Source organism: Dehalococcoidia bacterium (assembly GCA_030018455.1).
GTDB lineage: Bacteria > Chloroflexota > Dehalococcoidia > DSTF01 > JALHUB01 > JASEFU01.
In genome coordinates, this window is sequence record JASEFU010000005.1 from 1 (window position 1) to 57,671 (window position 57,671).

Sequence of the window (57,671 nt, forward strand, 5' to 3'; positions counted from 1 at the left end):
TGAATCGCATAGTGACACCATTCTAGGTGTCACCAATGTTTCTGAACGAGCACAGACAGCGCATCCGATGATACCACATCGGCGAAGGCCGGGAAGGTGCGTTTGATTGGCGTTACCCGCTCAAATATAATTGTCGAAGTCGGGATCGGTACGTGATTCAGGTTTTCCCAAGCGGAGGTGAAGCGTGGCTTCTGGAGAGGTGTGCTTTAACGGCAAGATACTGAACGTGGACCTCACGCAGGAGCGCGTCGAGCCGGAAGCCCTTGCGCCTCCGGCCTACCGTACATACCTCGGGGGCTACGGGCTCGGTGCGCGCCTCCTCTTCGATCGCATCCCAAAAGGCGCCGATCCTCTCGGCCCCGACAACGTGCTCGGACTGATGCCCGGTCTCCTCACCGGCACCCCCTTCTTCGGCAACCGCTACCAGGTCGTCGGCAAGTCGCCGAAGACCGGCGGCTGGGGCGACGCCAACTCCGGCGGCGATTTCGGCCCCTGGCTCAAGAACGCCGGCTGGGACGGCGTCCTCTTCAGCGGCATCTCCCAGCGGCCGGTCTATCTCTTCATTCACGACGATAAAGCTGAGTTGCGCGACGCCGCCGATCTCTGGGGCCTCGACGCCATAACCGCCGAGGCGAAACTGAAAGAACGGCACGGGAAGAAGACCAGCGTCTCCTGTATCGGGCAGGCGGGCGAGAAGCTCTCCCTCATGGCCGGCGTCTGCAACGAGTACGGCCGCGTTGCCGCCCGCAGCGGCCTGGGGGCAGTGATGGGCGCCAAGAAGGTGAAAGCGGTCGCCGTTCTCTCGTCGCGCGCGGGCATACTCTCGCGCGACAGAGAAGCGCAGGCGAAGGTCAAGGCCGCGCTCGACGCCTTCATTCAGCCGCTCGTCGGGTTCTTTCACAGCATGGGGACGCCCGGCATCACCAACAGCTCGGCGATGTCCGGCGATGCGCCCGTGAAGAACTGGGGCGGCGCTGGCTCCGTCGACTTCCCCCAGGGCGCCGAGCTTAGCGGCGCCAACTTCGTCGCCAAGATGGACCGGACGTACGCCTGCTGGCGCTGCCCCGTGGCCTGCGGCGCCGAGAGCAAGGCCTCCGACAACCCGAAGTTCCCTTACCCGCGTCACACGCACCGCCCGGAGTACGAGACGGCCACCAGCTTCGGCGCCCTGTGCCTCAACGGCGACATGGACTCGCTGATCTACGCCAACCACCTCTGCAACGCTTACGGCCTCGATACGATAGCCGCGGGGGCCGTCATCGCCTTCGCGATCGAGTGCTACGAAAACGGCCTGATAACGAAAGAGGACACCGACGGCATCGAGCTCCGCTGGGGCAACGCGGACGGGATAATCGCCATGCTTGACAAGATAGGCAAGCGGGAAGGGTTCGGCGACGTGCTCGCGGACGGCATCCGCGTGGCGGCGCAGCGAATCGGCCCGGCGTCGGCTCCGTTCGCGATGGAGATCGGCGGCGAGGAGCTGCCGATGCACGACCCGAAGCTCACGCCCGACTACTTCACCACCTACAAGCTCGACCCCACTCCTGCGCGCCACACGCAGTGGGAAGGCGGCCTGCGCGGGCCCTGGCAGGTGGGCGAGCGCGTGAGCGAGCGCGAGCAAGCCGCGGGCCGCGGCGTGCTGCACAAGGCGGCCGCCGAGTACATGCACGTCGTCAACAGCACCGGGCTCTGCATGTTCGTCACGTTCTGCGGGCCGAACGAGCAGATTCCGGACTGGATAAACGCCGCTACGGGCTGGGACATGACGCTCGGAGAGCTGAGGCAGACCGGCGAGCGCATCGGCAACCTGCGGATGGCCTTCGAAGTGCGAGAGGGGAACAACCCTGCGCAGCGGGCGGTCCCCGGCCGCGTATTCGGCAGCCCACCCCTCGAAGCGGGGCCGCACGCCGGCATCACGCTCGATACCGAGACGTTGCAGCGCGAGTTCCTGGAGGCCTGCGACTGGGACCAGGAGACGTGCCGTCCCAGCCGCGCCAAGCTGGAAGAACTGGGGCTGTCCGACGTCGCGGACGTGCTCTACGGCTAGACGGCGGCGTGTCTGCGACGGTGGTGGGGCAGCGTCCTGATAGGCCGCGCGATCGTCAGGAAAAGCAGAAGACGGCCGGGGGAGCCGAGCCGCCTTCCGCCAATCCAACACCGCCTTCAGAACCCCGCATCAGGTAGGAGGCGGTTTCCTTGGTAGGAGGTCGCCTATATCATCTCGCGCAGGTGTTTAGCGCCTATAGCAACCTTGTAAAATATCGGTAAAAAGCGGGGATTCTGAACGATGAGGCGGCCCCGCGTCTGCCGAGGAGTAGGGCCGGCGCACCAGCGCCAGCGGGCGCGGGCAGTGTCGTGCCGTCATTGACTTGCCCAATTGCGGGGACTATAATTTCGCCGCCCTCACTCCTGTGAGAATATGTAATTTGGTCCGGAAACCATCCCTGCCATTTGTAGAAAAGAGGTGGTTAGTTGCGTGAGTACGAATTAGTTGTCGTTATCGACCCCGAACTCGAGGAAGAGCAGCTTGCCGCGGCGCTCGACAAGATAGGTCAGTCTGTCAGCGTTCGCGGGGGAGAGGTGGTCGAGGTCGATCGCTGGGGCAGGAGGAAGCTGGCATACCCCATCAAAGGCCGGACGGAAGGCGACTACGTCATAAACCACATACGGTTGGACCCCGCTCGGGCTGCCGAATTGGAGTCCAGCCTCCGGCTATCTGAGGAGGTGCTGCGCCATCTGCTCATCAGATCAGACGAATAGAGGGCGCGGGCAAAAGAAGCCTGCGGTCTTCTCGTGGTAGAAAGCGTTGGCGAAAGGAGCTTTTGAAATGGCGGGGCTCAACAAGGTAATGATAATAGGTAACGTCGGAACAGAGCCCGAAATGCGCTACACAGCCAACGGCAACCCTGTTACCACTTTTCGGATCGCTACCAGCCGCACTTTCACATCGCCGGAGGGAGAACGACGTGAGGAGACCGAATGGTTCAACGTAGTCACGTGGGCCCGTCTGGCCGAGACATGCAGCCAGTTCCTGCAAAAGGGACGGCGCGCGTACGTGGAAGGGCGTCTGCGCACTCGCTCCTGGGAGGGGCAGGACGGGCAACGGCGATTCCGCACCGAGATCATCGCCAACACGGTCCTCTTTCTCGACCGCGCCCAGGGAATGCCCTTGCCCGAAGAGGAGACGACGCACGAAATATCCGAGCCTGACGACCTGCCTTTCGACTAGGGGTTCAGCGAATCTGGCTACGCAGGTATACTATCAACGGTACGGAAGTGACCGCATTGCGGAGAGAGGTGTGAATAAAGCGACGTGAACGAAAGTCGGGAAGAGACAACCGAGGAACCGGCCGGCGAGCAGGAAAGCCCGGAGGCTCCGGCCGCAGAAGCAGCCCCAGAGCAAGGAGAAGCGCCCGCGCGGGTAGAGAGAAGGCGTTCTCGCTACGTTTCCCGCCGGAAGGTCTGCTTCTTCTGCGCGGAAAAAGTCGAGGACATCACGTACAAGAACGTCGATCTGCTCCGCCGCTATCTTTCTGATAGAGGTAAGATAGAGCCGCGGCGGAAGACAGGCACCTGCGCCAAGCATCAGCGCCGCCTGACGTCGGCCCTAAAGCATGCCCGCCACCTGGCGCTCTTACCCTACACCGCGGAACACATCCGTATCTCAGGCTTCCCTACCGCACGAGGCTGATTCTTCGCTGTGGGCGGGAGCATGACGTTCTCCCTCACTTCATCGCATACGGAAGGGGACGGGTGAAATGGGCATCTTCGGCCGCGGGCCTACCATAGGCGGCAGGCCCTCGCGCCAGGACAGGCGCCGCCTGCGGGCGCGGCGTCCCACCCCGGCGCGTCGCCAGGAGACGGAGCGAAGAGTCCAGCTCTTCCTCGGCGCAATGATGGCTATCGTCGTCGTCGCCGTGCTCGGCCTCGGCGCCTACGGCTACTACGACGCGAACATCAGGCCCAAGCATGAGCGCGTCCTTGCAGCGGGTGAGCGCGAGTTCTCCCTGGCGTACCTGGAGCGGCATCTTCGTTACGTCATCCGTACGGCGTCCCCCACCGACCCCGTGCGTTACGATGCAAACACCGCTCTCCAGAACACCGTCGATCAGGTGCTGGACGCCGAGATGGAGCGTATCGGCGCTCCTGCCCTCGGCATCTCGATCTCCGAAGAAGAAATAGACGCCGAGGTGCGGGAGCAACTGCGCATACCCGCGGAAGACAAGGATGCCTTCGCCGCCGCCTATCGAAAAGAGGTGCAGGATAGCGGCCTGAAGCCCGATGAGTACCGGGAAGCCATCGCGGCAAAGCTCCGCAATGAGAAGCTGAGACAGTACTTCCGCGATCAGGTGCCGGCAACCGCCGACCAGGTGAGGGCCAGGGTGATCCAAGTCGGCACGGAGGAGGAGGCGCAGAAGGTCCTGGAAAGGCTGGGAGCGGGAGAGGACTTTGCCGCCCTCGCCGCGGAGCTCTCGCTCGACGCTTCGACGAAGGACAAGGGCGGCGAGATGGACTGGGTGGCGCGAGGCGGCGTGGCGGCCGAAGTCGAGAATGTGCTCTTTGCTCTCGAAGCCGGCCAAACAAGCAAGCCTCTCGAAGTGAACGGGAAATACGAGATATACCAGGTGCTGGAGAAAGCGGCGGCGAGAGAGGTCACCCCCGATCAACGCGCCCTGATGGAAGACCGCCTCTACGCCGAGTGGCGCACGGAAATCAGCCAAGAGCACCCCGTCACCACTTACCTGACGACGGAGCAGATCCAGCATCTGTTGCAGATCGCCAGCGAAGAAGGAGCGCGGCTAAGTGGCGTACAACCGTGAGCGGCCGGTCAAAATCGGGTTAATGGGCCTCGGCGTCATCGGCAGCGGCGTTGCGCGTGTGCTGACTGAGAAAGCGGACATGCTTTCGCAGCGCATCGGCGCCCCCCTGTCGCTCGCGCGCGTACTCGAGAAGGACTCCTCGAAAGCGCGCGCCCTCTCACTCGGGCCTATCACGACCGCCGATGCCGAGGCGTTCCTGGCGGACCCCGACCTCGATATCGTGATCGAACTGCTGGGCGGCGAAGAGCCTGCCCATCAATACATCGTGCGGTCGCTGGAGGCCGGACGCTACGTCGTCACCGCCAACAAGGAGGTGATGGCCAAGCACGGCGTCGACCTCCTCTCGCTGGCGAGAACAAAGCGGGCCGACATCTTCTACGAAGGCAGCGTCGGCGGCGGCATCCCCATAATCGCCCCCTTGAAGCGCGACCTCCTTGCCAACGATATTACGGCGATCTCCGCAATCATAAACGGCACCACCAACTACATTCTGACGCAGATGAGCCGGGAAGGACGCGACTTCGCCGACGCCCTCGCCCGCGCGCAGTCGCTTGGCTACGCCGAAGCCGACCCGACGAACGACATCGAAGGGATCGACGCGTCGTACAAGCTGGCCATCCTCGCCGGCCTTGCCTTCCACGTCCGCGTCACGCCCGATCAGATCTACCGCGAAGGCATATCGCGCCTCACTTCCAAAGACTTCCGCTACGCGGGGGAGATGGGCTACGCGATCAAGCTGCTGGCCGTCGCGAAGCGGGAAGACGAGAGGCTGCAGCTTCGCGTGCATCCTGTCCTGCTGCCTGAGGGCGAACCCCTCGCAAAGGTCGACGGCGTGCTGAACGCGGTGCAGGTGGAGGGCGACCTCATCGGCCGCGCCATGTTCCAGGGCCCCGGCGCAGGCTCGCTGCCAACATCGGGCGCCGTCGTCGCCGATGTCGTCAACGCCGCTCATGCCCTCGTAAACGGTCGCCACGAGCCGATACGCCGGCTGCGGCGCAGAAGACTGTCCGTCCGCCCAATGGACGAGCTTCGCACCCGCTACTACATTCGCATGACGGTGACCGACCGGCCGGGAGTGCTCGCGCAGATCGCGAGCGTGCTGGGGCGCAACAACATATCCATCGCGACCGTCATCCAGAAGGAGGCGGACGAGGCCGCTCAGACGGCGGAAATCGTAATAACCACGCACGAGGCGCGCGAGCGTTCCGTTCAGGTCGCCTTGCAGAAGACGGCGGCCCTAGAGGTGGTAACCGAGGTTGGCGGCTTTATAAGGGTGGAAGGCTGAGGCTGCTGGGGATGCCCGAGAAGCAAGAGACGCCGGTCGCGCCCGATACCGTCAAATGGCTCCAGGACGAGGCGCACAACGTCAGGGCGCAGCTCACGAGGCTTGAGCAGCAGGTTGAGCAGTTGCAGGCGCTGTTCTCCGAGCTGTCAGACAGGGCGCGCCACTTCGACGAGACCCTTTCCGCACTTGCCGCCCAGACCGCGACTATTGCCTCCGTGCAGGAAGGAATGCTCGAAGCGAGGGCAACCGCCGCCAGAATTCGCGAGGAGCAAGAGAAGGCGCGCGCTCAGGTGGAAGAGGTGGTGCGCCAGCACCAGGCCGACATCGAGAAGACGCGCCAGGAACGGGCAGAGGTCGCGCGGTCGGTGGAGCTGATCGAGCGGCAGGTGGCGTCCTCGCTCGAGCGCCAGGCCGGCGTCGAAGACGCGGTGCAGCGTCAGCAGCAGGCAGCGGCCCAGTCCGAGCTGCGGATCAACACCCTCGAGCAGGAGATCGAAGAGCTGAAGACGAGGGCGGGCCGCGCTACGGAGGCGGCCAATCGCCTGGAGCAGCGGTTGGCCGAGCTGGAAAGCGGGCTGGAGGGCGCCGTACGGGCCAACGAGAGCCAGAGTGAGCGCGTTCGCCTCGCGGCGGAAGTCGCGCGGCGGGTGGAAGCCGAACTAGACAAGCAGAAAAGACAGGCGGAGAGCCTCACCGCTCTCGTGGAGGGGCTGGAGCTGCAGCGGCTGCAGCGTCAGCGGCTGGAAGCCCGCACGTCGCAGCTCGACGAGGCGATAGACGGCCTGAGAGCGCAGGTGGAAGAGCAGCAGCGGCTCGTTTCCGCCATCGAAGGCAAGCATCACGGCTATGAGGGTCGCCTCGATGCCCTCAGCGAGCGGCTCGACCAGTACCGCCAGCAACTTGCCGATTATCTCCTAAGACTCACCCAGAGCCAGGAGCAGTTGAAACGCCGCCAGATTGACGACTTGGAGCGGGAGATAAAGGAGTTGGAACAGTATGCCCTCAATCTTTTCGGAGAGTGACGAATTCCCGCGTATTCGAAGCCGCGGCAGCCAGGCCGCCGGCCCCGGCGTTCTTCGCCGCTACCGGCGGTACCTTCCCCTGACCGATGCCACGCCCCTGGTGTACATGGGCGAGGGAGCCACCCCCATGGTCCGCTCGCAGCGGATCGAAAAGGAGGCCGGATGCGGCGCCCTCTACTTCAAGCTGGAGTCCTGCAATCCCACCGGCTCGTTCAAAGATAGAGGGATGGTAGTCGCGACCGCGAAGGCCGTGGAAGAGGGAAACACGGCCGTTATGTGCGCTTCTACCGGCAATACGAGCGCCTCGGCCTCCGCATACGCGGCCCACTGCGGCCTCAAGGCCTTCGTCCTCGTTCCCTACGGACGGATTGCGCAGGGGAAGCTTGCGCAGGCGGTTGCCCACGGCGCCACCATCATCGCCGTCGACGATAACTTCGACGCCGCCCTGCGGCTGGCCCGCGCCGTCACCGAGAAGCACCCGATTGCACTCGTCAATTCTCTCAACCCCTATCGCATAGAAGGCCAGAAGACGGCCGCCTTCGAGATCGTCGACGCGCTGGGCGACGCGCCCGATTACCTGTTTATCCCTGTGGGCAACGCCGGAAACATCACGGCCTACTGGAAAGGCTTCACCGAATACTACCGGCTCCGTGAATCACAGAGGCGCCCGCGCATGATGGGGTTCCAAGCCGCCGGCGCCGCACCCATCGTCCTCGGCCACCCCGTCGATGACCCCCAGACGGTCGCGACCGCCATCCGCATCGGCAACCCAGCAAGCTGGCAGGGCGCCGTTGCCGCGCGCGACGAATCGATGGGGGTCATAGAGTCGGTGACGGACGAAGAGATAATGGACGCGTACTACAAGCTGGCGCGGGAAGAAGGCATCTTCGGCGAGCCGGCGTCCGCCGCCTGTGTCGCCGGCCTGCTGAAATTGACCCGCGAAGGCCTGTCGTTGAGAGACAGGACGGTGGTCTGTGTCATCACGGGCAGCGGGCTAAAAGACCCGGAGACGGCCGTCAGCATCCAGCCCGAGTTGCACAAGGTCCCCGCCGATCTGAAGGCTGTCGAGGAAGTCATCGCCTCAGCGATCTGACCTCTGCGTCCTGGAGCGTTTGCGGCGCATGCAAAAACCGCCTGCCGGGGCGGCATGCGGTCTTCGTCGCGACGGCTGGGAACGTTAGCGGCGCGGGCAACACTCTCCCTTGCAGCAGATTCCCTCGACCCTAAAGAGAGGTCCCTGACTTCCCTGGCCCAGAGTCCGGGGGCGTTCGCCGTTGCTTGTCCTTGACGAGCTCAAACGTTGTCTTACGCCCTGAGTCCGTTCTGACGCTGCAACTCGTTGAACTTGTCGATCTCGGCGTTTTGCAGAGGTCCGTAGTCTTCCGAACGCTCGCCCCACTCATAGGGCAGGCACCTCTCGCAGAACACCATCTTGGGCACTCCCGCGCCCAGCAGCACGACCCAACGGCCGGGCTGCTCCCTGCACCGCTCGCAGGTTCGCCACTCCGTCATGATCTGGCCCCCCTCCAAATAACTGAGCGAGATCACGCCCCATTAATGCGTGGGCTTTGCCGGCGTATTCGGCTCCACCGGCGTTGCCCAGGACGGCGCGCAACTTCGGAATAGCATTTCCGGTGTCGCCCGTCGCTATGGCGCGATTTTATGCCTCCTGACAAGAAATTGCAAGCCCTTTTTCCAACGTTCTTCTGACCAATCTGTGACATTTCGCACAACCCTGAATCTATCCCCGTTCAGGGGGCACGATTGCAGAGCAAACGCGGCTGCCCGCCCTCGCCCGAGGCGCCCGACGGCGGGGCCCCGAGGCGTTCGCGCCGCGCCGCGCAGTGTCTCGACCCTCCAGATCAGCTTCGACTGCTTCGTCTTCGTCTGAAGGCGCAGGCCGCGAAAGTCTTCCGACCCGCTAAGCGGAGGCGCGGGCGCGTCTTGTCGGGCTGGCAGGGCAGCCTCCGGCAAAGCGGTTTTTCTTGTCCGGCGGCGTTGCTAGCTGGTACAATCAATAGAGAACGTGCCCGCCGGGCGCGCTTTACTTGAAAAGGACAGTTGCATGGAATCCCAGACTGCGAACGCGGGTGTCGCTGCGAGATCGGGTATCGACGGGGAGCGGGTAGCCGCCGCCATAAGGGAGCTCCTGGCGGCTATCGGCGACGATCCTGAGCGGCCCGGCGTCAGGGCCACCCCGGACCGCATTGCCCGCATGTACCGGGAAGTCTTTGCCGGTCTCCACTGCGACCCGCGAGAGCTCCTCAAGGACGGTCTTGACGAAGCGCACGACGAGATGGTGATCGTGCGCGACATCCCCTTCTACTCCATGTGCGAGCACCACTTGCTGCCCTTTTACGGCGTTGCCCACATCGGGTATATCCCTGCCGGCCACGTTGTCGGTATCAGCAAGCTGGCCCGCGTGGTCGACGCCTTCGCGAAGCGTCCGCAGGTGCAGGAGCGCCTGACGACACAGGTGGCGGAGTGCATTCAGGAGTGTCTTGAGCCGGAAGGCGTTGCGGTGCTTATTGAGGCGGAGCACCTTTGCATGACCATGCGCGGCGTCAAGAAGCCGGGCGGCCGCGTCGTGACCTCCGCCGTCCGCGGCTCCTTCCGCAGGCGGGCTGTTACGCGCTCGGAGTTCCTCGCGCTCGTTCGCGGCAGGTGATTCCCATGGGCTATGAGGTCATCCGCCAGGGCCTCGACGAGTTGCGGGCGGAATGGCGGGTGCTTCTCGGCGGCGGACGGGCGGGCCGCCTGTTCCAGCATCCGGCCTGGCAGGAGCTGTGGCTGGAAGAGTTCGGCGAAGGCGGCGAGGCCTACTTCCTCACCGTGCGCGACGACGCTGCCCTCCTCGGCGTGGCGCCTCTTTTCAAGTCCAACGATATCTTCTCCTTTATAGGCGATCCCGATATCTGCGACTACATGGACTTCGTGCTCGCGCCGGGCCACGAGGAAAAGGTCCTCTCCGTTCTCCTGTACGCGCTGTACGAAGAGGACTGGTCGCAGATCGATTTTCGGGGACTGAAGGCGGGCTCGCCCACGCTCCAGCATCTCCCGTCGCTCGCGGCCAGGCTTCGCTTTCGGGTGGAGGTGGAGAAAGAGGCGGTCTGCCCGCAACTGGACCTGCCGGCGACATGGGAGGGCTACCTGGCGCTGCTGGACAAGAAGCACCGTCATGAGCTGCGACGCAAGCTGCGGCGGCTCGAGCGCGTTGCGCCCGGCGCCCGCCTCGTCGCGTTCCGCCGCCCGGCCGAGGTCGCCGCCGGGATGGACGATTTCCTCCGGCTCATGAGAATGAAGTCGGACAAGGCGCGGTTCATGACCCCTCAGATGGAACGTTTCTTCCGCCGGGCGGCGGAGGCGCTTGCCGGCGAGGGACTCGTCGCGCTGTACGCGCTGGAGGTGGAAGCCCGCCGCGTTGCCGCTGCCCTGTGCTTCGAGGACGCGCAGGAGCTTCTCGTCTACAATAGCGGTTATGACCCCGCGTTCGCTTCTCTGGCGGCCGGACTCATCTCCAAGGCCCTCATTGTCCGGAGCGCCATCGAGAAGGGACGCGCGCACTTCGACTTCCTTCGCGGCGCTGAGCCCTACAAGTACGACCTGGGCGGCAAGGACGTAGAGGTCTATCGTTGCCTTATCGAGAGGCCTTGAGGTTATCATTAGGGAAGATGAACGCCTTAAGAGTAGCGGTTATAAGCGCCCACACTTCGCCGCTCGCGACCCCCGGCTGCCGCGAGACCGGCGGCATGAACGTGTACGTGCGCGAGCTGAGCCGCGAAATGGGGCGCCGCGGGTACGTCATCGACATCTTTACCCGCCGGGCCGACAGGTCCAGCCCCGATGTCCTTCACCCGTACCCTAACGTCCGCGTGGTTCACATTCGCAGCGGCCCGCCTGAAGACGGCGGCAAGCGGAACCTCTGTCGTCATCTCGGCGAGTTCGAGAGGGATGTGCTTGCTTTCCAGGTCTCGCAGGGGCTCCAGTACGACCTGATTCACGCCCACTACTGGCTCTCAGGCTGGGTCGGCCTCTCGTTGAGAGAGCGCTGGGGCGTCCCCCTCCTCGCGATGGCGCACACGCTGGGGGAGGTGAAGAGGCGGCTGGGCATGGCGGAGCCTGAGCCGCCCTGTCGGATAGAGGTGGAGCGTTTGATTGCGGCGCGGGCGGACGGCCTGATATGCGCCAGCGACGACGAGCGCCGCGCCCTCGAGGACTGCTACGGCGCCGACCCCGGGCGCATCCGCGTCATTCCCTGCGGCGTCGACCTGCTGCGGTTCCGGCAGATGGACACCGAGACGGCGCGCCGCTCTCTCAGCCTCAACGGCGAGAAGCTGGTCCTTTTCGTCGGACGCATCGAGGCGGCGAAAGGGATCGAGCTGTTGCTTTCCGCCGCCGCCGAACTCGCGCCGGAGCCGCCCTTCCAGGTGCTGATCGTAGGCGGAGACGGCACGGGCAACGGCGAGATCGAACGTCTCCGGCACATGGCGCTCAGCCTCGGTCTCGGACGCCGCGTCAGCTTCCTCGGCCCCGTTGAGCACGACCGGCTGCCCCTGTTCTACAACGCCGCCGACGTCTGCGTCGTCCCGTCGTTCCACGAGAGCTTCGGCCTTGTCGCCCTTGAGGCGATGGCATGCGGCACGCCCGTCGTTGCCTCCGACGTCGGTGGGCTGAGGGAGACGGTAAAAGACGGCAAGACCGGCTATCTCATCGCCGGCCGCTCACCGCAGTCCTTTGCGCGGCGCATCACGTCGCTGCTCGCGGACGGCCCGCTGAGGCGCAGTTTGGGACGCACTGCCCGTCAGGAGGCCGCCAGATTCGGCTGGGGGAACATCGCCGACGCCATCGAGACGGCGTACGCAGACGTCAGGCGCGGACCGGCGCAGGCGGCGACGGGAAGCAAGGCCATCGCCGTATGATCATCGACTTCCACACGCACGTCTTCCCGCCGAAGATCTGCGCGCAGCGGGAGGACTATTTGCGGCGCGACCCCACGTTTCGCGCCCTCTACAGCGACCCCCGCGCGCGCATGGGCGCCGCTCCCGACCTGCTGAGGAGCATGGACGCCGCGGGCATCGACGCGTCCGTCGTGCTGAGCTTTGCCTGGCGAGATGCCGAAGCCCTGAATCGCACGAATGACTACATCCTCGAACAGGCGGCGAAGAGTGGCGGGCGCCTGATCCCTTTCTGCATGATCGATCCGTCATCGCCCGATGCCGCCGCCGAAGTGGAGCGCTGCGCGAAGGCGGGGGCCCGTGGGCTGGGCGAGTTGCGTCCCGACGATCAGGGGTACGACCTCTCGCCGGGCGGACCGGCGGACCTTCTCGTCGCGGCGGCGGCGGAGCACGGCCTGATCATCCTCTTCCACGTGAGCGAGCCGGTGGGCCACGAGTACCCCGGCAAGAAGGGGCTTTCGCTGGAGTCCTTCTACCGCTTTGTGGAAAGGGCTGCCCATGCCAATGTGGTGGGCGCGCACTGGGCGGGCGGACTGCCCTTCTACGCCCTGATGCCGCGAACGAGGACGAACTTCGCCAACGTCTACTTCGACTCCGCGGGCACCGGCCTTCTGTACGAGGCCTCCGTGTACCGTCACGCCGTCGATATCGCCGGCGCGGAGCGAGTGCTCTTCGGCAGCGACTTTCCGTTCTTCTCCCAGACGCGCAGCCGCCGCGAGGTCGATGCCGGGCGCCTGAGCGAGGAGGAGAAGCGTCTCGTGCTGGGGGAGAACGCCCGCCGTCTCCTGGGGCTGAGCGATGGCTGACGAGCGCGAGCGCCATCTGCGGCTATTCGTGGCCTGCGAGCTGCCGCAGACTGCGCGCGACGCCCTGGCGCAGGTGCAGGACGAGCTGCGGGCGAAGGGCGGCGCGCCGCTGCGATGGGTGCGGCCGGAGGGCATCCACCTCACGCTTAAGTTCCTCGGCAGCGTGCCCGAAGCGCAGCGACGCGCCATCGAGAACGCGCTTGCCGCCGCCATCGACGCCCCTTTTCACCTTTCGCTCCGTCTCGGCGCCGTGGGTAGCTTCGGCGGCAGACAGCGGCTGCGGGTGGTGTGGGTCGGCCTGGAGGGAGACGTGGAGGAGCTGGCGCGGCTCGCCGACGCGGTGGAGCGGGCGCTGGAGCCGCTGGGCTTCCCGCGCGAGAAGCGTCCGTACTCGCCTCACCTGACGCTCGCCCGCGTGCCCGACCACGCGACCGTCGACCAGCGGCTGCGGCTGGCGTCACTGCTCGAATCGTACCGGCCGCCGCCGCCCGTGGACTTCGACGTGCGCAGCGTCAGCCTGATGCAGAGCCTCCTCGAGCCGGGAGGCGCGCGCTACCAGCGCCTCGCCTCGTTCCCTCCCGCCGCCGCCTGACGCGGAGGTGCCCCTGCAAGTCAGCCCTGGTTGCACATCGCACCTGCGGGTATGCGGCGCGTGATGCCGCGTCCTTCAGGGCGCGGTTAAGAGCATGCACATTTCCCCCCAGGGTAACCACAACTTAACCCCTGCGTAATACTGTCGTAACGGCGCTTCTCTAGACTTCTCCTTGTGAACACCATCGGGATCGGGAAGGAAGTGGAAGGAACTCCCCCATGTCCGCCGACGCAGTAAGCTCCGGGGATACCGCCTGGGTCCTCATATCCTCCGCGCTCGTCATGCTCATGACCCCCGGGCTTGCTTTCTTCTACGGCGGCCTTGTCCGCAACAAGAACGTCCTCGGCACCATAATGCACAGCTTCATCGTCATCGCCCTCGTGAGCGTCATCTGGGTCGTCGCCGGCTACAGCCTCGCCTTCAGCCCTGGCCACGGCTTCATCGGCGGGCTCGACTGGCTGGGGCTGAAGGGCGTCGGCCAGGAACCCAACCCCGACTACTCGTCGACGGTGCCGCACATGGCGTTCATGATCTTCCAGGGCATGTTCGCGATCATCACCCCCGCGCTCATCACCGGCGCCTTCGCCGAGCGCGCCAAGTTCAGCTCCTTCCTTATCTTCATGGGTCTGTGGTCGCTCCTCGTCTACGCGCCGGTTGCCCACTGGGTGTGGGCGCCCGACGGCTGGCTGCGCGAAAAGGGCGCGCTCGACTTCGCGGGCGGGACGGTAGTGCACGTGAACGCGGGCGCGGCGGCGCTGGCGGCGGCGCTCCTCTACGGGCGCCGCATCGGCTTCGGGCGCGAGGCGATGGAGCCGCATGACATCTCGATGGTGGTGCTGGGGGCGGCGCTGCTCTGGTTCGGTTGGTTTGGTTTCAACGCCGGCAGCGCCATTGCTTCCGGGGGTCTGGCGACCAACGCCTTCGTCGTAACCCACGTCTCGACGGCAGCCGCCGCCCTCACCTGGACGGTGCTGAGCTGGCTATTCCTCAAGAAGCCGAGCGTCGTTGGCGCTGCGGCAGGCGCGGTAGCGGGCCTGGTGGCGATAACCCCCGCTGCGGGCTACGTCGATGCCATGCCCGCTCTCGTTATCGGCGCCGGCGCGGGCCTGCTCTGCTTCTTCGCCGTGCGGCTGCGGGGCCGCATGATGCTCGACGATTCGCTGGACGTCGTCGGCGTCCACGGCGCGGGCGGCGTCTGGGGCGCGCTGGCGACGGGCATGTTCGCCAGTCTGGCGGTGAACGCCGCCGGCAGCGACGGGCTCATCGCGGGGAACCTGTCGCTTGTGGGGACGCAGGCGCTGGCCATCGCCGTTACCGCCGCCTTCTCCTTCGTCGCGACGGCCGTCATTCTCAAAGTGCTCGATGTGACCATGGGGCTGCGCGTGAGCGAGGAGGAGGAGCTGATGGGCCTCGACGCGACGCAGCACGGCGAGCGGGCGTATGCCTTCGAGGGGTTTGGCGCCGTGCCCGTCCAGGAAGCGGCGGTGCAGCCGAGAAGCGGGCCGCGGCGCCTGAGCCTGGAGGAAGCCGACATGACTTAGCCGGCGGACAGCCGGACAGGAGCAGCTCTTGAAGAAAGTGGAAGCGATTATCAGGCCGGAAAAGCTGCACGAGGCCAAGGAGGCGCTGGCCCAGGCCGGCTTCGTGGGGCTGAACGTGACGTCGGTGAGCGGCCGCGGCGTCCAGAAGGGGGTCACCCGCTCCGGTCGCGGCGCGCAGGTGCAGACCGTCGATATGCTGCCCAAGGTCAAGCTGGAGGTGGTCGTCAACGATGCCGCCGTCGAGAGGGCGGTCCAGGCGATCGTAAGAGCGGCGTGGACGGGCGAGATCGGCGACGGCAAGATATTCGTCCTGCCCGTGGAGGACGCCGTGCGGGTGAGGACGGGGGAGCGCGGCGCCATCGCCGTCGAGCCCAGCCTCTCCGTCGCCTCTTCCGGGCATCGGTGAACAAGGGCGAGGGACTAATAGATTTTCGAGGAGGCAAGAACATGTCACCCCAGGACGTAGCCAAGTTCATCAAGGACAAGAATGTGCAGATCGTTGACCTCAAGTTCAACGACCTGCCGGGGCTCTGGCAGCACTTCTCCATGCCCGTCTCGGAGCTGACGGAGATGGACGATCTGACAAAGAGCATCTGGGTGGAAGGCGTAGGGTTCGATGGCTCGAGCATCCGCGGGTTCCAGAAGATCCAGGAAAGCGACATGATCCTGATCCCCGACCCGTCGACGGCGCGCATCGACCCCGTATGCGCCGCGCCTACCCTCAGCGTCATCTGCGACATCTACGACCCGTTGACCAGAAAGCCGTACACGCGCGACCCCCGCTACATCGCCAAGAAGGCGGAGTCGTACATGCGGGCGACAGGCATCGCCGACGCCAGCTACTGGGGGCCCGAGGCCGAGTTCTTCATTTTCGATGACGTCCGCTTCGATCAGACGGAGAACTCCTCGTTCTACTTCGTCGACTCCGTCGAGGGCGAGTGGAACACGGGCCGTGACGAGAAGCCGAACCTGGGCTATAAGCCGCGCTACAAGGAAGGGTACTTCCCCGTGCCGCCCCACGACGCCTTCCAGGACCTGCGCAGCGAGATGATCCTCACGATGATGCAGGCGGGAATGCCCGTCGAGGTCCACCATCACGAGGTGGCCACCGGCGGCCAGGCAGAGATCGACCTCAAGTTCGACACGCTGGTCGATATGGCCGACAAGATGATGTGGTACAAGTACATCGTGAAGAACGTCGCCCGCCGCCATGGGAAGGTGGTGACCTTCATGCCCAAGCCCCTCTACGGCGACAACGGCTCCGGCATGCACTGCCACCAGAGCCTGTGGAAGGACGGGGAGAACATCTTCTACGACCCCGAGGGCTACGCCCTGATAAGCCGCGAGGCGAAGTACTACATCGGCGGGCTGCTCAAGCACTCGCCGGCGCTGATGGCCCTCTGCGCCCCGACGACGAACTCCTACAAGCGGCTCGTCCCCGGCTACGAGGCGCCCGTGAACCTCATCTACTCAGCGCGCAACCGCAGCGCCGCCATCCGCATTCCCGTCTACACCGATAACCCGCGCACGAAGCGCATCGAGTACCGCCCGCCCGACGCCACCTGTAACCCCTACCTCGCCTTCGCGGCGATGCTGATGGCAGGGCTCGACGGCATCGAGAACGAGATCGACCCCGGGCCGCCGTTCGACAATAACACCTACGCCCTCACGCCCGACGAGGCGATGTCGCTGAAGACGGTGCCCGGCTCGCTCGAGGAGGCGATTGACGCGCTGGAGGAAGACCACGAGTTCCTCCTGAAGGGCGACGTGTTCACGAAGGACGTCATCGATGTGTGGATTGAGTACAAGCGGGAGCACGAGATCGACCAGTTGCGTTTGCGCCCGCACCCGTACGAGTTCTACATGTACTTCGACGTCTAGCAGCCGCGCGACCGGTAGGGGGAGGCGAGACCTCCCCCTGCCGTTTCGTCAGTCTTGGCAAAGGAGAGACCGCGCTCCCCTTGACTGCTGCGATCACGCAAAGTAAGCTTTGAGAAGGGCCGGGCGGTTGCCCGGCTCGCTGATGTAGCAGCCGTTGGAGGGGGCGCCATGAGCGTGGAAGAGGACAAAGAATACGTCCTTCGCACCTGCAAAGACCAGGATATCAAGTTCATCTGGCTCTGGTTCACCGACATCCTGGGCTCGTTGAAGAGCTTCGCTATCACCGTCGAAGAGCTGGAGGCCGCCCTGGCCGAGGGCATGGGTTTCGACGGCTCGTCCGTCGAGGGCTTCGCCCGCATCGACGAGAGCGATATGGTGGCGATGCCCGACCCGGCGACGTTCCAGCTCATACCCTGGCGCCCGGCCGAACGGGGCGTCGGCCGCATGTTCTGCGACATCTTCCAGCCTGACGGCACACCATTCACCGGCGATCCCCGCTACGTGCTCAAGCGCAATCTGAAACGCGCCATCGACCTCGGTTTCACGTTCTACGTCGGGCCCGAGATGGAGTACTTCTACTTCAAGACGCCGGGCGGAACTGAGGGTCTCGACGCCGGCGGCTACTTCGACCTGACGCCGCTTGACGCCGCCACCGACCTGCGCCGCGAGACCGTCCTTGCCCTTGAGGACGTGGGTATCGGCGTGGAGACGAGCCATCACGAGGGCGCGCCCAGCCAGCACGAGATCGACCTCCGCTACACGGACGCCCTCACGATGGCCGACAGCGTCATGACCTGCCGCCTCGTCGTGAAGGAGGTCGCCCTCAGGAACGGCTACTACGCTACCTTTATGCCCAAGCCCCGCGCCGGGCAGAACGGCAGCGGCATGCACTGCCACATGTCGCTCTTTAAGGGGCAGCGCAACGCCTTTTTCGACCCGAAGGACGAGTACCACCTCTCGGCGCTGGCGAAGTCGTTCCTCGCCGGGCTGCTGCGGCACGCCCGCGAGACGGCGCTCGTCTACAACCAGTGGGTCAACTCCTACAAGCGGCTCATCCCCGGCTACGAGGCGCCGGTCTATGTCACCTGGGCGCGGCGCAATCGCTCCGACCTCATCCGGGTACCGGAGTACAAGCCGGGGAAGGAGACGGCCACCCGTATCGAGTGCCGCTCTCCCGATCCGGCGTGCAACCCCTACCTGGCGTTCGCCGCCATGCTCGCCTCGGGCCTCGAGGGGATCGAGAAGGAGTACCCGCTGCCCGATCCGGTGGAGGAGAACGTATTCGCGATGGGCGAGGAGCGCCGGCAGGAGTTGGGGATCGAGACGCTGCCGGGCAGCCTCAACCAGGCCATCGAGGCGGCTGAAGGCAGCGACCTGCTGCGCCGCTGCCTCGGCGATCACGTGTTCGAGACGTTGATCGCCAACAAGAAGATCGAGTGGAACCTCTACCGGGCGCAGGTCACGAACTACGAGTTGGAGCGCTACCTGCCCATTCTGTAAGGGCGACGAAGTTCATCGTGAAGCCGCCCGGCCGCCGGTACAGCTCCGTCCACTGGAAGCCCGCGCCCTCGCATAGTCTGCGCACCGTCGCCTGCGTCTGGTAGTCGGGGTCGGGCAGACTTTCGGTTATCGATAGCACGCCTCCCGGCTTCATCGCCCGCCGCAGCTCGCCGATAGCGCGCTGCTTGTCGGTGGTCTCTCCCAGCACCGTCACCAGGAACGCGCCGTCGAGCATCCTCTCTTTGAGAGGAAGGTTGCAGGCGTCTCCCACGAGGATGCGCGAGTTGTCAATGCCCTGACGCTGGAACCGTTGGCTGAGGAAGCGCGCCGTCTCCGGCAGGATGTCGATGCAGATAAGGCGTCCGCGTTCGCCAACCCTCGAAGCCGCCTCGGCCGTGAAGTAGCCGGAACCGGGGCCGAGCTCCAACACCGTTCCCCCCTTGCGGATACGGAACTTGTCCACCGTCGGCCCCACGGGATGGACGGCGCGGCGGACCGGGTTTTCGAGCAGGAAGCGAAGACGCAGGGAACAGGGGCGGCGCAGCCGGTAGCGAAGGAGAAGCCAGAAGGATACCGGGCCGACAACAGCCGAGACGAGAAGCGGAAGACGCCCGGGCAGGCGCATCTGTCAGGGGCCGCCGCTCACCACGGAGACCGCTTGCGCGGTCTGGAACACCGCGTCGGCTATGTTGTCCGTGACGTCGAACAGGGGCTGCGGGAAGAGCCCCACGAAGAAGATGCCGGCCAGGAGCGCGAAGGTCACGCCGTTCATCAGCACGGGGATGCGCAGCCGTCCCGGCTCCTCCGGCTCGACGACGTACATTTGCCGTATGACCAGCAGATAGTAGTAGAGTGAGATGAAGCTGTTGACGACCGCCAGCGCCGCCAGCCACAAGAACCCTTCGTCGGCGACGGCCTGGAAGAGGATGAACTTGGTGGCGAAGCCGGCGAACAGCGGCATCCCCGCCAGCGAGAAGAGGGCGATGGTCAGCGCGAGGGCGAGGAAGGGCGCCCGTTCCGCGAGGCCGCGGTAGTCCGGTATCTCGTCTTTCCCGGTCGCGTTGAAATAGGCGATTATCACCACGAATGCCGCCAGGTTGGTGACGATGTAGCCGGTCATGTGCAGCACGAGGGCGCTCGTCGTCTGTTCGGAGAGGGCGGCGATACCCATTAGCATGAAGCCCACCTGCACTATCGACGAGTAGGCGAGCAGCCGCTTGATGTTGTGCTGCTGGATCGCCACCAGGTTGCCCACGGTCATGCTAGCCGCCGCCAGCGCCGCAATCATCCACTGCCAGTCGTCGAGCACGGGCTGGAACGCGCCCGCGAACAGGCGGATCAGCAGCGCGAAGCCCGCGGCCTTCGATGTCGCCGAGAGGTAGGCGGTGATGGGAAGGGGCGCCCCTTCATAGGCGTCGGGCGTCCACATGTGGAAGGGGACGGCCGCCACCTTGAAGCCGAGCGCCGCCACGATGAGCACCAGCCCCATGAGCATCGCCAGGTCGAAGTCGGCGATGCCGCTGCTGAGGGCGGCGCTGATGTCGGCGTAGAACGTGGAGCCGGCGACCCCGTATATGAGGCTCATGCCGTAGAGGAAGATAGCGGAGGAGAAGGCGCCCAGCAGCATGTACTTCAGTCCGCCCTCGTTCGATTTCGCGTCCATCTTGGCGAAGGAGACGAGGACGTACAGGCTGAAGCTGAGCACCTCGAGGGAGATGTAGGCGGTGAGCAGCTCGCGCGCCGCCGCCATGTATATCGCGCCGATGGTCGAGAGGATGAGCAGGGCGTAGTACTCGCCGGCGTGCCGCAGGCGGTCGCGCACGAAGTGAGCGGACGCCAGACAGACGGCGCCGGCGATGGCGATGAAGAACACGCGGAAGAACGTGGTGTAGTTGTCGACGACGAGAAGATCGCCGAACGACTCCGGAGTGTCGTTCACATAGACGAGAGAGACGCCGAGGGCCAGAGCCAGCCCGGCGACGGCGACGTACGGCAGGTAGGGGCGCAACCGCCGCCCGAAGAAGAGGTCGAGCGTCGCCACTAGGGCCGCAAGGCCGGCGAGCAGGTACTCCGGAATCAGCAGGGCGTAGTCAAGGTTCATCTGATCGCCGCCAAAGTGAGAACGCTATCCGATATGCGGTCGATAAACGGGGCCGGCCAGAGTCCCATGAAGAGCAGGAAGAATATGAGGACGGCGCCTGCCGCCTGCTCCCAGCGGGTCATCTCCGTCAGGTGCGACCAGCGTTCGTTGAACGGACCGAAGAAGGCCATTGCCAGCATGCGGAGGATGTAGGCAGCGGTGATGGCGGCGCCGAATATCGCCAGGGCGCCGAACGCCGGGTAGGTCTGGAACGTGCCGACGAAAATGTGGAACTCGGCGACGAAGCCGGAGAGCCCCGGCAGCCCCAGGGAGGCGAGGCCGGCAATCGCGAAGAAGGCGGCGAAGCGCGGCATCTGGTTCGCGAGCCCGCCGAAGATCGACATGTCGCGCACGTGCGCCTGGTCGTAGATGGCGCCTACCATAGCGAACATGAGGGCCGTCATGATGCCGTGCGAGAACATCTGGAGGACCGCCCCGTTCATCCCGATCGAGTTCAGCGTCGCCAGGCCCATGAGCACGTAGCCCATGTGGCTTACGCTGGAGTACCCCACCATGTACTTGAAGTCGCGCTGCGCCATCGCCGAGACGGCGCCGTAGATGACGTTGGTGGTCGCCAGGATCATGAGGCCGGGCATCCAGAACTCCGCCCCCTCCGGCAGGAGCTGGATGCCGAGGCGGATTATGCCGAACGCGCCCAGCTTCATCAGCACGCCGGCGTGGAGCATGCTAACGGCCGTCGGCGCGGCCACATGGCCGTCGGGCGACCACGTGTGGAAGGGCCAGAGGCCCGCCAGCACGCCGCAGCCGACGAGGAAGACGGGGAAGACTATCTTCTGGAAGTCCTCCGAGAACTGCACCTGGTACAGCGTCGGCAGGTCGAAGGTGCCGCGGTCGGCCTCGATGAAGACGGCGAAGATGCCGATGAAGATGAGTATGCTCGCCGCCACCAGGTAGAGCGTCAGCTTCATCGCCCCGTACTCCTTCGTGCGCACGAAGGTGGGGAACCGGCTGCTGGACCCCCAGACGGCGATGAGGAGGAACATCGGCAGCACTGCGAGCTCGTAGAAGAAGAAGAAGAAGAACAGGTCGAGTGAGGTGAAGGTGCCGAAGACGCCCGCGATAAGGGCAAACAGGAGAACGAAGAAGTCCTTGTTGCGATGGTCAATCTTCCAGGAGACGAGGACGCCGGTGAAAGCGACGATGCCGTTCAGCAGCACCATCGGCGCGCCGATGCCGTCGAGTCCCAGGTGGAACGTTATGCCGTCCTCGCCGAGGAAGCCAACGTTCTCGAGCCAGGGCCAGCGCAACTGGAACTGGAACGCCTCGCCGTTGTCGAGCTCATAGGCGAAGAAGAGGTAGAGCGAGAGTCCGAAGAGGGCGAACCCGGAGACCGCTGAGATGTAGCGCACCACGTTCGGGTAGCGCGAGGGGACGGCGACCAGCACGATCGAGGTCGCCAGCGGCAGCCCGATCAACGCCAGAAGAAGGTACTTCTCCATGCTCCCCCTCTATGTCCCCACGACGAAGGCAACGACGGCCAGCACAACGACGCCCGCGATCATGAAGAGGGCGTAGTTGGGCATGCGGCCCGTCTCGTGATATTTGAGCAGGAACCCGCTGTAGCGCGTCAGGTCGGCGGGGCCGTTGACTCCCGTGTCGTTCACGACGGCGCGGTCGTACCAGGCGACGATGCCCGCGACCACCAGGACGACACGGTCGATGATCGCCTGGTACAGGTCGTCCATGTAGTACTTGTTGCGGAGCACCACGTACGCCTGCCGGAACCTCGCGCCCATCGCCTTCGCGGGGAGGGCCTCGCCCGACCAAAAGTAGAGGCCGCCGGCCACGCCCGCGACGGCGAGGAGAATCGCCGACGCCATGAGGGCGGCGTTGACGTGGAAGACCTCGCCCTCGTGACTGAAGACGAACTCGCCGAAGCCGCCGGGGAAGCCGAGAAGGCGTCCCACCTGGTCGAAGACGACGAGACCGGCGAAGACGGTGAGCACTCCCAGGAAGACGGTGGTCAGCCTCATCGGCGGGCCCGGGTCGTGGGCGTGCTCATAGGCGTGCGGGTTGCGCGGCTTCCCCGTAAACACGAGGAGGACGAGCCGCGTCATGTAGAGAGCGGTCAGCACCACGCTGGCGAGCACGAGCGCCAGCACGAACGGGTTCTGGTGGTTGGCCGTCGTCAGTATGAGGTCGTCCTTGGCCCAGAACCCGGCGAGCGGCGGCAGACCGGCCATCGACAGAGCGCCGATCGTGAATACGGCGGCGGTTATCGGCATCTTGCGCCCGAGCCCTCCCATCTGCTCGACATCGAGCTCCTCGGTTGCGTGGTAGACGGACCCCGCCGAGAGGAAGAGCAACGCCTTGAAGAAGGCGTGGGTGAACAGATAGAGCATCGCCGCCGTCACCAGCCCGGAGCCGAGGGCGACGAACATCAGCCCCAGGCTGTTGAGCGTCGAGTAAGCGATGACGCGCTTTATGTCCGACATTACGAGGCCCATCGTCGCCGACATGATGGTGGTGATGAGGCCGACGGTGGTGACGACAATGAGCGCGCTGTCCGCCGCCTCGAAGAGGGGCATCGTGCGGGCGACCAGATACACGCCGGCGACGACCATCGTCGCCGCGTGGATGAGGGCGCTGACCGGCGTGGGGCCTTCCATGGCGTCGGGCAGCCACACGTGGAACGGGAACTGCGCCGACTTGCCCATGGCGCCCAGCAGCAGGAGGATGACGCTTACCGTAAGGTAGGCGTTGTCGATCTCTCCCGCGGTCGCCGCCTCGAAGATCTCCGACATGTCGAAGGTGCCGACGGAGCGCCAGAGCAGGATGGCGCCGATGAGCAGCCCCACGTCGCCTAGACGCGTCGTCACGAACGCTTTCTTCGCCGCCTCCGCCGCCGAGCGCCGCTCATGGTAGTGGCCGATGAGCAGGAACGAGCAGAGCCCCACGCCCTCCCACGCGAAGTAGAGGAGCAGAAAGTTGTCGGCGAGGACGAGGGTGAGCATCGACGCTGCGAACAGCGACTGCACGGCGAAGTACCAGCCGTAGCGGGAATCGCCCTTCATGTATTCGAGCGAGTAGATCTGGACGAGGAGAGAGATGAGGCTGACGACGACGAGCATGACGGCGCTGAGCTGGTCGACCATGAAGCCGATGCGCAGGCTGAACGTGTCGAAGCTGAGCCACTCCCTGCCCGAGTGCACCGGCTCGAACTCGCCGCCCGCCGCCAGGGCGTCCGTCAGGTCCTTGAGCACGAAGAAGAAGATGACGAACGAGCCCAAGATGGCGAGCACCGACAGCCAGTCGCCCTTGCGCGGCAGGTACTTGCCGACGAGTATAAGTATCGCCGCCGACGCTGCCGGCAGGGCGGGTATCAGCCAGGCCTGCTCCATGCCCATCGTTATCCGACCGTCCTGTTCGAATGCGTTACCACTTCAGCTCATGCACCTCGTCGACGTTCGCCGTCGTGCGGTTGCGGAAGAGGCGGAGGATTATCGCCAGGCCGAGGCCGACTTCGGCGGCGGCGATGGTGATGATGAACACCGCGAAGATCAGCCCCACGAACCGCTCCGGCGCCGTGTAGACGGCGAACGCGACCATGTTGATGCTGGCTGCGTTCAGCATAAGCTCGATCGACATGAGGATGAGCACGGCGTGGCGCCGCGCCAGCACCCCGTAGACGCCTAGTGAGAAGAGTATGGCGCTGAGGACGAGGAAGTGCTCGAGCCCTATCATTCCTCCTCCTCCTCCTCCTCAGAGCGGGCAAGCACAATACCGCCCACGAGCGCGATCAGCAGGACGAGCGAGGCGACCTCGAACGGGACCACCCAGGTGCGGAAAAGGGAATCGCCGATTGTTTCGAAGCCGATGAGCGCCGGCTCCGAGGCCTCCCGCGGCCAGGTGGTCAGGACCGTGGTCGCTATCAGGACGCCCAGGAGCGCGAGGCCGGCGACGACGGCCAAAGGCTTCTGCGCGTTGTCGAGCGTCTGCGACAGGTCGCGGGCGCGGGTGAGCATGAGCGCGAACAGCAGCAAAATGGCGACGCCGCCGGCGTAGAGGAGCACCTGCACCAGGGCCAGGAATTCCGTCGCCAAAAGGATGTACAGGGCCGCCACCGAAAGCAAGGTGAAGACCAGCGATAGCGCCGCATAGGCGACGTTCCGGCTGCCCACGACGCCCACGCCGGCGACGACGGTGATCGCGGCGATGAAATAGAAGATGACGTCCGTGACTGTCATGGTTCCACCCAGGGCGTTATCTCCCCCGCCTTCGACTTGGCCAACAGTTGCTCGAGGTCGAGGACGAGGCACGTGCGGTCATAGCAGGACAGCTCATGGCCGTCCCAGGTGTTGTTCATGGCGATGGCGCTGAAGTTGCAGGTCTCCACGCAGATGCGGCAGCGGATGCAGCGCCCGTAGTCGAGCAGGAACTTATCGACGATCTTGCGGCGCTTGCTCTTCCCCTCGGCTGCCAGCGGGTTGTCCTTCATCACCACCGATATGCACTGCGCCGGGCAGGCGCGCTCGCAGGCGTGGCAGCCGGTGCAGAAAGGCTCGCCTACCTCGTGGTCCCAGAGCAGCAGGGGGTAGCCGCGCTCGCGCTCGGGAATCTCGCGCTTGATCGTTGGGTACTGTATGGTGACCGGCCGGCGGGTCATCGTCCGGAAGGTCGTGCCAAGCCCCTTCAGCACACCCAGCATCAGGCTTCGCTCCTTGCGGCGATCCTCACCTCCGTCGGCGCCCGCAGGGAGGCGTAGATGACGTACGCGCCCGCCAGCAGCGTGAGGCCGGAGGTGACGAGGAGTGTCCAGTCGGGCCATTCGTAGACGAGGATGAGTCCGTTGACGAATATCTGCACGAGGGCGAGAGGGAGCAGGATCTTCCAGCAAAACGCCATTAGCTGGTCGACGCGTACGCGCGGGAAGCTGGCCGTCGCCCACATGATCATGAGAATAAGGGCTGTGGTCTTGACGAAGATGAGGACGAGCTGCCACCACCAGCCGAGCTCGCGTCCCAGCGGCCAGTCCCAGCCGCCGAGGAAAAGGAGCGAGCCGAGCACGGAGAGGGCGAACATGTTCGTGTATTCGGTGAGGGCGTAGAGGATGCTCCATCGTATGCCGCTGAACTCGATCCAGGGGCCGCCCGCCACTTCAGACTCAGCGGCGGCGACATCAAACGGGCGGCGCGTGAGGTCGGAGATGGCGGCTGCCATGAAGATGAAGAAGCCGAGCGGCTGCCAGACGATGAACGGCACCCTGCCCTGCTTTTCGACGATCTCCACCAGATTGAGCGAGGAGGCGAGCATCGCCAGGGCGAGGACGGCCAGCACCATCGGTATTTCGTAGCTTATGAGCTGGGCGGCGGCGCGCATGGCGCCGAGCAGCCCGTATTTGCTGTCCGATGCCCAGCCGGCGATGATGTAGCCGAGCACGGTGAGGCCGGAGACGGCGAAGAAGTAGAGGAGCCCCAGTCCCAGAATGCGCACGCCCCAACTTTCAGTGAACGGGAGCGCGAGCAGCGTGAGGAAGACCGGCACGAACGTCAGGAACGGCGCCAGCTCAAAGGCGATACGGTCGGCGGTCAGGGGCCGCAGGTCTTCTTTCAGCAGCACCTTCACGGTATCGGCGAGAGGCTGGAGAATGCCGTAGGGCCCGGTCCGCATGGGGCCGAGGCGCATCTGGATGCGACCGATGAACTTGCGCTCGACGTAGGTGAGCACGAGCACGACGAGGACGACGAGGGCGAAGACGACGAGCAGCCGCCAGAAGGCGTCGACCCAGACGTTGTCGAAGAAGCGCTCGAGCTGGTTCACCGGTCCACCTCTCCCAGCACGATATCGAAGGAGCCGAGGATAACGACGGCGTCGGCGACGTAGTGGCCGATGACCATTTGTCGCAGCGACGTCAGGTTGCAGAAGCAGGAGGAGCGTATCTTCAGCCGGTAGGGCTGCTCGCCGCCCTTGGAGACGAGGTAGATGCCGTACTCGCCGCGCGGGTTCTCGGTGCGCATGTAGACCTCGCCCGGAGGCAGCCGCAGCCGCCGCGGCATCTTCTCCGGCATGATGGGGCCGTCGTCCGGCATCTGCTCCAGCGCCTGCTCGACGATGCGGAGCGACTGCCGCATCTCCTCCATGCGGACGAGGTAGCGGTCGTAGGAATCGCCCCTGGTGCCGATGGGAATGTCGAAGTCAAAGCGGTCGTAGATCGAGTAGGGCTCCTCGCGGCGGAGGTCGACAGGGACGCCGGCGGCGCGCAGCATGGGGCCGGAGAGCCCGTAGTCGATCGCGTCCTCGGCGGAGAGCCTGCCGATGTCGCGGCAGCGGGCGACGAAGATCTCGTTGCGGGTGAGCAACCGGTCGATGTCGTCGATGCCGATGCGCGTCTGTCCGCAGACCCAGCGCACGCGCTCCTTGAAGTTCTCGGGCACGTCCCAGACGACGCCGCCGGGCCGGAAGTAGCCGTACATCATGCGGTCGCCGGTTATTTCTTCGAAGAGCCGCTGGATGTTTTCGCGCTCGCGGAAAGCGTAGGTGAACGCCGTCCCGAACACGCCGATGTCGGTAGCGAAAGCGCCGACGAACATGTAGTGGCTGGTGATGCGGTTGAGCTCGGTGAGGATGACGCGTATGTACTCGGCGCGCTCCGGCACTTCGAAGCCGCCCAGCTTTTCGATTGCCATGCAGTAGCACTGCTCGGCGTTGAACTGCGCCAGGTACTCGGTGCGGTCCTGGTAAATGATCCCCTGGCGGTAGTCCATATTCTCGGAGAGCTTCTCGGCGCCGCGGTGCATGTAGCCGATGTGGGGCACGACATCGACGACCTTCTCGCCGCTGACGGTGAGGACCATGCGGAAGACGCCGTGGGTCGCCGGGTGCTGCGGGCCCACGTTGACGTTTATGTCGAGGGTCTCGAGCTCGCGCTCGTCGACAGCCATCAGGCCTCTCCCTCTTCTTCCGCCGCCTTCTTGTCGGCGAGATGTTCGTAGCCGGCGGCGATGCGCCCGGCTTCCGCAACGGCGTCGCCCAGGAGCGCTCCCTGCCACTCTTCTATCTGCTGCAGCGGGTTGTCCTTGCGCAGCGGGTGATGGTCCGTCATGTCCTCGGGCAAGAGGAGCGGCACCAGGTTAGGGTGTCCCTCGAAGACGATGCCGAACATCTCCGCCGTCTCCCGCTCGAGCCAGTCGGCGCCCTTCCAGACCGGCGTCGCGGAAGCGACGCGCGGGTCATCCTGAGGGAGGCGCGTCTTTATGGTCACGCCGTGCTTCTTGTTGAAGGAGTAGAGCTGGTACACGACCTCGAGCCCCTGCTCCATGTGGTCGACGCCGCAGAGGCAGCGCAGGTACTTCAGGTCGAGGCGCGGGTCGTCTTTTGCCGTCCGCAAGACGCGCGCGATCTCCTCGCGGGGAACGGTGAGGATGACGTCCATCGGCCCCTGAGAGGCAACGAACTGCACGTCGGGGAAGACCTCAGCGAATACGTCGGCAATGGTTCCAGGGGGAGGCGGGACTATCTCGGCTTCTTGCGGGCCTTCCGGGTGCGGGCTCATCCGATCTTGTTCCGTTCTTCCATTATCTTGTTCTGCAGGGCGATAAAGCCGTCCATCAAAGCCTCGGGCCGCGGCGGGCAGCCGGGCACGTAGACATCGACAGGAATTATCTTGTCCACCCCCTGGACCACGCGGTCGTACTGGGTGTAGGGGCCGCCGTTGGTGGCGCAGGCGCCCATGGCGATCACCCATTTCGGGTTGGGCATCTGCTCGTAGAGCAGCTTCACAGCAGGCGCCATCTTCTTGGTGACGGTGCCGGCGACGATCATGACGTCGGCCTGTCGCGGTGAAGCCCAGGGGACGATCCCGAAGCGGTCGAGATCGTGGTGGGACATGTAGGCCGACATCATCTCGATGGCGCAGCAGGCGAGCCCGAAGGTGATGGGCCACAGCGATGACTTGCGCGCGAGGGCGAGGAGGTAGTCTGCGGGCGCCTGGACGATCCCCGGGAGGACCTGCCGGTAGAGGGCCTTCGCGTCGGGCCTTTCGACCGGTTTCAGTCTTTCCGCTTCTCTTAATACGCTGTCAGGGATCCGCCGGGGCGCCGGAGCCGCCTCTTCTCTTTCCGTGCGCTCCTCTATCGCCACTCCAGCGCTCCCTTCTTCCAAGCGTAGATGAGGCCGCCGCCGAGGACACCGAGGAAGAGAACCATTTCAAAGAAGGCGGCCTTGCCTACCCCCAGGAAGCTGACCGCCCAGGGGAAGATGAAGACCGCTTCGACGTCGAAGATGAGGAAGAGGATGGCGTAGAGGTAGTAGCGGACGTTCATCTGGGTGCGGACGCGCCCGATGGGGAGCATGCCGCACTCGTAGGGAGTGCTCTTAGCGGATGACGAGGAAAATGGAGCGAGTATCCGGGCGGTGATGAGCGCCGCCAGTACGATTGCGGCGCCCAGGCCGAGGGCAAGCAGGACAGCCGCGTAGTTGTCCAGTAGGGACTGCACCCGATGTAGCCTCGGGAGATAGATTAGAGAGGACTAGAAAACTGGCTGTTGTCCCTCCACGCGACGAATTTACCAAGAGGGGATTTTGTGGTCAAGCCTTTGGCCAGCTTCGCGCGTACTTTATTTCACGAATGCCCCGAAGAAAAAGAGTGCTTCCCGCGCATGCCGGGCATAGTGTTGGGGCGCAGCAAGCCTGTGGTGAAGAGGCAGGACTATGAGGGGAACCTGCAATTCCCGGCTTCCAAAGGCGTTGCCCTACGCGGCCGGCGCTCTAGGGCTGGCTTTCCGGGCGGCGCCGGGCGGCGCGACCGGCAGACCGGCGGCGTCCGCGGGCCCTCGGCGCTTGCGGCTCCGGCGGGGTCTCCGCTTCGGGCGGCTCCGGCCGCTCCTCGTCCGGCGGTGCCTTCGCCTCCAGGCGCTGCTTCTTCTCTTCGAGGCGCTGGATGCGGCGGTCGATACGCGCGCGCATCCGCTCGAGGCGACGCCGCACGAAGCCGCGCCAGCGACGCCGCATTCCCATCATCCCCTGTGCCATCTCATGCCTTCCTTTCCGTTCGCCCCGGGCAATGCGCGGGCTATGTTACGAACGCGGGCAACATGCCCGGGCTATCCGGTGACTTGCCGTCGCTTCCGTTCGCTGTCACAGTCCGAACAGCCGGCCCATCATGATGGGCGCAACGAACTCGGACAGGAGCACGAGGCTCCATATCCTCCCCTTGGAGATATTATAGTCCGCCAGAAGCCGTTCCCACGGCGCGCCCATCACGAAGTGCCCGAAAACAAACTCGAACAGCACGGTCGCAATCACCCACGTGAACGAGACGGTGAGCAGGTCGCGGAGGGCCTGCTCATCCGGCACGATCCACAGGAAGACGGCGGCGAAAAGGAAGAGGAACGCGGAGAGCATGAACGTGCTCGCGACGTGTCCCGCCCGATCGCCGAATCGCGGGACGAGGACAGCCTGGCGGAAAACGCCGTTACCGATCGCGAAGGGGACGAGCGCGGCCCATCCCGCGAGCGCGTAGGGGACCATGCCGTCGAGGCGCCTCCTTTCGTCACGTTCAGGTGAGCCCTGGTCGGGCGCGGAGGCCTGACCCTGCCGGGACAAGGCAGCGTGTTGAGGCCTGGTCGGGCACGGAGGCCCGACCAGGCCGGGCATGAAGCGTTAGCTGGCGGCGGCGGTGATCCGCTCCTTGCGGGAAAAGACGTACTCATCGCCGCTGACGTCCATTACCACCGCGTCGCCTTCCTTGAACTCGCCCGCCAGTATGCGCTTCGACAGTTCGTTCTCCACCGCGCGCGTGATCAGCCGTCGCAGCGGCCGCGCCCCGAAGACGGGGTCGTACCCCTGCTTGACGAGCCGCTCCTTTGCGGCGTCCGTCAGCTCCAGCGAGATGTTGCGGTCGGCGAGGCGCTTGCGGACGTCGTTGACCATGAGCTCGACGATTTCCAGCAGCTCCTTCTCGGTGAGCGGGTCGAAGACGATGATCTCGTCAATCCGGTTGAGGAACTCGGGGCGGAAGAACTCGCGCAGTGCCCGCTCCGTCCGCTCGCGTAGCTTCTCGCGCTCTGACTTGGTCGCGGACGCGCCGCTCACGAAGCCGACGCCGGCGCGGGTCTCCGTGCTCGTGCCCAGGTTGCTGGTCATGATGACGACCGTGTTGCGGAAGTCGACCGTGCGGCCGTGGCCGTCGGTGAGGCGGCCGTCGTCCATGATCTGCAGGAGGACGTTGAGCACTTCGGGGTGCGCCTTCTCGATCTCGTCGAAGAGGACGACGCGGTAAGGCCGGCGGCGCACGGCCTCGGTGAGGCTGCCCGCCTCCTCGTAGCCGATGTAGCCGGGGGGCGCGCCGATAAGACGCGAGACGGTGTGCCGCTCGCCGTACTCCGACATGTCGAGCCGGATCATCGCGTCCTCGTCGTCGAACATATACTCGGCGAGAGTCTTCGCGAGCTCCGTCTTACCGACGCCTGTCGGCCCGAGGAATATGAAGCTGCCAATGGGCCGGCGAGGGTCCTTGAGGCCGGCGCGGGCGCGGCGAATGGCGTCGGAGACGACGCGGATCGCCTGTTCTTGGCCGATGACGCGTTCGTGCAGCCGCTCCTCCATGTGCAGCAGCTTCTCCGCCTCGCCTTCCATGAGGCGGGAGACGGGGATGCCGGTGGTTGCGGCTACGAGGGCTGCGATGTCCTGCTCGGTGACCACGCTGCTGATCTGGTGTTCCTTCTCCCACTGCGACTTCTGCGCCTCGTAGTCGGCTCTGATGCGCTCGACCTCCGCCTTGATGCGGGCGGCGGCCTCGTAGTCCTGGCGCTGGGCGGCGGCTTCCGTTTCCATGGCAAGCTCGTCGAGGCGGCGCTTCATCTGGCGCAGCTCCGGCGTCATGCTCTGGCTCTCGATGACGTGCTTGCTGGCGGCCTCGTCGATGAGGTCGATCGCTTTGTCGGGCTGGTGGCGCTCGGTGATGTAGCGGTCGGAAAGACGCGCGGCGGCGACAATCGCCTCGTCGCTGATCTGGACCTTGTGATGGGCCTCGTAGCGGGGCTTGAGGGCGCGCAGCATCTCGATAGTCTGCTCGACGCTGGGCTCGTCGACGTAGACGGGGGCGAAGCGGCGCTCGAGGGCGGGGTCCTTCTCGATGTACTGGCGGTAGTCGTCGAGGGTGGTGGCGCCGATGGCCTGGAGTTCGCCGCGCGCGAGGGCGGGCTTCATCATTGTGCTGGCGTCGATTGCGCCCTCGGCGGCGCCGGCGCCCACGACCTGGTGCACCTCGTCGATGAATAGGATAATCTCGCCGCTGCCGCGCTTGATCTCGTCGATGACGGCCTTCAAACGCTCCTCGAACTCGCCGCGGAACTTGCTTCCGGCGACCATGCTCCCCATGTCGAGGGCGAGGACGCGGCGGCCTTTGATGTTCTCCGGCACGTCGCCGGCGACGATGCGCTGGGCGAGGCCCTCGACGATTGCCGTCTTGCCGACGCCGGTCTCGCCGATGATGACGGGGTTGTTCTTGGAGCGGCGGTTGAGGATCTGCATGACCCGCTTGATCTCTTCCTCGCGTCCGATAACGGGATCGAGCTTGCCTTCTCGGGCCATCTGCGTGAGGTCGACGCTGTACTTTTCGAGGGCGCCATAGCGGCTCTCGGCCGTCGGGCTGTCGACTCGGGCGCCGCCGCGCAGCTCCTGGAGGGCGCGGTAGATGCGCTCCTTGTCGACCTCGAACTCGCGCAGGATGCGGGCCGACTCGCCGTCGCGTTCATCGGCGATGGCGACCAGCAGGTGCTCGACGCCGACGTACTCGTCTTTGAGGCGGTCGGCCTCCGCGTTCGCGGCCTCGAGGAGGCGTACGATGCGGGGCGTCGTGTAGATCTGGACGACGTCGTAGGCGAGCCGGGGGGCGCGCGCCAGGGTATCGGCGACGCGGCCGCGCAGGCGCTCGATATCGACGCCCAGCCTCTGGAATATCTGCCGCGCCAGGCCGTCGGGGTGCTGGAGCAGCGCGAGGAATATGTGCTCGACGTCCCACTGGGAGTGTCGTTGTTGCCGCACCATCTCCTGGGAGGCGGCGAGCACCTCCTGGGCCTGTTGTGTGAACCTATCTTGTCTCATCATGATAAGCTACCTCGCCCGTTTTCGGGTCAATCGTTTTTTCCTTGCGAAACTTGCCCTGTACCCCGACCTAAAAGTCGGGGCATAGTTGCGTCTTTCATGCGCCAGCCTTCAGGCTGGGGTGCCGCGACTCCCGCACACTCATCATGATTACCTACCTCTTATCGTTTCTGTCAGCGAATGGGAGAGCGGAGAAACAGTCCGATTCGATTTCCGTTTGTCCATTTTCCTATCCGTTGACAGGTTGTCGGTGGGCGGATCTGTCAACGGATTTTGAGCGGATAAGCGGATGCGTAAAGCTGCGCCCCACGCGTTTATCCGTTTTCCTCCGTCGACAGGTTGCTTTTCCCTCCGTCGGCCACGTCGCACGTCCTTCTTCGAAGGACGGCTCGCGGCCTCGTTTCCTGAGAAATTAGGGGACACCCCCAAGGCCTCCGCCGGGGAGCTTCGCTCCTGGACCCCGGTTTCCCCATGCCGAGTTTCGCTGCCAGCATCGTCGTTCTCGCATTCCGCTCCCGCCTGCCCTGCGCCTCCCCTTCTCCCCCCGTCGGCGGGACCCGCCCGCCCGCCCTCTCGCTGCCGCGGGCGCTCTCAGGAGAAGTTACGTTGCCTTACTGTCGACTGCCTCTTGCGTCGTGGGTGGTTCCTCGGAGGTGTCCGACGGCGCGAGCTTGGCCAATAGCCTTTTCTCCTCACCTTCTCTGTTGCGTTTCAAGAGTCTTAGCATTAAAGGTAGGCGCCCACTGTACTCGATGTCGCTAAGCACTTTTCTTCGATCGTGAAGATCCGATTGCCAGATCTCAAGGTGCTGCCGCGCAATTCCTTGTGCTTTTCCATTCACAAGAGTGTCAATCCATAGTTGCGCCTGCGCCATGAATCCTACGTCACGGCAGAGTTCAAACCATTCAGATTCAGGCACCAGTAGCGCGACGGCTAGCCGATGGCTCCTCCAACCCTCATCTGACAGATTGAGGTCTCCGGTCTTCCCAGCCAACGCCAAATCCACCTTTGCCGTGTTGAGCAGCAGCTCGTAACGTATGACCCTAGCGGCGGCCTGCCCATCAACCACCGTCTTCCAGACAGTGAACAACCACACAGCAAGGCTGCCCAGTAGTGCCGCGCCGAATCCGACGATCAATGTTACCGTAATCTCGATGGCGGTCATGGCTGCTCCTGCGTCGCGGCCGGCAGGCGCAGGTCGCGCAGGCGCTGCAGATCCCGCTCCAGCCGCTCCACCTGTTCTGTCAGCGCCTGAATGCGCTCGTTCATGCGCATGATCACTTCCGCGCCCGCCAGGTTCACGCCGAGGTCGTTTATCAGACGCTGGATCTGGCGCAGACGGTTGATGTCGGCGACCGAGTACAGGCGGATGCGGCCCCGCGAGCGCGACGGCTTGAGCAGGCCCACGCGCTCGTAGTAGCGGAGCGTCTGGGCGTGCATGCCGACCATGCGCGCCGCCACGCTGATCACGAATGCCGGCTCGTCTTCGCGCTGCAACTCGTCGTCTCTCTCGTTCAAAATGCTCACCTCGATGTCACAAGAGTCGTGCGCCGCAGCTTCCCTTCGCGGATGAATGCGACGGGGAGGCGCCCGTCGGCGGCCGCGTTGGCGGCGGCCAGCAGCTCTTCGCCGGAGCCCACCGCCTGCCGGTTCGCTTCCACCAGTACGTCGGAAGGGCGGAGGCTCGCGCGGTCGGCCGCGCTGCCGGGCACGACCTCGAGCAGCAGCAGTCCCTGTCGCTGCGGGATGCCCAGCCGCTGCCGCAGCGCCTCGTCGATTGTCGTTGGAATGCCGCCGATGCCCAGCCGCCGCGATTGGCGTTCGCGCAACTGTTCCAGGCGCGCCAGCGCCTCGATCACCGTCTTCACGGGTACTGCAAAGCCGACGCCGCGGGCGAACGGCATGACGGCGGTAGTGATGCCGACGACGCGGCCGTGGGCATCGACCAGGGGGCCGCCGGAGTTGCCCGGGTTCACGGGCGTGTCCATCTGCACGAGGTCGACAAGCTCGACGCCGGGGGCGCGCAGGCTGCGGCCGAGGGCGCTTACGACGCCCGCCGTCACCGTGAAGTCGAGTCCGAACGGGTTTCCGATGGCGATGACGAGCTGGCCCACTCGCGGCGTCTCGGTCGTGAGCTGGGCGACGGGCAGGTGGGTGGCGCCGACGCGCAGCACCGCCAGGTCGGTCGAGGGGTCGGCGTACTCGACCCCCGCCTGAAAGCGGCGCCCGTCGGGCAGCGTCACCTGGACGGTGCGTGCGCCGCGCACCACGTGTTCGTTCGTCAGGATGCGCCCGTCGGAGGCGAAGATGACGCCGGAGCCGGTGCCCGTGCCTTCGCCGGTAGGGCCGCGGCCGGGCCGTCCCGCCACGTCCACGCGCACGACAGCGGGGCCTGCGGTCTCAGCGGCGCCGCTGACCGCCTCCGAATAGGCGTCCAGCGCTTTTCTCTCGGTGTTATTCGCAGCCATTCTTTATACTCCGGCGCGCGCCGCCTTCAACTCCTGGAACAGCTTCTCTTCACGCTCTGACAGCTTCTCCGGCAGCACCACCTTCACTTTCGCGTACAGGTTGCCGTGTCCGCTGCCGTTCAGCCGCGGCATCCCTCTTCCCGACAGGCGGAAGACGCGGCCGTTCTGGGTCAGGCGGGGGATTGTGAGGACGACGTCGCCCTTGAGGGTGGGCACGCGCGCCTCGCCGCCGAGCACAGCGTCGACGAGGGGGACTTCGACCTCCGTGTGAAGGTCATCGCCGCGCCTCTCGAAACGGGGGTGCGGGCGGACGGCGACCCGCAGGTAGGCGTCGGCGCCGTCCACGCCGATGTGGATGCGGGAGCCGTCGCTGACCCCGGGCGGAATTTTGGCCTCGATACGCCGCGGCCTGAGGACCGTTCCCTCGCCGCGACACGTGTGGCAGACGGCGCCCGCGATCTCGCCGCTGCCGCCGCATGTGGGGCACCGCTCGGCGCCCTGCAACTGGAGGGCCCGCAGGCTGCCGTGGTAGGCCTCTTCCAGGGTTATCTCTACCGGTACCTCGACCGCTTGCGACGCCGGCCGGGCCCGCCGACCGCCGAAGCCGCGGAAAAGCTCGTCGAATATACTCCCAAGGCCGCCGCCGACATCGAAGGAGAACTCGCGGGCGCCGCCCTCCGGTCGCCAGCGGAAGGCGCCCTGGCGGCGCGCGGCCTCGAACTGGTCGGCGTGCTGCCACTGCTCGCCGTAGAGGTCGTACTTCCTGCGCTTCTCGGCGTCGGAGAGCACTTCATAGGCGGCGTTTATCTCCTTGAACCTCGCCTCAGCGGACTTATCGCCGGGGTTAACGTCGGGGTGGTATTTTCGGGCAAGCCTGCGGTAAGCCTGGCGAATCTCTTTCGCTGAGGCGTCGCGCTTCACTCCCAGGATTTCGTAGTAGTCTTTGCCGCGCATCTATTCTCGTTCAATCAACTTGACAAAGTCTTTGTCAAGTACCCCCAATGATAGCACATTCTTGCGCTCGCCGGCCTGCCTGGCGGTCAATGACTTGGCTGGTGGGCAGAGGCAAGAATAGCCTGTAACCACTAATTATTGTAGTCAACAGAACCGAGGAAGTCAAGATAAATTGATAATACCATTATCAAGGGACTTGACAAGATAGGAGTCACTCACTATAATCAAGACCGGAAGAAAGGTTTCGACTGGCGATAGCCAGCAGTAATCTTCAAGGAGGTGTGGAGATGGCCAACATAATCCGCTGGGACCCGTTCGGTGAGATGACCAGCCTGCGCCGGGCAATGGACCGCTGGCTGGAAGAAGGAATGCGACCCTGGCGTCTGCCGTTCTTCGACGGCGAGGGCTATGCCCCGATCGACATGTACGAGACGGACAACGAGATCGTCGTCAAGGCGTCGCTGCCCGGGGTCAAGCCTGAAGACGTGGACATCACGATAGCGGGCGAGACTCTGACCATCAAGGGCGAGACCAAGCACGAGGAGGAGGAGAAGAAGGCGAACTACTACCGCAAGGAGAACTGGTACGGCACGTTCGCCCGCTCGATCTCGCTCCCGTCGCAGGTCGAGGCCGAGAAGGCACACGCCGAGTTCGAGAACGGCATGCTCAGGCTTACTATCCCCAAGGCGGAGCAGGTCAGGCCGAAGTCCATCAAGGTCACCGCCAAGGGAATGATAGAAGGCGAAAAGAAGAGCTAAACAAGACGGGCGCAGATGCTGAAGGGGACCGCGCAGTCTGCGCCCTGACGTGGGGGCCGGGTTGAAGCGACCCGGCCTCTTCACGTTCCAGATTTGACCCACCCCAGACTGAATGGCAAACTTCCTGTTTGAAGAATATGTCTGACGCTGTTCCCCGCCGCCTTAGAGGACAGGCATGAGCCGGAGCTCCGGGATGGAGAGGTACCTGCTTCTCCGGCGGAGCTGGCCTCTTCTCCCCGCCTTCGCGGTTATTCTGCTGGTATCGCTCTGGTTCGCCTTCACCACCTACGGGCGGGCCGCCGTCTCCGCCGCCTTCTTCCTCCCCGACCTCATGACCGACCTGCCGGTCCGTCCCGTTACCTGGGTCACAGATGAGCCGCGCGTGGAGCGCATCCTCCTCCCCTACGAAGACCGCTACATGCCCGCCGATGTCTATTCCCCCGCCGATGAGGGCCCGCATGGCGCCCTCATACTGTCGCCGGGCGCGCCGCCCCTCGAGCCCGACGACCCCCGCCTCGTGCGTCTCGCCGGCGACATCGCGCGCGCGGGCATCGTCATGCTCGTCCCCTTCTCGCCCGACCTCGAGGACGAGCTGATACAGCCGCGCGAGGTGGAGGCGCTGATTTCAGCGTTCGAGTACCTGGAGGCGCGGCCCGATGTGGACGGAGAGAAGATCGGCTATATCGGCGTCAGCATCGGGTCGCCGCTGGCGCTGCTCGCGGCGAGCGACTCCCGGATCAACGAGGACGTGTTCTTTGTCGTCTCCTTCGGCGGCTACTACGACCTCCACGACCTCATCAAGAGCATCACCACCGGCGTCATCTCATACGACGGGACGGACGAGAGCTGGGAACCGCGGCGGCACACGGTAAAGGTCATGTCGAAGAACATCATCGCCCGTCTCGACGAGCCGCAGGACAGGCGCATACTCACCGATCTGCTGGTGGAGCGAGAGCCGGGAGCGGAAGCGAAGCTGAATGCTCTGACGGCGCAGGGACGGGCAGCGTACGACTTGCTGACGAATCGCGACCCTGCGCGCTTCGACGCGCTCCTCGCCCGGCTTCCGTCCGACGCCGTCGCCTTTCTCGATACGCTGTCGCTGCCCGGCCGCCTGGAGGGCCTGCGCGCCGAGACGTTCGTCCTCCACGACCGCTCCGACCGCTACGTGCCGTACGTGGAGTCGCGCCGTCTGCGCGACGCCATAGAGGGCCGTGTGAAGCTGCACTACACGGAAGTGAACATCTTCGAGCACGTGGAGCCGACGGCCCAAAGGGCGGCGCACGTGCTGGTGACGGACAGCTCAAAGCTGCTCTTTCACCTCTATCAGATCCTGCTTCTGTTTGAAAACCAGGCAGGTTGATCGTTCGCGGCAGGAAAAGGGAAAATGGACACCGGAAATGGGAAAGTGGAGTCTCCTTACTAATCATGCCCTGGTCCTGATCCACGTCGGACGGAGCCCGCGTTCCACACTGCGTGAGATCGCCGCCGCCGTCGGGATAACCGAGCGGGCGGCCCTATCGATCTTGCGCGCGCTGGAGCAGGACGGGCTGATCAGCCGCCAAAAGGAAGGCCGCCGCAACCGCTACTGGCTCGACTACGGGGCCATACTGCGGGAACACAGGGAAGCGGGCCTGACGACGCTGGAGCTGGCTGAGATGCTCGCCGACATAGCGAAGCGGTCCTGAGGGCAAAAGCGGAGCCTCTACCAAAGGAGGACTCTTTCCTTTGGGCGTCGTAGGGCGCCCTCTTTCTTGCCGCCGGCTTTCCCTCACCGTAGCCTTCGGTTGTCTCGGCCCTCGACGGGTGATATAGTAGAGTTGTCTACCGGACAAGCGTTATCTCCAGGCAAGGGCCGGGGCGAGACGTCTGAGTTGTCTCGGCTCGGCCTTTTGGCGAGAAACGGTCGCGCCATAAGAGGAGGACTGTCAAAGAGTAGCCGCCGAAAGGGAGGAACCGGTGTTTTCTGAACTAAGGATCTTCACGGGAAACGCGCATCCGGAGCTGGCCCTGAACATTACCAGGTATCTGGAGGCGCCGCTGGGTGAGTGTGAGGTCTTCGAGTTCAGCAACGAGAACATTTTTGTGCGGATCTGCGAGAACGTGCGCCAGCGCGACGTCTTCATCGTGCAGCCGCTGGCCTCGCCGGTGAACACACGTCTCATGGAACTGCTCATCATGATCGACGCCTTCCGTCGCGCTTCCGCGGGACGCATCACCGCCGTCATCCCTTACTTCGCGTACGGTCGCAGCGACAAGAAAGACCAGCCGCGCGTGCCGATAACCGCCCGTCTGCTGGCTGACCTGATAACGACGGCCGGCGCCGACCGCGTGCTCACCGTCGACTTGCACGTGCCCCAGATACAGGGCTTCTTCCGGATACCCGTGGACGAGCTTACCGCCTTCCCCAGTCTCGGCGACTATTTCCGCGACCGCGACCACGACAACCTGGTCGTCGTCGCGCCCGACCTGGCCCGCGCCAAGGACGCGCGCAACATCGCCGCCAAGCTGGATGTTCCCCTCGCCATCGTCGAGAAGAGGCGCACAGGGAACGTGCAATCGGCGGAGGCGATACAGCTCATCGGCGAGGTGAAAGGCAGGAACGCCCTCATAGTGGACGATGAGATAGACCGCGGCTCCACCCTGACCGAAGTGGTGAAGCTCCTCCTCAAGAAGGGCTGCGGCCAGGTGCTGGCGGCGGCGGTGCACGGCGTCTTCTCGGGGCCGGCAATCGAGCGGCTGCGCGAGAGCCCTGTCGAGGAGGTCGTGATAACCGATACCCTGCCGCAGCCGGCGGAGAAACGTCTCGATAAGATTCGCACGCTATCGGTGGCGCCCCTGCTCGGTGAAGCGATAAGGCGAATCCATAGCGGGCAATCGGTGGGAGCGCTGTTCGAACAGGTATAAATGATGGCAAAGCTGCTCAGCAAGGTTTTTGGCGACGCTAATGAGAAGCAGGTCAAGAAGCTGCTGCCGATCGTCGCCAGGATCAATCAGCTCGAGCCTGAGATGGAGGCCCTGAGCGACGACCGACTGCGGGCAAAGACGGACGAGTTCCGCGAGCGGCTCGCGAAGGGCGAAACGCTGGACGATATCCTGCCCGAGGCGTATGCCGTCGTGCGGGAGGCGTCGCGGCGTACCACCGGCATGCGTCACTTCGACGTGCAGCTCATGGGCGGCATCGTCCTCCACCAGGGCAAGATCGCTGAGATGAAGACCGGCGAAGGCAAAACGCTTGTCGCCACGCTGCCGCTCTACCTTAACGCCCTCGAGGGGCACGGCGCCCATCTCGTGACCGTTAACGACTACCTGGCCAAACGCGACGCTCAATGGATGGGGCCGGTCTACAATGCCCTCGGCCTTAGCGTCGGTTGCCTCCAGCACGATTCCGCCTATATATACACCCCTGAAAAGGTCAGCGATGCGCCCAATATGGAGCACATCGCGCCCGTGCCGCGCCGCGAGGCCTATCAGGCCGATATCACCTACGGCACGAACAACGAGTTCGGCTTCGACTATCTGCGCGACAACATGGCCGTCGACCTGGAGCGGACGGTGCAGCGCGAGCTCCACTACGCCATCGTGGACGAGGTCGACAACATATTGATCGACGAGGCGCGAACGCCGCTCATCATCAGCGGCCCGGCGGCGGAAAGCACGCAGACCTACTACACCTTCGCCCGTCTGGTCCCCCGCCTCCAGCAGGAAGTCGACTACACGATCGACGAGAAGATGCGTTCGGTGGCGCTGACCGAACAGGGGATCGCGAAGCTCGAGCAGTGGCTGGGCGTGAAGAACATCTACGATCCCCAGTACTACCGTCTTACCCGCTACATGGAGGCGGCGCTCAAGGCGCACATCCTCTACCGGCGCGACCGTGACTACGTGGTCAAGGACGGCGAGATCGTCATCGTCGATGACTTCACGGGGCGGCTCATGTTCGGGCGGCGGTGGTCGGACGGTCTGCATCAGGCGGTGGAGGCGAAGGAAGGGGTGAAGATCCAGCAGGAGACGATCACCTACGCCACTATCACCCTTCAGAACTACTTCCGCCTGTACGACAAGCTGGCGGGCATGACGGGCACGGCCTGGACTGAGCGCGACGAGTTCTTCAAGATCTACCGCCTCGATGTCGTCGTCATACCAACGCACAAGCCGCTGGTCCGCCATGAGTTCCCTGACCTCGTCTACCGGACGGAGGAGGGCAAGTTCCGCGCCGTCGTTAAAGAAATCGAGGAGCGGCACGCGGCGGGACAGCCGATGCTTGTGGGCACAGTGTCCATCGAGAAGTCGGAGTACCTATCGGAGATGCTGCGTCGCCGCGGCATTTCCCACCAGGTGCTGAACGCCAAGTACCACGAGAAAGAGGCGGCGATCATCGCCCAGGCGGGACGCTACGGCGCCGTCACCATCGCCACGAACATGGCCGGCCGCGGCACGGACATCATCCTCGGCGGGAAGGCGGACGGGCGCCCGCAGGAGGAGTGGCTCGAAGAGCACAACAAGGTGGTGGAGACAGGCGGTCTCCACATCATCGGCACCGAGCGCCATGAGGCGCGCCGGATCGATAACCAGCTCCGCGGCCGCGCCGGACGCCAGGGCGACCCCGGCAGCTCCCGCTTCTACGTCTCCTTCCAGGACGACATCATGCGCCGGTTCGCCCCTGAATGGCTTCCGAATATGATGCGCAGTCTGGGCATGGACGAGGACATGCCCATCGAGAGCAAGATGGTCACGAAGGCGATTGAGACGGCGCAGACGAAGGTCGAGGGCCACAACTTCGACATCCGCAAGCACGTCGTTGAGTATGACGACGTGATGAACATGCACCGCGACGTTATCTACCGCGAGCGGCGCAAGATACTGGAGGGCGCCGATCTCAAGAGCAACATCCTCGACATGCTGCGCGACGAAATCCGCCTCATACTCGACTTCCACGCGCCCGGCCGCCGCGAGGAGGAGTGGGACATCGAAGGGCTGCGGGCTGAGCTGGAGGCGATCTTCCCGCTACCCCCATCGCTCAGCGCCAAGAGGCTGGCCGAAATGTCGCGCGAGGAGATGGAGGAAGCTGTCTTCGCGGCTGCCATGGAGCAGTACGAGCGCAAGGAGCGCGACGTCGGGCCGGAAGCGATGCGTACGCTCGAGCGGCTGGTGATGCTGCGCGTTATCGACATGCTGTGGGTGGAGCACCTGACGGCGATGGACGAGATGCGCCAGGGAATAGGGCTGGCGGCGTACGGCCAGCAGGACCCGCTGGTCGTCTACAAGCGGGAGGCCCACGACATGTGGGAGCAACTTCTCGCCAACATTCGGCGTCAGATAACGCACTCGATCTATAGGGTTGAGTTCGTGCGGCGGGCGGAACAGGCGCCGGCAGCGGCGGCGCCCGCAGGGCGGGACGGCGGCACGCCCCCGGAGGAGGGGAAGGCGGAAGCGGCATCGGCGGTCCCCGCCGGAGCGAGGGCGGCGGCAGCGGCGGGTGGTGGCAAGGCGGCCGGCGGCAGGGCCGCGGCGCGTCGACCCATCGGCGCGCAAAAGATCGGCAGGAACGACCCCTGCCCCTGCGGCAGCGGCAAGAAGTACAAGAAATGCCACGGCAAGAACCTGTGAGAGGAAAGGCCAAAGGGCGAGAGCGAGCGGCGGAGGAGAAGCGGCGCGATACCTTCGGCTGTGAAGAGGCGGCGGCCTACCTGCGCCGGAGAGTGGCCGGGGGCGAGGAGTGGTTCTCCGCCCTGCTCGACGCGATCGCGTTGTGGCACCTCCCCGAGGAAGAGGACGGCGAACGCCGGTACTGCTACCTAATAGGCGGCGAGGCGTTCGACTGGCTGCTGCTCGCAGAGCGCCTGACGGAACACCTCGACGGCGCCATCCCGACGGAAGAGCGGGAGACGCTGCTCTTCTCCGGGCAGCCTCCATGTGAGATCGATGAGGACGAGTTCAAGAGGCGCATCGGGAAGGTCAAGCACAGCGCCCACCTCAACTACTACTATGGCGTGACGGTTGAGGAGGCGCTACAGACCGCTGTCGAAGAAGAGGTGTACAAGGAGCGGCGGTCGCACATGGCCGAGCGGCGGGAGCCGGTGGACGAGGAGGTGTTCCGCCGCATCTACGGTAAGGGCTGGTCGGAGATGCTGGCCTTGTTCCGGGAGAAGCGTCGCCTTCCCGCAGGCGACTCCATTTCTTACAGCGACCTCAAGGACTTCACGTACTGGCTGTTCAAGTACCGCGTAGACAACTGCGACCCTGCCCGCATCGCCTCGGACACGCGAAAGGCGCTGCTCCAGCTCTCGAAGATGGAGGACTGCCGGCGCCGCCGCATTTCCCCCCCATAGGGCGAACATCGTGCCCGCCGCGCATCTTTTCTCGTCGACCTAACGGAGCTCCCCGTACCCACCCAGAGTTCCCAAGCGCCGCCCCCCGACATAATGGGGCGGGCAATTTGATCGATGCCTGGACGGGCGCCCTGCCCGCCGGCAAGCGGGGAGTCCTGTTCCCGCGCGGGTCACGGAAGCGGATAAACGGATGGCGTTCGCCCGCCTGTCCGCGTGTGCCGTGCCAGGCTCTGGGTTGCGCGGTGCGCGGGCGACGCGAGCGCCTGCGGCGCTCAGGGCTGTCGCTTCGCGGCAGCCCGCTCGCTTCGCGAGCGCGTCGCCCGCCATCGAGCAGCGGATCCGAGAGCGGGTAACAAAGCGCACAAACGGATGGCGGGCAGTACGTGCGGCTTCGGGCGTTTGCGCGGGCTCGATGCCCGGGCGGGCGCACCTGCCCGCCGCCAGGCGGGGAGGCCCGCCCCTGCGTGGGGCGCGGGCGCTGGGGCGCACTTGCCTTAACCCCCTGCCGACCCTATGCTAGATTTGATCCCCGGCCTCATCAGCGGAGAAAGCATGGCGAAAACAACAAAGGATAAGGAAATCTCCAAAGCCTACAACCCCCGCGACGTGGAGCAGAGGCTCTACCGCTTCTGGGAAGACGGGGGCTTCTTCACGCCCGAAATCGACCCCGCGCGCGAGCCCTTCACCATCATCATGCCCCCGCCTAACGTCTCCGGCGACCTTCATCTGGGGAGCGTCATCTTCGTCACCCTCGAAGACATTCTCACCCGCTGGCACCGCATGCTCGGCGAGCCCACCCTCTGGCTGCCCGGCGAAGACCACGCCGCCATCGCCACCCAGAACGTCGTCGAGCGCGAGCTGGCGGCGGAAGGCGTGAGCCGCCACGACCTCGGGCGCGAGAAGTTCCTCGAACGCGTCGCCGTCTGGGTCGACGAGTACCGCGGAAAGATACGCGAACAGCTCAAGCGCCTCGGCTCATCTTGCGACTGGACGCGCGAGCGCTTCACCCTCGATCCCGGGCCGGCGCGCGCCGTCCGCCAGACGTTTGTCAATCTGTACAACGACGGCCTGATCTACCGCGGGGAACGCATCGCCAACTGGTGCCCCCGCTGCCAGACGGCCCTCTCCGACCTCGAGGTCGAGCACCACGAGGTGCAGGGCCACCTGTGGTACGTCCGGTACCCGCTGCTCGACGACGCCGGACGGGAGACGGGCGATTACATAACGATAGCGACGACGCGCCCCGAGACCATCCTCGCCGACGTCGCCGTCTCCGTCAGCCCCGGCGATGCCCGGTACGAGGAGATCGTCGGACGCACCGCGCTCCTGCCCATCGTCGGGCGCCACATACCGGTCATCGCCGACGAACTCGTCGACCCCGCCTTCGGCACCGGCGCGCTCAAGATAACCCCCGGACACGACGCGGTCGACTTCGACATCGGGCAGCGCCACGGGCTGGAGACGATCATGTGCGTCGGCCCCGACGCGAAGATGACGAAAGAAGGCGCGCCCTACGAGGGGATGGACCGCTTCGAGTGCCGCGATGCCATCGTAAAGGACCTCAAAGAGCGCGGCTACCTCGTCAAGACAGAGCCGTACGTCCACAGCGTAGGGCATTGCCAGCGCTGCCACACCATGATAGAGCCGCTGGTAAGCAAGCAGTGGTTCGTGCGCATGGAGCCGCTGTCGAAGCCGGCAATCGAGGCGGTGACCGACGGGCGCATCCGCTTCGTCCCCGAGCGCTTCACGAGAGTCTATCTCAACTGGATGGAGAACATCCGCGACTGGTGCATCTCGCGCCAGCTCTGGTTCGGGCACCCGATACCCGTCTGGTACTGCCGCGACTGCGAAGGACAGACGGTCACCGTCGACGACCCGGAGGTCTGCCAGCACTGCGGCTCCTCTCGCATCGAGCGCGACCCTGACGTGCTGGACACCTGGTTCTCGTCGGCGCTGTGGCCGCACTCGACGCTCGGCTGGCCGGAAGACACGCCGGACCTCCGCTACTTCTACCCCACGTCCGTCATGGAGACCGGCTACGACATCATCTTCTTCTGGGTCGCCCGCATGATCATGATGGGCTTCTACAACATGAAGGAGATACCGTTTCGCTGGGTCTTCCTGCACGGGCTCGTGCGCGACGAGCGCGGCGAGAAGATCAGCAAGTCGAAGATAACGGCGGGCCGGCACTACATCGCCAGCCCGGTGGAAGCCGTCGAGGCGTACGGCGCCGACGCCGTCCGCTACTCGCTCGTCACCGGCAGCACCCCGGGAAACGACCTGCGCATCTCCGAGCAGCGGATGGAGGCGGGGCGCAACTTCGCCAACAAGCTGTGGAACGCCGCCCGCTTCGTCATTGGCAGGCTGGACGACGAGAAGCTATCGCCGCCGGCGCCTGCGGAGCGCGCGGGCATGCCGCTGGAGGACCGCTGGATCATGTCGCGGCTCAACCGGCTGGTGGCGAACGCCTCGCAGCTCATGAACGACTTCCAGTTCGGCATCGCCGCCCGCGAGATCAACGACTTCCTCTGGGGCGAGTACTGCGACTGGTACCTGGAGATGTCGAAGGTGCGGCTGGCGGCCGACGACCGCTCTCCGTTACCCGTGCTCGTGCACGTCCTTGACGCGGCGCTGCGCCTACTCCACCCGTACATGCCGTTTGTCACCGAGGAGATATGGCAGGCGCTGCGTCCTCACCTGGCGGAAGAGCGGGCGGAGGCGCTGATCATAGCGCCGTTCCCCGTCGCGCGGCCGGAGTGGCTGGACGAGGAGGCGGAGCGGCAGGCCGAGGCGGTCATCGAGGCCATCAGGGCGGTCCGCAACATCAGGGCGGAGCACCGGGTGGAGCCGGCCCGGTTCGTCGAGGCATACATTATCGGTTCCTCATCCGAAGGACGCGGATCGATCGAGGCGAGCCGCCTGCTCATCGTGGCCCTGGCGCGGGCGCGTCCACTGCACATCGTCTCGCGGGCGGACGAAGCTCCACGCGAGGCGGTGGTGACGGCGGTGCTCAAGGACGCGCAGGTGGTGCTGCCGATGGCGGGGCTGTTCGATGTCGAAGCGGAGCGCAGCCGCCTGGGCCGGCAGATCGCGCAGGCCGAGGGGGAAGTAGAGCGGCTACGAACGCGACTGGCCAACGAGGAGTTCACGGCGAAGGCGCCGGCGACGGTTGTGCAGAAGGAGCGCGAAAAGCTCGAGAAGGCGGAGGGCCGGCTCGAAGGGTTGCGCCGCCGGCTGCGGGAGCTGGGATCGCCTGCCCGCTAGCGCGTTTGCCGGCGGACAACAGGCCTAGCGGCGGCGTCGCAGGTAGAGCGGCACGGAGACGGCGCCGATGACTACGGCCGCGACACCCAGGCCGATGCCGAGGAGCGCCGGCCAGCCGAGGCCGCTTCCCTCTTTGGTCACGTGAATGGTAGCCCCGTTGCAGGGCATCGGGTAGCGCACCTCGGGATCGCAGGTGCCTAACTCTTCAGCCCAGGCGTCGCCCAGTACGGTGTTGGTGAAGGCGAGCTCGCTGGTGCCCTTGCCTTTGCCCTGCATGGTGATCACGGCCAGCACCCCCTCGGTCTCATCATCGCCAAGCCACCAGGGACCGTCGATGGTAGTACAGGTTATGAAGGCGACGCCTACTCGGTTGGCTCTGCCGGTTGAAGGACGGTTCCCCTTCGGGTAGGCGACGCCGCCGTAGCTGCAATCGAAATCGTCGCCGAGAGGGTCGCCCCAGGTGGTGTCGCCAGCGTTGGCGTCCGGGTTGTCATCGGTCGCCAGCCCCTGGTCGGGGACCTCGGGCACTGAGATGACGTCCAGGTCGTAGAAGACGTCGATTTCAAAGACGCCAATTTCGCTCGACAGGTCTTTGACGCAGACCGCCACCTCGAACGTCTCGCCCACCTCCACCGTCCGCTCGGAGTCAATGTCGACGCAGGGGCCGTCGCTGGTATCGACGTCGAGGTAGATGGCGACCTGTTCTTCGGCGGACACGTGAGAAAGGCCGGCGACGGGGAGCATTGCGGCAGCAAGCGCGGCGGGCGGTAGGAGCAGACGGGAGAGTTTCTTCATTCCTCTTCCTCTCGGGACTACATTCTGCTGTTCGGGAGCAGCGCACAAGGGCGCGCTAGCTCGGGCACCATGAATTGAGTATTCCGAACATCGGCACTACGTCCAGTGTGTTCAAAACGCCGTTATTGTCCGTGTCTCTGGGGTCGGTGTAGCCTTTCTTGCCGTCGAAATTGCCGTCGATGGTCGCGATGTAAATGCCGGTCCCTGCGGCGTGCGGTTTGATCGTGGTCGGGTAGCCGGGTACGTTATAGAGGCCGCGGGTCACCTCGATTGTGGCCGGCGGTCCGGCGGAAACGGCATTCACCTGCATGTGCTCGTTGTCGATAGCGATTATTTGGCCCACGGCGAGCGAGCCGAGGCCGCTGACCGGGAGCGTGGTCTGTACCGTATCGATAGCTTGGGCCAGCGTTGCGCCGCTGTTTTGCCCACGGTCATTTGTGTGTAGCCAGACGGACGTGGCGTCGAGGGAAGTGACGCGGCCGTCGAGGTTGGCGTCGGGGCAGAGGATGGTGCGGACAAATCCGCCCTGCAACGACGCGCTGATGAGCGTGGAGGTGATATCGAGGATTTTCGAGCCGGTAAGAAGCAGGGAGCGCGAGACAAGGTCTTCATTCTTCACCTTGAACCAGACGGTGGCTATTCGCCCGGACCCTGTGGGGCCCAACGGATAGGGCTCTCCGGGGTTCCCAGTCGTGGAGCAGCTCGCGACGACGAGGCCGCTGCTGGGGGTAGGGCCGCTGCACCAGGCAGTGCGGCCGGTGCTCTGGATCCAGGTGAGGTCGAGGGTCAGCTGAAGGTATTCGAGCTGATTGGGATTGAAGGACAGGCGCACCTCGAAGCCGCCGAGGCCGTACGGATGGCTGGCGGGGATATTGCGAACCCAAATGTCTGTCTTCATTATGTGATCGCGAACGGGAGCGCCGGCGCTGTGGCTGTCGGCGACGCCGTTTACCCAGCGGGTAACGACAAGCGTATCCAGGGTACTGTTTTCCTTATAGGGGCAGCCGTCGTTGACCTTGCCGTCGCCGTCGTCATCGATGGCGTTAGTGCAGGCGGCGTATGTCTCGGGGGTGCCCACCTTAGGGCAGCCGTCGTTGACGCGGCTGTCACCGTCGTCGTCGATGGCGTTGTTGCATTGGCTGCCTGACTCAGGGCTGTCGGGGGGGCAGCCGTCGTTGACCTTGCCGTCGCCGTCGTCATCGATGGCGTTGGCGCAGGCGGCGCCGGTCTCCGCCTCAACGTCGTACTGGGGGCAGCCGTCATTGACCTTGGTGTCGCCGTCATCGTCGAGGCTGTTCTGACACTGGAGAATAGGCGGCGGCGGATTGCTGGAAAAGTAGATGTCGCGCTCGTATTCGATGTCGACGGTTGGGCAGCCGTCGTTGGCGTAGCCGTCGCCGTCGTCGTCCAGGTCCTGGAGGCTGGTCTGACCGAGGTCGGTGCAATAGGCGGTACCTTCCGGCGTGGCTACGGCGGGACAACCGTCGTTTATCTTGCCGTCGCCGTCATCGTCGACGTTGTACTTGCACTGGTCGCCCGTCTCGGGGTCGCCGACGGCGGGGCAGCCGTCATTGACCTTGAGGTCGTCGTCATCGTCCCAGTTGTTGTCGCATTGCGCGCCGGTCTCCGGAAGCGGAATGCCACCGGGGTCCATTGCGGGGCAGCCGTCGTTCACGTACTCGTCGAGGTCGTCGTCCACGGTGTCGCCCTGCGCGCACTGGCCGCCGGTCTCCGGGTTGGGGACGCCGTCGTCGATGGTGGGGCAGCCATCGTTTATCTTGCCGTCGCCGTCGTCGTCGATGGCGTTGTCGCACTGGTCGCCCGTTTCGGGATGGGGGATGCCGTCGTCGATGGTGGGGCAGCCCTCGTTCACGAGCGTGTCGCCATCGTCGTCCACCGCGTTGTCACAGTCGCTAAGGATGGAGTTGATGATCATGCGTTCCGGAACGGGCCCGTGGTCGCTGACCACCTCTATAGTCCAACCGGTGCGGAGCAGAGAGGCGTTGCTGACCTTCACCTTATTGTCGTAGTAGGAGCCGGTCATGCTGTTGAGGAGCACGGCGTCACTGTCGTACCAGGCGCCCTGGACGAAGTAAGTTACGGCGGGTTCGAGGCCAATATAAGTGGAATCGGCGTAAACGGGCGTCTCCATGCCCAGCAGAGCGATGACGACGGCGTAGGCAAGGAGCGGAAGCCTGTACCGGAATGGGACTCGTGCCATCACGCGTGCCCTCCTCTTGCGTATGATACTAAACCGAGCCTGCCCTTGGATTCCTAAAATGCCGTCTGCTTTCGAGATTCCTTCGTTGTTCCTTCGAGAATCAGCCTCGTTTTTGCCGTTGTGGAGGACGGATAGAGTATGCCAGTGAGAGAAGAACGATGCCGCCGGCGGCGAGCAGCCCTCCCGCGAGGGTGGGCCACCAGGCGGTCTCATACTGCGGCGGGCCCGTGCCCGCACGCGGCGAGCCATCGGCGTTCGTCTGGGCCGTCCCGCCGGATCTCGCGGCGCTGCCGCTGCCTCCCGTGCGGCCCGCTGCGCCGCTTCCCGAGGGGTCGGCGTCGCTTACGAGGCGGGCCATGGGTGTTTCGCCCGGCTGCGGGGTAAGCCAGGAAAGCGCATCAGGGTGACGCGTGGGGGTGGCCTGCTGGATTGGCGGCGGCGGTTGCGTTGGTATGGGCGTCGGTTCGTCGGCTCGGGGTGTGGACGTTGGCGTCGTTATGCTCCCCTCGACAGTTACCGAGCCACTCTGGGCCGTCACATAGAGCCCATTCCCGAATATGTCAGCTATTCCATATACCTCATTGGAGAGACCGAGCCCGAGCACCGACTGGCCGGGCGCCCTGGCCGCGAACTGCAAATTGGCCACGACTCCGCTCCCGCTAGCCCCGGGCGTACCCGCGCCCTGGTCGGAGCTGACACAGCCGAATCGCACCGCATCGAGCGCGGGGTCGCCGGACGATGGGCTATAGTGCAGTGGCCGAGGGCAGTAGAGTTCGCGCCCGGTGCTTCCCAGAAAAGGACCTGGGCCTACGCCCACAAACCTGACGATGTCGGGGTCGAAGCTGAGGGTGAACTCGAAGGCGCCGAGGTTGGAGACGTTTTCCAGCACAATGTCGACATTGAACGTGGGGCCGGCCATTTGCACCGTTTGGCTTGCCGGGGCTACCTTCATGACCGGCGACTGACCGTACGCAGGGCGGCTGCCAGGCGACAACGCTGCTGCCAGGCAGAACAGGCCGATGCCAGCGGTGCAAAGAAGCAGAGAGAGCGCGTTCCTTCTACTCATGTGCCTTGATGGCCTCCTTCGCTAGAGCATGTGACTTGCGCTCGGGCGGGGTCATGTCGACGTAGGTGAACATAAGTCTACTCCGGCAAAGGCGCGTCCGACAACCTCATTCTCGCCCGTCAAGCTCCTCTAATCTTCCTAATTTATTGGCGGGGGAGCCGCCCGATTTTCATCGGTTCAGCGCTCCCCCGCCAAATTGTCCAGGTTAAACCCGGATGTCCAGGTCTAGCCCGTACGCCGGGTCAAGGACCGACTAGGGTAGTCCCTGTGGCGGCGGTACAGGTTTGGCCTGGTCGTCCGGTATCGGCGCCTGGCAGGTGCTGTAGTTGCGGCCAAAGACGAACTGGAGGTCCTTGATGTCGATGTCAAAGTCGGTGTACTTGGGCTCCAGGTCGAACCACTGGTCGTAGAGCTGCAGACCAAAGAAGCTGCCGTACCGGAACGCTATTGCCTGATCGTCCAGGACGTCGACGTCGCAGTCGAGGTCGAGGTCGCCCTCGAGCATCCTGACGGTGATGAAGGCATCGCCGCAGGTCTGCGTGAGGCCGCCGGGCAGCGTGCCGGGGATCTCCTCGGCCAGCGTGTCGGTGACTTCACAGTTCTCGTCGATGATGTCGGCGATGACGCCGTTCATCTTCGTCGGGCGGAAGCCGTCGCGGTAGATCAGGTCGTTCGTGTCGGGTACCACAAGGATCGTCTCGATAAGGCCATCACCGTTAGGACCGAGCTGCATGCCGGGCTCAGCCGGGTCGTCCTTGGTGACGCAGCCGGTGAGTATCCAGTTCTCGGTCATGATGGTCATCGTGCAGTTGGCGATGCGTCCGCCGCTCTCCAGCCATGCGTTGTCAGGAGAAGCGATGACATCGACGATCTTGTGGGGGTACTTAATCTGCTCTTCCCAGGCACCCACGCCCTCGGGATCCTCGTCGGAGTCGTTCGGCGAGTCGATGTCAACAGCGTTGAAGACCCACTTCTCGATGAGCAGGCAGCCCTTGCCCTCCTCGGGGACGACACAGCCGCTCTTCATGATCCAGAGGTTGGCGGCGGTCTGCACGCCCTCAACGAGAACGTTGGCGTCCTTCTCCATGCGGACACCGGAGCTGACTTCAGCAGTGTCCTCGGAGTCGCTGTTGTCCGCCGGTGTCGACTCGACCAGCTCGTGCGAGACGACGGCGGTTGTGGTGTGCGTGCCGATTGTCGTGGCGTTGGCCGTGATGTTGCAGACCTTCTGCTCGTCCACGGCGAGCGCGCCGATGGCGCAGGTCACAACTCCGCCAGCCACTTCGCAGCCGCAGTCGTCGGAGACGTAGACCTTGGCCGGCGGCAGCGTTACCACCAGGTTGGCGGCAGTCACGTCGTTGGGTCCCTTGTTGGTGACGGTGGCCGTGTAGACGACATCGCTGCCGACTACGACCGGGTCCGGCGCGTCGGTTAGCGTGACCGACAGGTCTGTCGCCGGAGGCGGCGTCGGCGTCGGCGGAGGCGGTATCTTGTGGTCGATACCGACTTCACACGGCATCGGGACCAGGACCGACGGGTTGCAGGTGCCCATTTCCGAGGCGTCGGTGTAGCCGAGAACCGCCCAGGAGAGAGTCATCACGTCCGTGGCGGCCGTGCCCAGCGCCTGGAAGTTTATGACGGCAATCGTGCCCCAGTCCTCGTTATCGCCGAGACGGAAGGGCCCCGTGAGGCTCGAGCAGGACAGGAAGGCGCGGCCGTTGCCCGGTCCGGTGGCCGGGTTCTTGTCACCCATGGGGAAAGCGAGACCGCCGGACGAGCAGTCCCAGCCGTCGCCCAGGTCGCGTCCGGCGCCGTTGAACGTGGTTGCGCCTGCGTTGGCGTCGGGGTTGTCATCGAGGCCGACCCCACTGTCGGCCACCTCAGGCGCCAGGTTCAGCGTGTCGTCGTACAGCACGTCGAACGCTACGGTGCCGATCGGGAAGCCGATGTACAGCCCGTAGACACAAACGGCGACGCCATAGTTGTCGTTGTATCCGTGGCTGGCCTCCCAGTCGACAGGATCACACGGGCCGTTGCCGTTGGTGATGTCCATGTCGATTTCCATGTGGAGGTCGGTCAGGGTGTCGCCGTCGTAGTCCCAAATGTGGGCGTACGCGGTGTAGTCGAGACCGCCCTGCGAGATCCGGAAACCAACAAGCGCCACAGCCAGAATAGCGGTTCCGGCTATCGCTGCCAGAGTTAACAGTAACGAACGCTTCATCTAGTCGTTACCTCCTACCATAATAGGGAATGACTAGGCGGGGTCCGAACGTCCTTTAATTTCCCCTCGCATCCCCCCTTTCCGATTTCTGAAGCGCGAGCGCCTCAGCCAAGAATGCTTACTTCCCTAACCGGCGCTTCCCGAAGCTCGGGCTGCGCAAGATGACGCCGTCTTTGCGTGGGCATGGGTTTAGGCCCTCTGCCTGCTTCAAACTATATAAACGGCCTGCGCACGTGTGCATAACGCTTAACAGGTGACTGCTCTGTTATCACCTTTGGGTACCGCCCGACCGGTGTTCGCCGTACCGGGCGGTACCCTTGCTATTCAGTTGTTGTTCCAGCTACCTCCCGACCGCAGCGTTCTGTTCTACGGGAGCGAGCGGTGGAGGTCGGAAGTCAGCGGCAGGCAGGATGCCGGCGACTTCGTGGCGCTGGAGTTGAGTCCGACGAATGTGCCGTCGAGCGCGGTCAACACGCCGTCCTTGTTGACGTCGAATATGGCGTCGCTTACAGGGTCGGCGGGTATGAGGTTGTTGACGCGCTGGAGGACGGCTGTCCTGTCGAGGGGGCTGGCGACGCGGTCGCCGTTGACGTCGGCGATCTCGATCCAGTCCTCACAGCCTTGCGCGCAGCTCCACGGGGCGGTGCCGCTAACGCACTCGTCGCCGTCGCTGTTCGCTTGAGACGCAAAGGTGTTGTAGCCCTTTATCTCGACTGTGTCCTCGACCTCTGTCAAGTTGCCGTACGCGCTTGCCGCATTGTCCGCGTCCTTGTCACCGGAGCCGGGAGGCGGAGTGCTGACGCGCGGGCAGAGAATCCCGTCGCCATCAGGGTCGAGCTCGGTGTCGTCGTCGATGCCGTCGTACTCGGCGTCCCATATGCCACCGTCGTAGCCGTTGGGCGGGAGGTTCCAGTGGCAGGCGCGGAAGTAAGCCTGCTGAGCGGGGGAGAGCGTCGCCGGGCACTTGGAACTTGGGTCTGTGGGGATGCTGCCGAGCAGTAGTTCGGCGCCGTCCAGGCAGCGGTCCCCGTCGGTGTCGGCGTTGTACGGGTCGGTGGGGGCCGGGGCGCTTAGCGGCTCCGCTCCATCTAGAACACGGTCGTTGTCATCGTCCGTGTCGCAGGCGTCGCCCTGAATGTCGGCTACGGGGTTGCTGGAGACACCACCGGCGAGGAAGGGGCCGTTAGGCCTGCCGCGGCCCTCGTTGTTGGCCTGGTCAGGGTTGTAGACGAGGGGGCAGTTGTCGTCGCTGTCCGCGGCCTCGCCGGCCTCGTTCAGGTAGATGGAGCCGAGACCGACCTCGTCAACGTCTGTCTTGCCGTCGCCGTCCGTGTCGGTAGCCTTGCAGCCGGGGTCGGCGGGAGGAGTGTTGTCCTTCTTGCCGTCCAGGTCGTTATCGATGCCGTCGGCGCAGGTGCCCGCAATCCACGCCTCCGGCTTGCTTGCGGCATTGTAGGGGTTGGAGTCGAGGGCGCGCTCGTCAGCGTCGGAGGCGCCGTCGCCGTCGGAGTCGGTGGCGTCGCAGCCGGGGTCGGCGGCGTCGGTGCGGCCGTCGGTGTCGTTGTCGATACCGTCGGCGCAGTTGCCGGCAACCCGGGCCTCGGGGACGCTGTTGGCGGCGCCGCCCGCGGGCGCTGCGGCGTAGTCGTCTTCCGGCTTGTCGAGGAGGCCGTCACCGTCGGTGTCGGGGTTCAACGGGTTGGTGAAGTTGAACATCTCCTCGAAGTCGTTAGCCCCGTCGCCGTCGGAGTCGGCTGCGTACGGGTTGGAGCCCCACGCCATCTCGATGCCGTCGAGGAGGCCGTCGCAGTCCATGTCGGCGGCGGTGTCGTAGACGACGACGTTCGGGACGCCGCTGTAGGGCACAGGCGGGCAGCTAACGCCGTTGGGCGAGTCGTCCAGGTCAACGGGGCGGCCGGGCTGCGCGAACGCCGGATCGATCAAGCAGTCGTGGTCGTCGTCGGCGCCGGCAGGCATGTCGTCCATGCTCTCGCCGGGGAGCCACGTTCCGGTCTCGTCCCACGTGCCGGGCTCGATGTAACCGTTGCCGTTGTCGTCTGTTGCCCCGTTGCCGTCGATCCAGTAGCACTGGAGGTCGATTGTGCGCTCGCCGAAGCGGGTGTCGCCGCGGGAGTCGGGCGGGATCGCAAACGGCATGCGGTCATCGGGGTTGCTGCGGAAGGCGGTCCAGCGCGGGTAGAGACCCGTGTTGTCGTCGATGCCATCGGGAGACACGGGGCTGGCGCCGCACCAAACCTTGATCACGGCGCGCTGCGCGTTGTCGGCGGGCTTGGACTCGCCGAGAGGCGCGGCCGGAGCGTCGATGGCCTTGATAACGACAGACTGGAGGCCAGGCACGAGGCAGCCCACGTTCAACTGGGCGTGGACGTCGCTCTGGCCCCAGGGCTCATCGACCTGGAAGGTGATGCAGGCGTCGCCGGCGGCGCAGGAGGTCGTCGGCACAATGACGGGAGTGCTCCCCTCCCCCTGGTCAACCATAACGCCAGGCGACCACGCGACTTCGAGGGCGCCGGGCGCGACCTCGGCGACCAGCCACTCGTTCCCGAGCACGTTGCTGGGCTCGTGGTTCGCCTTCAGCTCGTCGATCATCACCGGTATCGGCGGCCCGAGAACGGTGGCGACGATCGGGTCGGGGTTCGCCTTGATCCAGATGACCTCTTTGTCCACCAGCGTGGCCGCGCCGTCGCCGGAGCAGATCACGCGCACGACAAAGGTTGCGGCGTTGTTCTCCGGGTAGGTCTCCACCGTTGGGGCTACCGGCCAGAGAACGTTCTTTATTACAACCAGGCCCTCGGCAGCTCCCGCGGCGCAGGAAATGCTGAGGTTCTCAGTCGCCGGCGCGCTGGGTCCCGACGGAACGGCAACCGCTTGGTCGAGCACGCTGGTGCCGCTGTCCACCCAGGTCGCGGTGATGTTGGGCGCCGTAACCTCAGCCTCCCAGTGCTCGATGAAGTTGCCGGCGAGGCCGTTGTTCGCCTTGACCTTTACGACGGTCACGGTCTTGGGAGCGACGACAGTGTTGTCGGTCCAGAGACCGACTATGGACGCGTCAGACCCCACGATGACGCCGCTGTTGTCGCCCGCGTTGGGAGGCGTGCCGTACATGGTGGTCAGCGACACGCTGTTCTGCGGGCTGTCGAGGCAGACGGCGGAGGACGTGCTCATGGCCGTTGCGCCCGCCACGTTAGTGGTGGTGGCGATGAAGCCGGCCCCGTTAGGCGATATGGGCACGTTGGTGTAGACGGTGTTCAGGGGGGTGGTAATGGGCAGCGGGTTGATGCCGCCCAGCCAGATCGTGTCCAGGTCGGCGCGGTGGCGCAGCAGCCAGGAGAAGGGCGGTATCAGCGCCTTCAGGTACTCCTCGCTCGTTCCCTCTACCTTCGTTGTCCGCTCGTACCAGGTGTACGGGATGAAGTTCGGCGGTTGGGAGGCGGCCGTCGCTAGGACGTCTGCGTCGGCAGGGCTGCTGGAGTTGCACAGGGCGTCGAGGTCGGCGGTAACGCTGCCCAGGACGAAGCCGTCTTCCAGCTCCTTGTCCACCTGAAGCTGGAACCCCGGCGGGGTGTATATCCACGGAAGGGTGAGGCGTTCGCCGCGGATAACTTCTGTGATGGTGTAGTTAGTCAGCGCGCCGGGAGCTACGCCCAGAGCGGTGCTGCTGAGGCCGCCCTTCTCGTTCGGCCCAAAGGGCTGAAGCGGGTCGGGCATGAGTGCTCGTGTAGGGCTGACGTCGCGGAGTATGCCCGCTAGCGCCAGCGTCATGGCTACGGCAACCGTTGCCGCTAACAGGAGTCTACTCTTCATCTGGTTTCCTCCTACCAGGGACTTGGAATGCACGCACGTGCAGGCCTGGTCTCTTGTTCCAGATACGGAGTCCTCAACGATAAGTCCCTCGCTCTCTCCCTCCTTTCTCAATCAAGTTGGGAGGGGGCTCCCCCCGCGAAAACATGTCCCTCAACTGTGCGTGGGCTGTGATCGGAGGGATGCAAAAAGCGCCCCCTAACCGAGACCATCCAAAGGGAAATCTCCCTCCTTGTCGGGACTGAAGGGCAATCCCTTGCGCGACTATTCAGTTAGGTCAGGCGGGGAATTAAATGAGTGAACCACCAGGTGAGGCCTGTTTTATCACTTCCCACCGGTTTTGTCAAGTACCTCTGAGCGAGAATGCCGGAAACAGAGATAGTAGTGACAAAGAAGCCGTCGACCGAATATGCGCGTATCTTTCGGGGGTCGGGCCGCTGCTTCGGTCGCTTGCGAGACGGGCGCTGAAAAAAACGGCGAGACTGAGGACGCCGCCCTGCAAGAAAAGAGTACCGCCCGGATTTTCCGGGCGGTACTCGCTATTCAGTTGTTGTTCCAGCTACCTCCAGACCGCAGCGTTCTACTCGAGCGAGCGGTGGAGGTCGGAAGTCAGCGGCAGGCAGGATGCCGGCGACTTCGTGGCGCTGGAGTTGAGTCCGACGAATGTGCCGTCGAGCGCGGTCAACACGCCGTCCTTGTTGACGTCGAATATGGCGTCGCTTACAGGGTCGGCGGGTACGAGGTTGTTGACGCGCTGGAGGACGGCTGTCCTGTCGAGGGGGCTGGCGACGCGGTCGCCGTTAATGTCGGCGATCTCGATCCAGTCCTCGCAGGCCTCACCGTCGCTGTCGGGAACGGCGCCGCCGGTGTAGTAGCCCTTGATCTCCACCGTGTCCTCGACCTCGGTGTTGCAGGTCGGCGGGCACGACGGACCGGCGTAGGCGCTGGCGCCGTTATCGGAGTCCTTGTCACCGGAGCCGGGAGGCGGAGTGCTGACGCGCGGGCAGTTGATCCCGTCGCCGTCGGGGTCCATCTCCACGTACTGGTTCCCGCTGTAGCCGGGCGAGAAGTCCGACCACGCGGAGCCGGGCAGGTTCAGGTGGCAAAGTCGGAACGTTGACTGAGCCGATTCAGACAGCGTAGCCGGGCACTTGGAGCCGCTGTT

Annotated in this window: 50 protein-coding genes (1 of these 50 running past the window's edge); 24 read left to right on the plus strand and 26 right to left on the minus strand. The window is 64.8% G+C overall.

Features of this window, described 5'->3' with window-relative positions; all coding sequences use genetic code 11:
- The first annotated feature begins 184 nt into the window (after positions 1 to 184).
- From QME71_07475 to thrC, 8 genes are all read left to right on the plus strand, one after another.
- Entirely contained in the window at positions 185 to 2,047 is a 1,863-nt protein-coding gene (locus QME71_07475; protein ID MDI6858132.1) for an aldehyde ferredoxin oxidoreductase family protein, read from the plus strand.
- A 425-nt stretch (positions 2,048 to 2,472) separates the two neighbouring features.
- On the plus strand, positions 2,473 to 2,760 hold the full coding sequence (rpsF, locus tag QME71_07480) for a 30S ribosomal protein S6 (GenBank protein ID MDI6858133.1): 288 nt from the start codon (positions 2,473 to 2,475) through the stop codon (positions 2,758 to 2,760).
- Between the two features lie 67 nt (positions 2,761 to 2,827).
- Complete coding sequence (locus QME71_07485) at positions 2,828 to 3,229, plus strand: single-stranded DNA-binding protein (protein MDI6858134.1); 402 nt, start codon at positions 2,828 to 2,830, stop codon at positions 3,227 to 3,229.
- A gap of 84 nt (positions 3,230 to 3,313) precedes the next feature.
- On the plus strand, positions 3,314 to 3,691 hold the full coding sequence (rpsR, locus tag QME71_07490; GenBank protein MDI6858135.1) for a 30S ribosomal protein S18: 378 nt from the start codon (positions 3,314 to 3,316) through the stop codon (positions 3,689 to 3,691).
- Between the two features lie 67 nt (positions 3,692 to 3,758).
- Positions 3,759 to 4,820, plus strand: a complete 1,062-nt coding sequence (locus tag QME71_07495; GenBank protein MDI6858136.1) for a peptidylprolyl isomerase — start codon at positions 3,759 to 3,761, stop codon at positions 4,818 to 4,820.
- Positions 4,804 to 6,105 (plus strand): homoserine dehydrogenase, encoded by a 1,302-nt coding sequence (locus tag QME71_07500; GenBank protein MDI6858137.1) that lies wholly within the window; start codon positions 4,804 to 4,806, stop codon positions 6,103 to 6,105. The genes QME71_07495 and QME71_07500 overlap by 17 nt, the downstream gene beginning before the upstream one ends.
- Positions 6,106 to 6,116: 11 nt before the next feature.
- Positions 6,117 to 7,127, plus strand: coding sequence for a hypothetical protein (locus tag QME71_07505; protein MDI6858138.1), 1,011 nt, complete (start codon positions 6,117 to 6,119; stop codon positions 7,125 to 7,127).
- Positions 7,102 to 8,220, plus strand: a complete 1,119-nt coding sequence (gene thrC, locus QME71_07510; protein ID MDI6858139.1) for a threonine synthase — start codon at positions 7,102 to 7,104, stop codon at positions 8,218 to 8,220. Before QME71_07505 ends, thrC begins: the two co-directional genes overlap by 26 nt.
- 212 nt (positions 8,221 to 8,432) lie before the next feature.
- On the opposite strand, the gene QME71_07515 is transcribed toward thrC, so the two are convergent.
- Entirely contained in the window at positions 8,433 to 8,639 is a 207-nt protein-coding gene (locus QME71_07515) for a hypothetical protein (protein MDI6858140.1), read from the minus strand.
- 553 nt (positions 8,640 to 9,192) lie between these two features.
- Between QME71_07515 and folE the strand changes: the two genes are divergently transcribed.
- The 9 genes from folE (at position 9,193) to QME71_07560 (ending at position 18,402) form a co-directional block, all read left to right on the plus strand.
- A complete protein-coding gene (gene folE, locus QME71_07520) occupies positions 9,193 to 9,795 on the plus strand; it encodes a GTP cyclohydrolase I FolE (protein ID MDI6858141.1) in 603 nt (200 codons plus the stop codon).
- A 5-nt stretch (positions 9,796 to 9,800) separates the two neighbouring features.
- Positions 9,801 to 10,781 carry a GNAT family N-acetyltransferase gene (locus tag QME71_07525; GenBank protein ID MDI6858142.1) on the plus strand — a complete coding sequence of 327 codons (981 nt, stop codon included), beginning with the start codon at positions 9,801 to 9,803 and terminating at the stop codon, positions 10,779 to 10,781.
- Between the two features lie 17 nt (positions 10,782 to 10,798).
- Positions 10,799 to 12,046, plus strand: coding sequence for a glycosyltransferase (locus QME71_07530; protein ID MDI6858143.1), 1,248 nt, complete (start codon positions 10,799 to 10,801; stop codon positions 12,044 to 12,046).
- The gene (locus tag QME71_07535; GenBank protein MDI6858144.1) at positions 12,043 to 12,888 is read left to right on the plus strand and encodes an amidohydrolase family protein; all 846 of its coding nucleotides are present in this window, start codon (positions 12,043 to 12,045) and stop codon (positions 12,886 to 12,888) included. Before QME71_07530 ends, QME71_07535 begins: the two co-directional genes overlap by 4 nt.
- Entirely contained in the window at positions 12,881 to 13,480 is a 600-nt protein-coding gene (gene thpR, locus QME71_07540) for an RNA 2',3'-cyclic phosphodiesterase (protein ID MDI6858145.1), read from the plus strand. The genes QME71_07535 and thpR overlap by 8 nt, the downstream gene beginning before the upstream one ends.
- Before the next feature lie 218 nt (positions 13,481 to 13,698).
- Complete coding sequence (locus tag QME71_07545) at positions 13,699 to 15,021, plus strand: ammonium transporter (protein MDI6858146.1); 1,323 nt, start codon at positions 13,699 to 13,701, stop codon at positions 15,019 to 15,021.
- A 28-nt stretch (positions 15,022 to 15,049) separates the two neighbouring features.
- Positions 15,050 to 15,427 (plus strand): P-II family nitrogen regulator, encoded by a 378-nt coding sequence (locus QME71_07550; GenBank protein ID MDI6858147.1) that lies wholly within the window; start codon positions 15,050 to 15,052, stop codon positions 15,425 to 15,427.
- Positions 15,428 to 15,468: 41 nt separating this feature from the next.
- Positions 15,469 to 16,902: a type I glutamate--ammonia ligase gene (gene glnA / locus QME71_07555; GenBank protein MDI6858148.1), complete on the plus strand. Its 1,434-nt coding sequence runs from the start codon at positions 15,469 to 15,471 to the stop codon at positions 16,900 to 16,902.
- Between the two features lie 168 nt (positions 16,903 to 17,070).
- Entirely contained in the window at positions 17,071 to 18,402 is a 1,332-nt protein-coding gene (locus QME71_07560; protein ID MDI6858149.1) for a glutamine synthetase family protein, read from the plus strand.
- On the opposite strand, the gene QME71_07565 is transcribed toward QME71_07560, so the two are convergent.
- The 19 genes from QME71_07565 to QME71_07655 all read right to left on the minus strand — a co-directional run bounded on the left by QME71_07565 (position 18,362) and on the right by QME71_07655 (position 36,030).
- Positions 18,362 to 19,027, minus strand: a complete 666-nt coding sequence (locus QME71_07565; GenBank protein MDI6858150.1) for a class I SAM-dependent methyltransferase — start codon at positions 19,025 to 19,027, stop codon at positions 18,362 to 18,364. The two genes, QME71_07560 and QME71_07565, sit on opposite strands and share 41 nt — an antisense overlap.
- Before the next feature lie 3 nt (positions 19,028 to 19,030).
- On the minus strand, positions 19,031 to 20,503 hold the full coding sequence (locus tag QME71_07570) for an NADH-quinone oxidoreductase subunit N (protein MDI6858151.1): 1,473 nt from the start codon (positions 20,501 to 20,503) through the stop codon (positions 19,031 to 19,033).
- The gene (locus QME71_07575) at positions 20,500 to 22,002 is read right to left on the minus strand and encodes an NADH-quinone oxidoreductase subunit M (protein ID MDI6858152.1); all 1,503 of its coding nucleotides are present in this window, start codon (positions 22,000 to 22,002) and stop codon (positions 20,500 to 20,502) included. The genes QME71_07570 and QME71_07575 overlap by 4 nt, the downstream gene beginning before the upstream one ends.
- A gap of 9 nt (positions 22,003 to 22,011) precedes the next feature.
- The gene (gene nuoL / locus QME71_07580; GenBank protein ID MDI6858153.1) at positions 22,012 to 23,910 is read right to left on the minus strand and encodes an NADH-quinone oxidoreductase subunit L; all 1,899 of its coding nucleotides are present in this window, start codon (positions 23,908 to 23,910) and stop codon (positions 22,012 to 22,014) included.
- Between the two features lie 28 nt (positions 23,911 to 23,938).
- Positions 23,939 to 24,247, minus strand: a complete 309-nt coding sequence (gene nuoK, locus QME71_07585) for an NADH-quinone oxidoreductase subunit NuoK (protein ID MDI6858154.1) — start codon at positions 24,245 to 24,247, stop codon at positions 23,939 to 23,941.
- Complete coding sequence (locus QME71_07590) at positions 24,244 to 24,750, minus strand: NADH-quinone oxidoreductase subunit J (protein MDI6858155.1); 507 nt, start codon at positions 24,748 to 24,750, stop codon at positions 24,244 to 24,246. Before QME71_07590 ends, nuoK begins: the two co-directional genes overlap by 4 nt.
- On the minus strand, positions 24,747 to 25,211 hold the full coding sequence (locus tag QME71_07595; GenBank protein ID MDI6858156.1) for a 4Fe-4S dicluster domain-containing protein: 465 nt from the start codon (positions 25,209 to 25,211) through the stop codon (positions 24,747 to 24,749). The genes QME71_07590 and QME71_07595 overlap by 4 nt, the downstream gene beginning before the upstream one ends.
- On the minus strand, positions 25,211 to 26,323 hold the full coding sequence (gene nuoH / locus QME71_07600; GenBank protein MDI6858157.1) for an NADH-quinone oxidoreductase subunit NuoH: 1,113 nt from the start codon (positions 26,321 to 26,323) through the stop codon (positions 25,211 to 25,213). Before nuoH ends, QME71_07595 begins: the two co-directional genes overlap by 1 nt.
- A complete protein-coding gene (locus QME71_07605) occupies positions 26,320 to 27,444 on the minus strand; it encodes an NADH-quinone oxidoreductase subunit D (GenBank protein MDI6858158.1) in 1,125 nt (374 codons plus the stop codon). Before QME71_07605 ends, nuoH begins: the two co-directional genes overlap by 4 nt.
- Positions 27,444 to 28,055 (minus strand): NADH-quinone oxidoreductase subunit C, encoded by a 612-nt coding sequence (locus QME71_07610; protein MDI6858159.1) that lies wholly within the window; start codon positions 28,053 to 28,055, stop codon positions 27,444 to 27,446. Before QME71_07610 ends, QME71_07605 begins: the two co-directional genes overlap by 1 nt.
- Complete coding sequence (locus QME71_07615) at positions 28,052 to 28,498, minus strand: NADH-quinone oxidoreductase subunit B family protein (GenBank protein ID MDI6858160.1); 447 nt, start codon at positions 28,496 to 28,498, stop codon at positions 28,052 to 28,054. Before QME71_07615 ends, QME71_07610 begins: the two co-directional genes overlap by 4 nt.
- Before the next feature lie 134 nt (positions 28,499 to 28,632).
- Positions 28,633 to 28,998, minus strand: coding sequence for an NADH-quinone oxidoreductase subunit A (gene ndhC, locus QME71_07620; GenBank protein MDI6858161.1), 366 nt, complete (start codon positions 28,996 to 28,998; stop codon positions 28,633 to 28,635).
- A gap of 271 nt (positions 28,999 to 29,269) precedes the next feature.
- Positions 29,270 to 29,533, minus strand: coding sequence for a hypothetical protein (locus QME71_07625; protein ID MDI6858162.1), 264 nt, complete (start codon positions 29,531 to 29,533; stop codon positions 29,270 to 29,272).
- Positions 29,534 to 29,638: 105 nt separating this feature from the next.
- Positions 29,639 to 30,031 carry a hypothetical protein gene (locus QME71_07630; protein ID MDI6858163.1) on the minus strand — a complete coding sequence of 131 codons (393 nt, stop codon included), beginning with the start codon at positions 30,029 to 30,031 and terminating at the stop codon, positions 29,639 to 29,641.
- Positions 30,032 to 30,163: 132 nt separating this feature from the next.
- A complete protein-coding gene (locus QME71_07635; protein ID MDI6858164.1) occupies positions 30,164 to 32,608 on the minus strand; it encodes an AAA family ATPase in 2,445 nt (814 codons plus the stop codon).
- A gap of 601 nt (positions 32,609 to 33,209) precedes the next feature.
- Positions 33,210 to 33,773: a hypothetical protein gene (locus tag QME71_07640; GenBank protein MDI6858165.1), complete on the minus strand. Its 564-nt coding sequence runs from the start codon at positions 33,771 to 33,773 to the stop codon at positions 33,210 to 33,212.
- A complete protein-coding gene (locus tag QME71_07645) occupies positions 33,770 to 34,126 on the minus strand; it encodes a MerR family transcriptional regulator (GenBank protein ID MDI6858166.1) in 357 nt (118 codons plus the stop codon). Before QME71_07645 ends, QME71_07640 begins: the two co-directional genes overlap by 4 nt.
- A 5-nt stretch (positions 34,127 to 34,131) precedes the next feature.
- Positions 34,132 to 35,076, minus strand: a complete 945-nt coding sequence (locus tag QME71_07650; GenBank protein MDI6858167.1) for a trypsin-like peptidase domain-containing protein — start codon at positions 35,074 to 35,076, stop codon at positions 34,132 to 34,134.
- A 3-nt stretch (positions 35,077 to 35,079) separates the two neighbouring features.
- Positions 35,080 to 36,030, minus strand: a complete 951-nt coding sequence (locus tag QME71_07655) for a J domain-containing protein (protein MDI6858168.1) — start codon at positions 36,028 to 36,030, stop codon at positions 35,080 to 35,082.
- Between the two features lie 287 nt (positions 36,031 to 36,317).
- Here QME71_07655 and QME71_07660 point away from each other — a divergent pair, with 287 nt between their 5' ends.
- The 7 genes from QME71_07660 (at position 36,318) to QME71_07690 (ending at position 46,381) form a co-directional block, all read left to right on the plus strand.
- Positions 36,318 to 36,788: an Hsp20/alpha crystallin family protein gene (locus QME71_07660; protein MDI6858169.1), complete on the plus strand. Its 471-nt coding sequence runs from the start codon at positions 36,318 to 36,320 to the stop codon at positions 36,786 to 36,788.
- A gap of 193 nt (positions 36,789 to 36,981) precedes the next feature.
- Positions 36,982 to 38,148, plus strand: a complete 1,167-nt coding sequence (locus QME71_07665; protein MDI6858170.1) for a hypothetical protein — start codon at positions 36,982 to 36,984, stop codon at positions 38,146 to 38,148.
- A 37-nt stretch (positions 38,149 to 38,185) separates the two neighbouring features.
- Positions 38,186 to 38,473: a winged helix-turn-helix transcriptional regulator gene (locus QME71_07670; protein MDI6858171.1), complete on the plus strand. Its 288-nt coding sequence runs from the start codon at positions 38,186 to 38,188 to the stop codon at positions 38,471 to 38,473.
- 271 nt (positions 38,474 to 38,744) lie between these two features.
- Positions 38,745 to 39,692: a ribose-phosphate pyrophosphokinase gene (locus tag QME71_07675; GenBank protein MDI6858172.1), complete on the plus strand. Its 948-nt coding sequence runs from the start codon at positions 38,745 to 38,747 to the stop codon at positions 39,690 to 39,692.
- A gap of 3 nt (positions 39,693 to 39,695) precedes the next feature.
- Complete coding sequence (gene secA, locus QME71_07680; protein ID MDI6858173.1) at positions 39,696 to 42,395, plus strand: preprotein translocase subunit SecA; 2,700 nt, start codon at positions 39,696 to 39,698, stop codon at positions 42,393 to 42,395.
- The gene (locus QME71_07685) at positions 42,374 to 43,117 is read left to right on the plus strand and encodes a hypothetical protein (GenBank protein MDI6858174.1); all 744 of its coding nucleotides are present in this window, start codon (positions 42,374 to 42,376) and stop codon (positions 43,115 to 43,117) included. The genes secA and QME71_07685 overlap by 22 nt, the downstream gene beginning before the upstream one ends.
- 552 nt (positions 43,118 to 43,669) lie before the next feature.
- On the plus strand, positions 43,670 to 46,381 hold the full coding sequence (locus tag QME71_07690) for a valine--tRNA ligase (protein ID MDI6858175.1): 2,712 nt from the start codon (positions 43,670 to 43,672) through the stop codon (positions 46,379 to 46,381).
- Positions 46,382 to 46,405: 24 nt separating this feature from the next.
- Here the strand turns inward: QME71_07690 and QME71_07695 are convergent, their stop codons facing one another.
- The 6 genes from QME71_07695 to QME71_07720 all read right to left on the minus strand — a co-directional run.
- Positions 46,406 to 47,176, minus strand: a complete 771-nt coding sequence (locus tag QME71_07695; GenBank protein MDI6858176.1) for a hypothetical protein — start codon at positions 47,174 to 47,176, stop codon at positions 46,406 to 46,408.
- Between the two features lie 55 nt (positions 47,177 to 47,231).
- Positions 47,232 to 49,397 (minus strand): hypothetical protein, encoded by a 2,166-nt coding sequence (locus tag QME71_07700; GenBank protein ID MDI6858177.1) that lies wholly within the window; start codon positions 49,395 to 49,397, stop codon positions 47,232 to 47,234.
- Between the two features lie 100 nt (positions 49,398 to 49,497).
- A complete protein-coding gene (locus QME71_07705; protein MDI6858178.1) occupies positions 49,498 to 50,463 on the minus strand; it encodes a cohesin domain-containing protein in 966 nt (321 codons plus the stop codon).
- Positions 50,464 to 50,716: 253 nt separating this feature from the next.
- Positions 50,717 to 52,684, minus strand: a complete 1,968-nt coding sequence (locus QME71_07710) for a DUF11 domain-containing protein (GenBank protein MDI6858179.1) — start codon at positions 52,682 to 52,684, stop codon at positions 50,717 to 50,719.
- Positions 52,685 to 53,050: 366 nt separating this feature from the next.
- Complete coding sequence (locus QME71_07715) at positions 53,051 to 56,509, minus strand: dockerin type I domain-containing protein (GenBank protein ID MDI6858180.1); 3,459 nt, start codon at positions 56,507 to 56,509, stop codon at positions 53,051 to 53,053.
- A 577-nt stretch (positions 56,510 to 57,086) separates the two neighbouring features.
- A protein-coding gene (locus QME71_07720; GenBank protein MDI6858181.1) for a hypothetical protein crosses the window boundary here: on the minus strand, positions 57,087 to 57,671 show its 3' portion. It continues 3,033 nt past the right edge of the window; only the last 585 of its 3,618 coding nucleotides appear in the window; the start codon falls outside the window, past its right edge — the gene reads right to left on this strand; its stop codon occupies positions 57,087 to 57,089.

Excerpts from the sequence above, each read along its gene's own strand:
- QME71_07485 (MDI6858134.1), top strand. The coding sequence starts at position 2,828 with ATGGCGGGGCTCAACAAGGTAATGATAATAGGTAACGTCGGAACAGAG.
- QME71_07495 (MDI6858136.1), top strand. The coding sequence starts at position 3,759 with ATGGGCATCTTCGGCCGCGGGCCTACCATAGGCGGCAGGCCCTCGCGC.
- QME71_07505 (MDI6858138.1), top strand. The coding sequence starts at position 6,117 with ATGCCCGAGAAGCAAGAGACGCCGGTCGCGCCCGATACCGTCAAATGG.
- thrC (MDI6858139.1), top strand. The coding sequence starts at position 7,102 with ATGCCCTCAATCTTTTCGGAGAGTGACGAATTCCCGCGTATTCGAAGC.
- QME71_07515 (MDI6858140.1), bottom strand. The coding sequence starts at position 8,639 with ATGACGGAGTGGCGAACCTGCGAGCGGTGCAGGGAGCAGCCCGGCCGT.
- folE (MDI6858141.1), top strand. The coding sequence starts at position 9,193 with ATGGAATCCCAGACTGCGAACGCGGGTGTCGCTGCGAGATCGGGTATC.
- QME71_07525 (MDI6858142.1), top strand. The coding sequence starts at position 9,801 with ATGGGCTATGAGGTCATCCGCCAGGGCCTCGACGAGTTGCGGGCGGAA.
- QME71_07530 (MDI6858143.1), top strand. The coding sequence starts at position 10,799 with ATGAACGCCTTAAGAGTAGCGGTTATAAGCGCCCACACTTCGCCGCTC.
- QME71_07535 (MDI6858144.1), top strand. The coding sequence starts at position 12,043 with ATGATCATCGACTTCCACACGCACGTCTTCCCGCCGAAGATCTGCGCG.
- thpR (MDI6858145.1), top strand. The coding sequence starts at position 12,881 with ATGGCTGACGAGCGCGAGCGCCATCTGCGGCTATTCGTGGCCTGCGAG.
- QME71_07545 (MDI6858146.1), top strand. The coding sequence starts at position 13,699 with ATGTCCGCCGACGCAGTAAGCTCCGGGGATACCGCCTGGGTCCTCATA.
- glnA (MDI6858148.1), top strand. The coding sequence starts at position 15,469 with ATGTCACCCCAGGACGTAGCCAAGTTCATCAAGGACAAGAATGTGCAG.
- QME71_07560 (MDI6858149.1), top strand. The coding sequence starts at position 17,071 with ATGAGCGTGGAAGAGGACAAAGAATACGTCCTTCGCACCTGCAAAGAC.
- QME71_07565 (MDI6858150.1), bottom strand. The coding sequence starts at position 19,027 with ATGCGCCTGCCCGGGCGTCTTCCGCTTCTCGTCTCGGCTGTTGTCGGC.
- QME71_07570 (MDI6858151.1), bottom strand. The coding sequence starts at position 20,503 with ATGAACCTTGACTACGCCCTGCTGATTCCGGAGTACCTGCTCGCCGGC.
- QME71_07575 (MDI6858152.1), bottom strand. The coding sequence starts at position 22,002 with ATGGAGAAGTACCTTCTTCTGGCGTTGATCGGGCTGCCGCTGGCGACC.
- nuoL (MDI6858153.1), bottom strand. The coding sequence starts at position 23,910 with ATGGGCATGGAGCAGGCCTGGCTGATACCCGCCCTGCCGGCAGCGTCG.
- nuoK (MDI6858154.1), bottom strand. The coding sequence starts at position 24,247 with ATGATAGGGCTCGAGCACTTCCTCGTCCTCAGCGCCATACTCTTCTCA.
- QME71_07590 (MDI6858155.1), bottom strand. The coding sequence starts at position 24,750 with ATGACAGTCACGGACGTCATCTTCTATTTCATCGCCGCGATCACCGTC.
- QME71_07595 (MDI6858156.1), bottom strand. The coding sequence starts at position 25,211 with ATGCTGGGTGTGCTGAAGGGGCTTGGCACGACCTTCCGGACGATGACC.
- QME71_07605 (MDI6858158.1), bottom strand. The coding sequence starts at position 27,444 with ATGGCTGTCGACGAGCGCGAGCTCGAGACCCTCGACATAAACGTCAAC.
- QME71_07610 (MDI6858159.1), bottom strand. The coding sequence starts at position 28,055 with ATGAGCCCGCACCCGGAAGGCCCGCAAGAAGCCGAGATAGTCCCGCCT.
- QME71_07625 (MDI6858162.1), bottom strand. The coding sequence starts at position 29,533 with ATGGCACAGGGGATGATGGGAATGCGGCGTCGCTGGCGCGGCTTCGTG.
- QME71_07630 (MDI6858163.1), bottom strand. The coding sequence starts at position 30,031 with ATGGTCCCCTACGCGCTCGCGGGATGGGCCGCGCTCGTCCCCTTCGCG.
- QME71_07635 (MDI6858164.1), bottom strand. The coding sequence starts at position 32,608 with ATGAGACAAGATAGGTTCACACAACAGGCCCAGGAGGTGCTCGCCGCC.
- QME71_07640 (MDI6858165.1), bottom strand. The coding sequence starts at position 33,773 with ATGACCGCCATCGAGATTACGGTAACATTGATCGTCGGATTCGGCGCG.
- QME71_07650 (MDI6858167.1), bottom strand. The coding sequence starts at position 35,076 with ATGGCTGCGAATAACACCGAGAGAAAAGCGCTGGACGCCTATTCGGAG.
- QME71_07655 (MDI6858168.1), bottom strand. The coding sequence starts at position 36,030 with ATGCGCGGCAAAGACTACTACGAAATCCTGGGAGTGAAGCGCGACGCC.
- QME71_07660 (MDI6858169.1), top strand. The coding sequence starts at position 36,318 with ATGGCCAACATAATCCGCTGGGACCCGTTCGGTGAGATGACCAGCCTG.
- QME71_07665 (MDI6858170.1), top strand. The coding sequence starts at position 36,982 with ATGGAGAGGTACCTGCTTCTCCGGCGGAGCTGGCCTCTTCTCCCCGCC.
- QME71_07670 (MDI6858171.1), top strand. The coding sequence starts at position 38,186 with ATGGGAAAGTGGAGTCTCCTTACTAATCATGCCCTGGTCCTGATCCAC.
- secA (MDI6858173.1), top strand. The coding sequence starts at position 39,696 with ATGGCAAAGCTGCTCAGCAAGGTTTTTGGCGACGCTAATGAGAAGCAG.
- QME71_07685 (MDI6858174.1), top strand. The coding sequence starts at position 42,374 with ATGCCACGGCAAGAACCTGTGAGAGGAAAGGCCAAAGGGCGAGAGCGA.
- QME71_07690 (MDI6858175.1), top strand. The coding sequence starts at position 43,670 with ATGGCGAAAACAACAAAGGATAAGGAAATCTCCAAAGCCTACAACCCC.
- QME71_07695 (MDI6858176.1), bottom strand. The coding sequence starts at position 47,176 with ATGAAGAAACTCTCCCGTCTGCTCCTACCGCCCGCCGCGCTTGCTGCC.
- QME71_07700 (MDI6858177.1), bottom strand. The coding sequence starts at position 49,397 with ATGGCACGAGTCCCATTCCGGTACAGGCTTCCGCTCCTTGCCTACGCC.
- QME71_07705 (MDI6858178.1), bottom strand. The coding sequence starts at position 50,463 with ATGAGTAGAAGGAACGCGCTCTCTCTGCTTCTTTGCACCGCTGGCATC.
- QME71_07710 (MDI6858179.1), bottom strand. The coding sequence starts at position 52,684 with ATGAAGCGTTCGTTACTGTTAACTCTGGCAGCGATAGCCGGAACCGCT.
- QME71_07715 (MDI6858180.1), bottom strand. The coding sequence starts at position 56,509 with ATGAAGAGTAGACTCCTGTTAGCGGCAACGGTTGCCGTAGCCATGACG.